The organism is Actinocorallia libanotica (assembly GCF_039525175.1).
Taxonomy (GTDB): domain Bacteria; phylum Actinomycetota; class Actinomycetes; order Streptosporangiales; family Streptosporangiaceae; genus Actinocorallia; species Actinocorallia libanotica.
This window is the reverse complement of the sequence record NZ_BAAAHH010000003.1, coordinates 37133-92003: the sequence shown is the minus strand read 5'-3', so window position 1 is coordinate 92003 and position 54871 is coordinate 37133. Positions and strand designations below refer to the sequence as shown.

Below are 54871 nucleotides of genomic sequence, written 5' to 3'. Positions count from 1 at the left end.
CGAAGGCCACCCCGCGCATGTACCTGCCGATGACCTGGAAGACGACGGAGCTCCCGGAGCGGAGGCGCTCACGAGACGCCGCGGGAGCCAGCCCGGTGAGCCAGGTGAGCAGGTTCGCGCCGCCGTAGGTGAAGTAGACGGCCAGGACGAGCGCGAGCAGGGCCCCCACGAGGATCTCGCCGGTCATGATGACACCGGTGATCGCCCCGTCGGCGATGTCGCCCCACTGGTGGGACAGCCACTCCTTGGCCTGCTCCGTGAGCTCGGTGAAGCGCGCCTCGCTCACCCCGAAACGAGCGGCCTCCCGTTGGAGGTCCACCGCGAACCGGTCGACGTTGATGCTCAGGTCGTCGATCCCCGCGGCCGTGACCGGCACGAGCCCCACGACCAGCAGCGCTCCCCCGCCGAGGGCGCCGAGCCACACCAGGGTGGTCGCCAACGCGGCGTGCAGCCCCCGCCGGACCAGCCACCGCGTCGGCGGCACCGTCATGGAGGCGATGAACACCGCCAGCAGCACGGGGATCGACACGGTCCGCACCCGCCAGAAAGCCCAGATCGCCAGGGCCACGAGCACCACCACGAGCAGCAGGTGCCCGGCCCGCAACGTCTTGACTCTCAAACCACCATCAAAATCCACAAACCATTAGTCCCCCGGCATAACCGCCTTAACCGATAGCTTCCACACACCCGCCGACCGTCCCCCGACGCCTCCTGGGCGCCGCCGTTGCGGCGGTGGTCAGAGGAGTTCCAGGCCGCCGTCGAGGGTGAGGATCTGGCCGGTGAGCCAGGTGCTCGCGGGGGCGGCCAGGTGCAGGGCCCAGGCGGCGATCTCCTCGGGGCGCCCGCGGCGGCCCAGGGGTATGCGAGCGGCCTCGTCGGTCTTGATCTGCTCGACGGTGGCGGCGGGGATGCCCGCGGAGGCCAGGGCCTCGCTCTCGGTGGGACCGGGGGCGAGCGCGTTGACGCGGATGCCGTCGGGTGCCAGCTCCAGGGCCCAGCTGCGGGTGAGGTGCTCCAGCGCGGCCTTGGTCGCGGCGTAGTGGGCGGCGCCGGGCAGGGGGCGGTGGCCGTAGGTGCTGGAGACGTTGACGATCGAGCCGCCCGTGGTGCGCAGATGCGGCAGAGCCGCGGCGGCCAGCAGGCTGGGGGCGGTGACGTTGAGGTCGAACAGGTCGCCGATCCGCTGGGCGGTGGCCTCGGCCAGCGGCATGAGGGCCGTGGCGCCGGCGTTGTTGACCAGGACGTCGATGCGGCCGAACCGTTCGAAGGCGGTGTCGATGACCGTCCGGGGGGCGTCGGCGGCGCAGACGTCGGCGGCCAGCACGGTGATGCGAGCATGTCGGCTCGCCGTCTCGGCCAGGGCGTCGGCTCTACGCCCGACCCCTAGGACGCGGGCGCCGTCCTGGGCGAAGGCGATCGCGGTGGCGCGGCCGATGCCGGAACCGGCGCCGGTGACGACGACCGCCCGGCCGGTGAACCGCCCCGGGGAGGAGAGGGATCCCTCTGTCATGACACACTCCACTTGTTCGATGTTCGTGAAACATCGAACAAGCTAGCATGCATCCATGAAACAGGCACAACATCCCGATCTTGGCGATATGTCCCTGACCGGGGTCATGGGTGCGCTCAGCGACCCGATCCGGGTGGGCCTGGTCCGCCTGCTCGCCGACGGCCGCGAGCGCGGCTGGGGAGAGCTGCGGGCCCCGGTGGCCAAGTCGACGCTGAGCCACCACCTCCGGGTGCTGCGGGACGCCGGCCTGACCCGCACCCGCCAGGAAGGCACCCGCTGCTACGTGGAACTGCGCCGCGCCGACCTCCATGAACGCTTCCCCGGCCTGCTCCAGGCCGTGCTCTCCGCCGCCGAAGACGAGGACGTGGGCTCGCAGGTCGGGTTGGCCGACACACCTCCCCCGCAGTGACGCCGTCGGCGAGGCGCCGGAGGGGCCGGTCTCCGGGAACGGCGGAAAGTACGAGAAAAGGGGGACGGGCGGCTCCTGGAGAGAGGAGAGGAGCCGCCCGTCGGGGAGAGGTGGTTCAGGAGTTCTGCTCGGAGGCGAGTTCGAGGGCGATGTCGATGAGCTGGTCCTCCTGGCCGCCGATGAGCTTGCGCTGGCCGGCGCGCAGGAGGATCTCGGCGCCGGAGACCTTGTAGCGGTCGGCCTGGGTGGCGGCGTGCTTGAGGAAGCTGGAGTAGACGCCGGCGTAGCCCATCATGATCTCCATGCGGCCGAGGTTGCACTCCGACGGCATGGTGGGGCGGACGACGTCCTCGGCGGCGTCGACGATCTTCATGACGTCGATGCCGGTCTTGATGTCGAGCTTGTCGCAGACGGCGGCGAACGCCTCGACGGCGGTGTTGCCCGCGCCCGCGCCGAAGCGGCGGACGGAGCCGTCGATCTGGAGGGCGCCCGCGCGGACGGCCGCGATGCTGTTGGCGACGCCGAGGCCCAGGTTCTCGTGGCCGTGGAAGCCGACCTGGGCGTCGTTGCCGAGCTCGGCCACGAGGGCCGAGATGCGGTCGGAGGTCTGCTCGAGGATGAGCGCGCCCGCCGAGTCGACGATGTAGACGCACTGGCAGCCGGCGTCGGCCATGATGCGGGCCTGCTTGGCCAGCACCTCCGGCGGCTGGGTGTGCGACATCATCAGGAAGCCGACGGTCTCCAGGCCCAGGTCCCGGGCGAGGCCGAAGTGCTGGATGGAGACGTCGGCCTCGGTGCAGTGGGTGGCGATGCGGCAGATGGAGCCGCCGTTGTCGGCCGACTCGCGGATGTCGTCCTTCACGCCGACGCCCGGCAGCATCAGGAAGGCGATCTTGGCACGCTTGGCGGTCTGCGCCGCCGCCTTGATCAGCTCCTGCTCGGGGGTCTTGGAGAAGCCGTAGTTGAAGGACGAGCCGCCGAGGCCGTCGCCGTGCGTCACCTCGATGACGGGCACGCCCGCGTCGTCCAGGGCCGTGACGATGGAGACGACCTCGTCGACGGTGAACTGGTGGCGCTTGTGGTGGGATCCGTCGCGCAGGGACGAGTCCGTGATCCGGATGTCCCATTCGTCGTTGTAGGGCATCGTCAGGCTCCCGCGATCTGCTTGGCGAACTCTTCGCCGACCTTCGTGGCGGCGGCGGTCATGATGTCGAGGTTGCCGGAGTAGGGCGGCAGGAAGTCGCCGGCGCCCTCGACCTCGAGGAAGATCGCGACGCGGGCGAGGCCGCCGCTGATCGGCGTCGGGTCGTCGTACTGCGGCTCGGCGCGCAGCCGGTAGCCGGGCACGTACTCCTGCACGGCCGCGGCGACCTGCTGCACCGACTCGGTGATCTTGTCGCGGTCGGCGTCGGCCGGGATCGCGCAGAAGACCGTGTCGCGCATGAGCGGCGGCGGGTCGGCGGGGTTGAGGATGATGATGGCCTTGCCCTTGCGGGCGCCGCCGATCGTCTCGACGCCGCGCGCGGTGGTCTTGGTGAACTCGTCGATGTTGGCGCGGGTGCCCGGCCCGGCCGACTCCGACGCCACGGAGGCGACGATCTCGGCGTACTCGACGGGGACGATGCGCGAGACCGCGTAGACCATGGGGATGGTCGCCTGGCCGCCGCACGTGATGAGGCTGACGTTGTCCTCTCCGATGTGCTCGAGGAGGTTGGCGGGCGGGACGACCGCGGGGCCGACGGCGGCGGGCGTCAGGTCGATCGCGCGGATGCCCGCTTCCTTGTAGCGGGGGGCGTCGGCGCGGTGCACGTAGGCGCTGGTGGCGTCGAAGACCAGGTCGGGCAGCTCGTCGCGGGACAGCAGCCAGTCGACGCCCTCGTGGCTGACCTCCAGGCCGAGGCCGGCGGCGCGCTTGAGGCCGGGCGACTCGGGGTCGACGCCGATCATGTAGCGGGGTTCGATGTGCTCACTGCGCAGGAGCTTGTACAGCAGGTCGGTGCCGATGTTGCCGGGACCGACGATGGCGGCGGTTGCCATGATCACCCCTTACTGGAAGGTGAGAGAGACGGAGCCGAGGCCGGTGAACTCGGCGGTGAAGGTCTGACCCGCGGCGACGTCGATCGCCCGGGTGCAGGAGCCGGGCAGGATGACGTGGCCGGCGTTGAGGCGCACTCCGAAGGAGGCGACCTTGCGGGCCAGCCAGGCCACGGCGGTGACGGGGTTGCCCAGGACCGCGTCGGAGCGGCCGGAGACGACGAACTCCCCGTCGCAGGTGAGCGTCGCGTCGATGTTCTTCAGGTCGAGGCCGGCCGGGGAGACGCCCTCGCCGATGACGTACCCGGCGGAGGAGGCGTTGTCGGCGATGGTGTCGGCCAGCTTGATCTTCCAGTCGCGGATGCGGCTGTCGATGAGCTCCAGGGACGGCACGACCCGCTCGGTGGCCTCGAGCACGTCCTCCTCGGTGCAGTCCTCGCCGGGGAGGTCCTTGCCGAGCACGAACCCGACCTCGACCTCCACCCGGGGGTAGCAGTAGCGGGCGATCTCGACGGGCACGTCCTGGCGCAGCGCCATGTCGTCGAGGAGGTGCCCGTAGTCGGGTTCGTCGACGCCCATCATCCGCTGCATGGCCTCAGACGAAAGGCCCACCTTGTGGCCGTGGATGACGGCGCCCGCGTCGAGCTTGCGTGTGATGTTGAGGAGCTGGATCTCGTAGGCGTCGACCGCGTCGATGGCCGGGAAGGCCTCGGTCAACGGGGCCATCGGGGCCCGCTCCAGCTCGGCGGTGTACAGCAGGTCGGCTGCCGCTCGCCGGTCGTCCTGGGTCAGCATGACCAAGACGGTACGTACCGGCGAGCGGAAACCGCCGTACCTCATCCCGCTGGATGGGAGTAGATCGGTCTAAGCACCGTAAACAGGCTCAGGAGTGGCGGATTTGGCCAGAAGATCCCGGACGACGGGGTCGATGTCGGCGGGGTCCCAGCGCTCGCCCTTGTCGACCGTCGGGCCGTGGCGGAAGCCCTCCATGATGGTGATCTTGCCGCCCTCGAGCTCGAAGACGCGGCCGGTGACGTCCGCCGAGAGCGGGGAGCCCAGCCACACCACGGTCGGGGAGACGTTCTCCGGCGCCATGGCGTCGAACTCGTTCTCGCCGGGGGCGGCCATCGTCGCGGCGAAGACCTCCTCGGTCATGCGGGTGCGGGCGGCGGGCGCGATCGCGTTGACGGTGACGCCGTAGCGGCCGAGCTCGGCCGAGGCCACCAGGGTCAGGCCGACGATGCCTGCCTTGGCCGCGGAGTAGTTGCCCTGGCCGACGCTGCCCAGCAGGCCCGCGCCGGAGGAGGTGTTGATGATCCGCGCATCGGGCTGCCGACCCGCCTTGGACTCGGCGCGCCAGTGCTGCCCGGCGTACTTCAGGGGCAGGAAGTGGCCCTTGAGGTGGACGCGCATGACGGCGTCCCACTCGTCCTCACCCTGGTTGATCAGCATGCGGTCGCGCAGGAAGCCCGCGTTGTTGACCAGGACGTCCAGCCGTCCGAAGGTGTCCAGGGCCAGCTGGACCAGGGCCTTGGCGCCCTCGTCGGAGGCGATGTCGTGCGGGCTGGCCACGGCCTCGCCGCCCAGCGCCTTGATCTCGGCGACGACCTCGTCCGCGGGGCCCGAGGCCACCTCGCCGCTGCCGTCGCGGCTGACGCCGAGGTCGTTGACGACGACCTTGGCGCCCTGGCGGGCGAACTCCAGGGCGTGGGCGCGGCCGAGGCCGCGGCCTGCTCCGGTGACGATGACCACGCGGTCCTTGCAGATCATGGGTGACTCCGTCCAGTGGGATCGGGCGTGGCGGTCAGGGGGCCCGCCTGCTACGTTCTAACAAATGTTAGATTGAGACCGAAGGTAGCTTATGGGAATCCTCACCACCACGAAGGGGCAGGACGGGATCGCCGAGATCGTCGTCGACGCCCCGCCCGTCAACGCCCTGACCGTCCAGGGGTGGTTCGACCTGGCCGACGCCGTCACCGCGGCGGGCCGCGACCCCGAGGTCCGCGTGGTCGTGCTGCGTTCCGAAGGCCGCGGGTTCAACGCCGGCGTCGACATCAAGGAGATGCAGCGCACCGAGGGCTTCGACGCCCTTCTCGGCGCCAACCGCGGATGCCACGCGGCGTTCAAGGCCGTCTACGAGTGCGAGGTCCCGGTCATCGCGGCCGTGCACGGCTTCTGCCTCGGCGGCGGCATCGGCCTGGTCGGCAACGCCGACGTCATCGTCGCCTCCGACGACGCCACCTTCGGTCTCCCCGAGGTCAAGCAGGGCGCGCTCGGCGCGGCCACCCACCTGGCCCGCCTGGTGCCCCAGCACCTGATGCGCGCCATGGTCTACACGACCCAGACGGCCACCGCCGCCCAGCTGCACGCGTTCGGCTCCGTCCACGCGGTCGTGCCGCGCGAGGAGCTGCGCGCCAAGGCGCTGGAGGTCGCCGGCGGCATCGCGGCCATGGACGGGTTCGTCATCCGCCGCGCCAAGGAGTGCCTGAACGGCATCGACCCCGTCGACGTCAACCGCTCCTACCGCTTCGAGCAGGGCTTCACCTTCGAACTCAATCTTCAGGGCGCCGGCGACCGGCACCGCGACGCGTTCGTGGAGGGCAAGGGCAAATGAGCAAGGTCATCTCAGTCGAGGAGATCGTCGGGAGCGTCGAGAGCGGCATGACGCTCGGCATCGGCGGATGGGGCTCGCGGCGCAAGCCGATGGCCCTCGTCGAGGCGCTGTGCAAGACCGACGTGAGCGATCTGACCGTCGTGGCCTACGGCGGGCCGGACGTCGGCATGCTGTGCGCGGCCGGCAAGGTCAAGCGGGTCGTCGCGCCGTTCGTCACGCTCGACTCCATCGCGCTGGAGCCGTACTTCCGCAAGGCGCGGCAGAGCGGCTCCATCGAGTTCACCGAGTACGACGAGGGCATGTTCATGTTCGGCCTGTACGCGGCCGCACACCGCCTGCCCTTCCTGCCGACCCCCGTCGGCATCGGCTCGGACGTGCTCAAGTACGCGCCGCAGCTCAAGACGATCACCGACCCGTACGGTGACGAGGAGCTCGTCGCGGTGCCCGCGCTGGGGCTCGACGTGGCGTTCGTGCACATGAACCGCGCCGACGCCCGCGGCAACGGCCAGTACCTGGGCATGGACCCCTACATGGACGACCTGTTCGTCAAGGCCGCGACCCGCGCGTACGTCTCCTGCGAGCAGCTCGTCGAGCGCTTCGAGGGCCACCCCTCCACGCTGCTGGTCAGCCGCATGCACACCGCCGGCGTGGTGGAAGTGCCCGGCGGCGCCGGATTCACCGAATGCCTCCCGGACTACCCCCGTGACGAGGCCCGCCAGAAGTCCTACGTCGAGGAGGCCGGAAAGTGACAGTGACCCGAGCCGAGATCTGCGTCACCGCCTGCGCCGACGCCTGGCGCGGCGACGGGGAGATCCTCGCCGCCGCCATGGGCACCTGCTCGGTCCTGGGCGCCCGCCTGGCCCGCTCGACGTTCGAGCCGGACCTCCTCACCACCGACGGCGGCCCGCTGCTGACGGCCGAGCCGATCCCGTTCGGCGCCAAGGCCGGCGACGTCGAGGGCTGGATGCCCTTCCGCGACCACCTGTGGCTGGTCCTCAACGGCCGCCGCCACGTCATGATGGGCGCCTCCCAGATCGACATGTACGGCAACACGAACATCTCGTGCGTCGGCGAGTGGGCGCAGCCCAAGTCGCAGCTGCTGGGCGTCCGCGGCGCGCCGGGCAACACCCGCTGCAACCCGACGTCGTACTGGATCTCCAAGCACTCCCCCCGCGTGTTCAGCGGGAAGGTCGACATGATCTCGGGCCTGGGCTGGAACAACGGCGCCCACGAGATCCGCCGCGTCATCACCGACCTGTGCGTCCTGGACTTCGAGACCGAGGACCGCCGGATGCGGCTGCGCTCCCTGCACCCGGGCGTCTCGGTCGAGACCGTCGTGGAGCAGACCGGCTTCGAGCTCGTCATCCCCGACGAGGTCCCCGAGTCCCGCACGCCGACCGACGAGGAGCTGAAGGTCCTGCGCGAGGTCCTGGACCCGCGCGGCCTGCGGGACCGCGAGGTCAGGTCATGATCCGCACCCCGCTGACCGAGCTGGTCGGGGTCCGCCATCCCGTCGTGCAGACGGGCATGGGCTGGGTCGCCGGTCCCAAGCTCGTCTCGGCGGTCGCCAACGCGGGCGGTCTGGGCATCCTGGCCTCGGCGACGATGACGCTGAAGCAGCTCGAGGACGCCATCCACGAGGTGAAGGAGCGCACCGAGGCGCCCTTCGGCGTGAACCTGCGGGCCGACGCCACCGACGCCAAGGACCGCATCGACCTCATGATCCGCGAGGGCGTGAAGGTCGCGTCGTTCGCGCTGGCGCCCAAGCAGGAGCTCATCGCCAGGCTCAAGGACGCCGGGCTCGTGGTGATCCCCTCGGTCGGCGCGCGCCGCCACGCCGAGAAGGTCGCCGCGTGGGGCGCGGACGCCGTCCTGGTGCAGGGCGGCGAGGGCGGCGGCCACACCGGCGCCGTCGCCACGACCGTCCTGCTCCCCCAGGTCGTCGACGCCGTGGACATCCCCGTCATCGCGGCGGGCGGCTTCTACGACGGGCGCGGCCTGGCCGCCGCCCTCATGTACGGGGCCGCGGGCGTCGCCATGGGCACCCGCTTCCTCCTGACGGCCGACAGCTCCGTGCCGGACGCCGTCAAGCAGGTGTACCTGGGCAAGAACGACACCCTGGTCACCCGCCAGGTCGACGGCATGCCCCACCGCGTCCTGCAGAGCGAGCTGGTGACCGAGCTGGAGTCGACCAACGCCGTCTCCCGCACCGCCCGCGCCCTGCGCAACGCCGCGCGCTTCAAGAAGATCTCCGGCCAGTCCTGGAAGACCATGATCCAGGACGGTCTGGCGATGAAGCACGGCAAGGACCTCACCTGGTCCCAGATCCTCATGGCGGCCAACACCCCCATGCTGCTCAAGGCGGCCATGGTCGACGGCCGCCCCGACCTCGGCGTCATGGCCTCCGGCCAGGTCGTCGCCCTCATCGACTCCCTGCCCACCTGCGGAGAGCTGATCGAGAGCATCGTCACCCAGGCCGAGAAGCAGATCCGCGGCATCGACCTGCAGTAGTCGCACCGCGACGCGAAGGGCCCGCCTCGGCGGGCCCTTCGTCGTCCCTCGGGACCTCAGCGCAGCGCGAGCGGCGTCTCGGCCGCGATACGGGAGAGTTTCTCCGGGTTCCGCACGAAGTACAGACCGGTGATCCGGTCGTCCTCGAGCCGCACCGCCACGACCCCGTCGAACTCCCCGTCCAGATGGACGAGGAGGGCCGGATTGCCGTTGACCACGGCGGGATCGAAGGCGAACGCGTTCCCGGTCCTGCCGACCCCGCCGATGAGGAGGCGCGCCACCTTGCCGGCGCCGACGATCGGCCGCAGGGCCGCCTGCTTGACGCCGCCGCCGTCGCCCATGTAGACGACCTCGGGGGCGAGCACGTCGAGAAGCCCCTGCAGGTCCCCGGTCTCCAGCGCGCGCTGGAACGACTCCAGGGCCGCCCGGGTCTCCCCGGCCGAGACCGCCCGGCGCGGACGGCGGGCGTCGACGTGCTGACGGGCGCGGTAGGCGATCTGGCGGACCGCCGCGGGGCTCCTGTCGACGGCCGCCGCGATCTCCTCGTAGTCGACGTCGAAGACCTCGCGCAGCACGAAGACGGCGCGCTCCACCGGCGCCAGCGTCTCCAGGACGAGGATCAGCGCCATCGACAGGCTCTCGGCGAGCTCGACGTCCTGGGCCGCGTCCGGCGCGGTGAGCAGCGGCTCGGGCAGCCAGGGGCCGACGTACGCCTCCTTGCGGCGGCTCAGCGTGCGCAGCCGGTTGAGCGCCTGGCGGGTCGTGATCCGGACGAGGTAGGCGCGCTCGTCGCCCACCTGCGCCAGATCGACCTTCGTCCAGCGCAGCCAGGTCTCCTGGAGGACGTCCTCGGCGTCGGCCGCCGAGCCGAGCATCTCGTAGGCGACGGTGAAGAGCAGGTTGCGGTGGGTGATGAAGGCGTCGGTCGCCGGGTCGGCGGGGGGCTCGTTCATCTCTGGGCACCTTTCACTGGGATCCGTCGCCCGGGTCAGGCCCGGACCGCCTGCTCGGCGGGGACCGCGGCCTCACCGCGACCGGCCTCCAGCAGCATCCGCCGGCGGGCGCTTCCCGGGATGCGGTGCAGACGGTACGCGCCGGGCTTGCGCGCCTCGTCGGCCAGGTGCCCGACGATGCCCTTGCACACGGTCTCCTTGATCCTGGCGCCCAGGCGCCCGTCGATGTTGAACCACACCGCGACGTCGGACCGGTCGGCGAACTGGAAGATGCCGGTGCGCCGGCCCAGGCTGATGCACTGGGCGGTGAACGACTGGCGGAGGGTCTCGGGCCGCTCGCCCGCGATCCGGCTGAGCACCGTGTCGGCGGCCCGCGCGCCCAGCGGCATCGCGGCCTGGCAGCTCATCCGCGGCGGCAGGCCCGACGGCGCCGCCGAGTCCCCGGCCGCGACGACGCGCCCGTCGTCCACGCTGGTCAGCGTCTCGTCCGTGAGCAGGCGGCCCAGGGCGTCGGTGCTCAGACCGCTGCGCGCGGCCAGGTCCGGCACGCCGAATCCGGCGGTCCAGATCGTCACCCGGCTCGGCAGCTCGCGGCCGTCGCCGAGCCGCACGGCGTCGCGGGTCACCTCCACCACCTTCGCGCCCTCGCCTTCGAGCACGGCCACTCCGAGCTCGGCCAGCCGCGCGGCCACCGAACGACGGCCGCGCGCGTGCAGGTACGGGCCGAGCTCCCCGCCGCAGACCAGGGTCACGGCGCGGCCGGCCTCCGCCAGCTCGGCGGCGGTCTCGATACCGGACGGACCGGCTCCGACGACGGTCACCGCGGCCGACGCGGGCGTGGTGTCGAGGACCTGCCGCAGTCGCCGCGCCTCCTCCAGGGAGGCGATCGGGTGGGCGAACTCGGCGGCTCCGGGCACGCTCGGGTCGGCGCTGCCGCTGCCCGCGGCGTAGACCAGGTAGTCGTAGCCGACCGTGCCGCCCGACGCCAGCGCCACGCCGCGCCCGGCCGCGTCGATCCGCGTCGCGGTGTCGACCGTCAGCCGGACGCCCTCGGCCAGGACGTCGCGGTAGGCGACGACCGCGTCGTCGGTCCCGCCCACCAGCTGGTGCAGGCGGACGCGGTGGACGAAGGACGGCCGCGGGTTGATCAGCGTCACGGTCACGTCGTCGCGCCGGGTCAGGCGGTTGGCCGCCATGACGCCGGCGTATCCGCCGCCGATCACGACCACTTCGATGTTCTCGGCCATGGTGCCTCCCTCGTTTCAAGCGGTTCGAGCACAGGACACCGCTCGGCCGGTCCCCGTAACGGCATGTGAGGCAGAACACCCGGCGAAGGGGCTCCAGGCGGACCGTTCCGGCCAATGGGATCGCGCCGCCTGTGGCGTACGGCACTGCCTAGCCTGCGCGAAAGAGCAGCGGGGTGAGGGGGAGGAACTTGGCGCAGCGGCGTTCGGAGTGGTCGGACCGGCAGGAGATCCACGAGGTCGTCCTGCGGTACTGCCGGGGCATCGACCGGGTCGACATGGACCTGGTGCGTTCGGCGTACCATCCCGGGGCGATCGACCACCACACCGGGTTCACGGGGACCGTGGAGGAGTACCTGGCCTGGGTCGAGCCGCTGCTGCGGGCCCGCGCCCGGACCGGCGGGACCATGCACGTCGTGGGCAACCACCTGGTGGAGCTGCACGGGGACGAGGCGGTCTCGGAGACGTACGGGACCTCCGTGCACTGGGGCGAACCGGCGCACAGCGCCCGCGCCAACTTCACCAGCGGGGTGCGCTTCGTCGACCACATGACCTACCGGGACGGGCGCTGGGCCATCTCCGAGCGCTGGGCCGTCCGCGAGTGGACCAGGTCCGACGCCGGGCGCTTCATGCCCAAGGAGGGCGACGGCCCCGCGGGACGGCGGGACGGCCAGGACCCCCTCACCCTGCTCCAGCAGAGCATCACCTCTCGGAAGGCGCACTCGTGAAGGTCGGTATCAGTTCCCCCATCGTCGCCCTCTCCGGCAACCGCCCCGAGTGGGAGGAACACGCCGGGGTACCCGAACTGGTCCAGGTCGCCCAGACCGCCGACCGGCTCGGTTACGACTTCATGACCTGCCCCGACCACGTCGCCGTGCCGCAGGGCGTCCCCCAGAAGGAACGCTTCTACGACCCGCTCGCCACGTTCTCCTTTCTCGCGGGCCAGACCGAACGGCTGCGCTTCCTGCCGTACGTGCTGGTCCTGCCGCTCTACCACCCGCTCGAACTGGCCAAGCGCTTCGGCACCCTCGACTTCCTCAGCAACGGGCGGCTGATCTTCGGCCTGGGCGTGGGCAGCGTGCCCGCCGAGTTCGACATGCTCGGCAAGCCCTTCGAGGACCGCGGAGCCCGCGCCGACGACGCCCTGCGCGCCCTCCGCGCGAGCCTGTCCACCCGTGTCGCCTCCTACGACGGCCCCTTCTACTCGTTCAAGGACGTCGTGGTCGACCCGCATGCCGTCCAGTCCAAGGTCCCGCTGTGGATCGGCGGCCACAGCGGACGCGCCCTGCGCCGCGCGACCACCCTCGCCGACGGCTGGGCCCCGGCCCCCCAGTCGTTCCGCGGGCCGGGCCCGGAGAAGATGCGCGAGATGCTCGACTCCGTGGAGCTCCCCCCGGACTTCAGCGTGGTCTTCACCCCCGGCCACCGCGTCGACGCCCTGAAGGCCCCCGACCGGGTCGCCGAGCTCCTCGAGACCGCCGCCGCCGCGGGCGGCACCCACATCAACCTCACCGTGAGGCACGAGTCCCTCGCCCACTACCTGGAGCAGCTCGAGGCCTTCGCCGAGATCGCCTTCTCCGCGTAGGAGCCCTCCCGCCCCCGCTTCGCGCCGCCGGACCGGGGGCGCCTTCCATCCGCCGGCCGGGCGATGGCGGAGCCCGGCGGCCACCTGCTCGACGGGGTGACGATGGGGGCCGGGGCCGACAGGTCGACCGGCGCGAAATTCTCTCCGCGGCCCCCTGGGGCTTCGCCGGGTTCCGCATCCGGCCACCGGCGGCGTCCCGTCCGGACCGGGACCTGGGGCGGGCTCCGTCCATGGGCGGTTTCGATATGAAATTCTCACCTTTGATCACTGGATGACCGGAGGTCACCGCCTTACCTTCTGAGGGACTTTCTTCCTGGAAGGCGGGCAAGGTGGAAAAACTGGAAGTGCCGGAGATGCCCTGGACGCGGGAGGACGCGTTCCATCCGCCGGCCGGACTGGCGGGGTTGCGCGCGGGGCCGCCCGCGCGTGTCCGGCTGCCCAGCGGGCAGACCGCCTGGCTGGTCGCCCGGCACGCCGACGCGCGGGCGCTGCTGAGCGATCCGCGGCTGAGCTCCGATGAGACCCGGCCGCACTATCCGCAGCTCATCCCCGTGCCCCCGGCCACGGGGACGCTGTCGTTCCTGCGCATGGACGACCCCGACCACGGACGGCTGCGCAGGCTGCTGACCACGGAGTTCACGGTGCGGCGCATCAACGCGATGCGACCGGGCATCGAGCGGACCGTGGCGGAGTCCCTCGACGCGATGGTCGAGAAGGGACCACCCGCCGACCTCGTCCGCGACTTCGCGCTGCCGATCCCCTCCCAGGTGATCTGCCAGCTCCTGGGCGTGCCGTACGACGACCACGAGTTCTTCCAGGACCGCAGCGCGAAGATCCTGGAGACGAACGCGCCGCTCGAGGAGGGCGCCCGGGCGATGGGCGAGCTCACCGACTACCTCGCCTCCCTGGTCGACGCCAAGGTCCGCGAGCCCGGTGACGACCTGCTGGGACGGGTCGCCCCCGGCATCGCCGAAGGGCGGCTGACCCGGGACGAACTGGTCTTCATGGCGGGCCTGCTGCTCATCGCCGGGCACGAGACCACCGCCAACATGATCGCGCTCGGCACCCTGACGCTGCTGGTCACCGGGGAGTGGGCGGCGCTGTGCGCCGATCCCGCGCGCGTCGGCGCCACCACCGAGGAACTGCTGAGGCATCTGACGGTCGTGCAGTTCGGGCTGGTGCGCACGCTGCTGGAACCCGTCACCGTCGACGGGGTGACGATGGAGGCCGGCGACGGCGTCGTCATCTCGCTCACCGCCGCCAACCGGGACGGCGCCCACTTCCCCGACCCGGACGCCTTCGACCCCGACCGGGCGCAGGGCCACCACGTGGCGTTCGGATTCGGCATGCACCAATGCCTGGGCGCGGCGCTGGCACGGCTGGAGATGGACGTCGTCTTCACCGCCCTGGCCGCCCGCCTCCCCGGCCTGCGCCTCGCGGTCCCGGTCGAGGACGTCCCCTTCCGCCACGACCAGTTCGTCTACGGCCTCGACGCCCTGCCCGTCGCGTGGTGAGGCTGCGCGCGGACCTGGACCGCTGCCGCGGCGCGGGCCAGTGCGTCTTCACCGCCCCCGACCTGTTCGACCAGGACGACGCCGCGGGCCTCGTCGTCGTCCTGGACCCCGCCCCCGGCCCCGACCGGCAGCCCCTGGCCGCCCGCGCCGCGGACGCCTGCCCCAACCGCGCCCTCACCCTGTCCCCCGACTGATGCGATACGAGCACCGCGAACCGGGAACACCGATATAACGGGCTTGTCGGCTATTGATCGTTACGCGGTGAGGCTTCGCCGGAGGAAGCGCCGCAGAGGAGTCACCATGCGCATGAAGGCCGTGAGCGCCGCCATCCTGGGGATCGCGACATGGCTCTCGCTCTGCGCCCCGGCCGCGGCCGCCGCCCCGGCGCAGAAGCGGGTGAACTGCGCCCGAGTGAAATGCGTGGCGCTGACCTTCGACGACGGCCCCTCCGCCGGCACCGCCCGGCTGCTCACGGCGCTCCGGCGGAGCGGGGCGCGGGCGACGTTCTTCGTCGTCGGCGACCAGGCCCGCGCCCGACCCGGCCTGGTCGCCCGCGCCCACGCCGAGGGCCACGAGATCGGCGACCACACCGAGCACCACCCGCAGCTGACCGGCCTGCCGTCCGGCCGGATCCACCAGGAGATCGACGGCACCCGCCGGACCATCGCCCGGCTGACCGGCGCCCGCCCCGTCCTCCTGCGCCCGCCGTACGGCGCCACCGACGGCCGGGTCGCCGCCCAGGCCCGGCGCCTCGGCCTCGCCCAGGTCCTCTGGGACGTCGACACCCTCGACTGGCGCGACCGCGACCACGCGGTCGTCGCCCGCCGCGCCGTCCGCGGCCTGCACCGCGGCGCGATCATCCTCATGCACGACAGCCGACCCACCACCGTCGCCGCGGTCCCCGCCGTCCTGCGCGCCGCCCGCGCCAAGGGCTACGCCCTCGTCACCGTCTCCGAACTCCTCGGCTCCACCAGCCCCGGCAAGGTCTACCGCAGCGGACGGCGCTGAGCTCCGGTCGGACGTCAGCGGACGTCAGCCGGCACCGGCCTCGGGCATCGCCGTGGCGGCCCTCGGCGCCGCCGCCGGCAACCCTGTGCCCGCCGGGCGGACCGGCGGTGCGGCGCGCTGGTCGAGGGACGCCGCGCCGTCCAGGACGAGGCGGGCGATCTGGGTGGTCTCGATGAGGGTGGCGACGTGGCCGCGCCGGGGCAGGAGCGTCAGCCGCGCGTCGCGGCAGGCGTGGAGGAACTCGCGTTCGTCGGCGCGGAAAGGGTCCCGCTCGCCGTTGACGAACCATACGGGGCCGTCGTAGGCGGCCAGCGGAGCCGGTGGCCGCAGTGCCTCCACCGCGGCCACCGCCTGGGGCATGACCTCGCAGGACAGGCCGCCCGCGAGGACGTCGTCGGCGAGGGGCGCGGGCAGCGTGCGGCGGAATCCGGCGACGCTGAGGCGGTCGGCCCAGCGGGAGTGCCGGGCCGCCAGGCCCGCGGCCGACCGGGAGCAGGCGGCGGCCAGGCCCCGGGGGCGCAGCGTGCAGCCCATCGCGACCAGGCCGGCGACACGCTCGGGATGGCGTGCCGCGGTGGCGATGCCGGTGTAGCCGCCCAGGGACAGGCCGGCGACCAGCGCCCGGCCGCCGAGCTCATCGATCACCCCGGCGACGGCGTCGGCCGCCGCGTCCATGGTGAACGGCTCGCCGCGGCGCCGTCCGTGGCCGGGCAGGTCGGGGGTGCGGACCGGGCGGTGCGGGGCGACGGCCGCGGCGACCTGGCGCCACATGGTGCCGCTCAGCCGGATGCCGTGCAGGAGGACGACGGGCAGCCGCCCGTCCGTTCGGGTGCTCATGCACACGACCGTACCCCGAAACGCAACGCAACGTTGCGTTGCTATAGTGGCGGGGTGAATCCGGGACCACGCCGCGCCGCGGCCATCTTCCAGGCGACCTTGGAGCTGCTGGCCGAGCACGGCTACGAACGCCTCACCGTGGAGGGCGTCGCCGAGCGCGCGGGCGTCAACAAGACGACGATCTACCGCTGGTGGCCGTCCAAGGCGGCGCTGCTCGGCGCGGCGCTCACCTGCGGCGCGCCGCTCGACCTCACCGCGCCCGACACCGGCACCCTGCAGGGCGACCTGACGGAACTCGTCCGCTCCCTGGTGCGGCTGCTGACCCTCCCGCCCGCCTCCGACATCGCCGTGGCGGCCCTCGGCGCCGCCGCCGGCAACCCCGAGCTCGCCGGGCACACCCGGGGGTTCTTCGCCGACCGGCTGGCGCGCGAGCTCCCCGTCTTCGAACGCGCCGCCGCCCGAGGCGAGCTCTCCCCGGACGCCGACCCGATGCTGCTGATGGACCTGCTGGCGGGAGCCGTCTGGGCCCGCGCGGTCTTCCGCGGCCTCCCGATCGAGGACGACTTCCCCGAACACGCCGTGTCGACCGTCCTCCACGGCATTGCGAGGCGACGATGACCATGGATTTCCCGCAGAACGTCGCCCAGGTCTGGGGCGACGCCGGCACCCGGTGGCTGGCGGACCTGCCCTCCGTCCTGGACGCCGTGGCACGCGACTGGGGCTTGACGGTGCAGGAGCCGTACGAGCTGTCCTACCACTACGTCACCCGGGTGACCTGCGAGGACGGCACACCGGCCGTGCTCAAGCTGGGCGTCCCGAGCGGCACCTCACTCGCCGAGGAGGCACCCGCGCTCGCCGCGTTCGACGGGCGCGGAGCCGTCCGCCTGCTGCGGACCGACCTCGCCCGCGGCGCCCTGCTCCTGGAACGCGTCTCCCCCGGCGACCGCCTGCGCGACCTGGTGCCCGCCCGGGACGCCGAGGCGACGTCGGCGCTGGTCTCCGTCATGCGCCTCCTGCACGTCCCCCCGCCGCCCGGCTGCCCGATCCCCGACGCCCTCGCCCAGGCCACGGCGTTCGACGACTACGCGGCGGCCCACGGCGAGAACGGCCCGCTGCCCCTGGACCTCGTCGTCCACGCGGGCGGCCTGATGCGGGAGCTGTGCGCCTCGACGCCCGAGCCCGTCGTCCTCCACGGCGACCTGCACCACGACAACGTCCTGCGCGCGGCCCGCGAGCCGTGGCTGGCGATCGACCCGCACGGCCTGGTCGGCGACCCCTGCTACGACGCCGGAACCCTGCTGCACAACCCGGACCCCGACGACCGCGACGAGGCCCTGACCGCGCTCGTCCCGGCCCGCGTCGAGCAGCTCGCCGACGAACTGGCCGTCCCCGTGGACCGCGTCACGGCCTGGGGCTTCGTCAAGGCCGTCATGTCCGACGTGTGGACGGCCGAGGACTGGACGCCCGGCGCCCCCTGGTCCCCCGCCAGCCGCGCCCTCGACGTCGCCCGCCTCCTCCTCCCCCGCCTGCCGTGACCCCCTGACGGCCCGTACCCACTTTTTTGTGGGTACTTGGCAGCGGCCGGGCGCGGAGGCGAACCTTGTCCCAGGCGGAAGGACCCGCCCGGCGCGGAAGGGGAAGGAGGAACACCGCGTCAGGAGGCGGGCTGCTCCGCGGCGAGCCTCTCCAGGCGGCGGTGCCCCCAGTCGGAAAGGGGGGCCAGCGTCTCGGAGAGCTCACGGCCGAACTCCGTCAGGGAGTACTCGGTCTTCAGCGGCAGGACGTCGTGCACCTCGCGGTGCACCAGACCGTCCGCCTCCATCTCGCGGAGCGCCTGCGTCAGGACCTTCTCGGTGAGGCCAGGCAGCCCCCGCCGCAGTTCGCCGGGGCGCCGGGGCCCGGACTCCAGCAGCCAGAGCAGGGCCGTCTTCCATTTGCCGTCGATCACCGCGATCGCGGCGGTCACCCCGCAGACGTTCAGGTCGCGGGCGCGGCTGCGCGTCATCTTCCCCCCACTCGCCACTGATCATTACTTCGAGGGAGTCACCCTATGTCTACCCATTCCGCCCAGCCTGCCGTCACCGTGCTCGGACTGGGACCGATGGGCCGCGCCCTGGCCGGTGCGTTCCTGGACGCCGGGACACCCACCACGGTCTGGAACCGGACGCCGGGCAGGGACCGGGAACTGGTCGCCCGGGGAGCGGCCGGCGCGGGATCGGCCGAGGAGGCGGCCGCCGCGAGCGGGCTGGTCGTGGTCTGCGTGGTGGACTACGACGCGGTGGACTCCGTCCTGCGGCGTGACGCGGTCGCCGGCGCGCTCAAGGGCCGCACGGTCGTGAACCTGACCGCCGACACCCCCGGCCGGGCCCGCGACACCGCCGCCTGGGCCGCCGAGCACGGCGTCCGCTACCTCGACGGCGCGATCATGACGCCGACCACGACCATCGGGACCCCCCACGCGGTGTTCCTCCACAGCGGCCCGGAAGGGCTCTACCGGGAGCACCTTCCGGTCCTGGAGGCGCTGGGCGGTGTGCACACCCATCTGGGCGAGGAGATCGGCCGGGCGGCGGCGCACGACATCGCGCTGCTCGACGTCTTCTGGACCTCGATGGCCGGGTACGCGCACGCCCTCGCGATGGCGCGGGCCGAGGGCGTCTCCCCCCGGGAGCTGGCGCCGTTCGCCAGGGGCATCGCCGAGATCCTCCCGCCGATCTTCGAAGAGATCGCGGAGGAGGCGGCGAACGGCGTCTTCCCCGGGGACGGCAACCCGATCACCTCGGCGGCCTCCTCCATGGCGCACATCGTCCACGCCTCCGAGGCCCACGGCATCGACGCGAGCGTGATGCGCGCCGTCGAGGGCCTGACCCGCCGTGCCATCGGCCTCGGCCACGGCGCGGACGGTTTCGGCCGCGTCGCCGACCTCCTGAGCCGCCGCTGAGTCCCGCCCGCCCCGTGCGGCGCATGGGACGGGCGGGGCTGGGTAGGCGCTTTGATAGGGATGGTCCTGATTCACGGGGGGAGCTGACATGGGAGAACGACGACGAGAAGAGTCCGAGAATCGTGAAAAGGGCGCGAGCGGGGAGTCCTCGGCCGAACGGCGGGAGCCCCAGGAGGCCTCGGAACTCCCGGAGGAGGAGCGGCGGGGCCGGCACGACCCCGAGGACTTCAGCCCCGACGACTTCGAGTGATCGTCGGCACCGGCATGCCCTGATCCCGCCCTCCGCCCGGCTCGCGCGGCCCGGACACGGCGCTTCCCGTCGGCGGAGTCCACCGATCGGACTAATCTCAGTGGTTTCGGTGCAAGAAGCTGCGGATGGTGGGATCAGGAATGCCGGACGGACAGAGCACGCGGGAGACCGGACGGGGAACGCGGCGTTATCTGTGGATGCTCGCCCTGGCCGCGGCGGTCCTCCTGGTGGACCAGTCCTCCAAGTACTGGGCGGTCTCGGCCCTGGGGGACGGCGAGCGCATCACGGTGATCCCGCAGCTGATCCAGCTCCGGCTCACCTACAACGCCGGCGCCGCCTTCTCCATCGGCTCCGGCGCCACCTGGATCTTCGCCCTGACGGCGGCCGTCACGGTCGCCGTCATCCTCTTCATGGGCCGCCGCCTGCGCACCGCCTCCTGGACCGTCGTCCTGGGCGCCCTCCTGGGCGGCGCCTTCTCCCACCTGCTCGACCGCCTCTTCCGCGACCCCGGCTTCGCCCGCGGCCACGTCGTCGACTTCATCGACTACGGCCCCTTCGTCGGCAACATCGCCGACATAGCCCTCTTCGGCAGCTGCGCCCTGCTCCTCCTCCTCAACCTCCGCGGCATCCCCTTCGAAGAGGACCCCGACCCGGACCCCGCCCCCGAACCCGCGTGACCCGTGCGCCGCGGCCTCCCGCGGCCGGCCGGGAAAAGGAAGAGGAGGCAGTCCCCGCGCCAGGACTGCCTCCTCTCGTCGGGGGGAGCGTCAGAGGCGCTCGAGGATGGTGACGTTGGCCTGGCCGCCGCCTTCGCACATGGTCTGGAGGCCGTAGCGGCCGCCGGTGCGCTCGAGGTGGTGCAGGAGGGTGGTCATGAGGCGGGCACCGGTGGCGCCGAGGGGGTGGCCGAGGGCGATGGCGCCGCCGTTGGGGTTGGTCTTGGCGGGGTCGTAGCCGGTGTCCTTCAGCCAGGCCAGGACGACGGAGGCGAACGCCTCGTTGATCTCGACGGCGTCGATCTGGTCCATGGTCATGCCGGTCTTCTTCATCGCGTACGCGGTGGCCGGGATGGGGGCCGACAGCATGCGGATGGGGTCCTCGCCGCGGGCGCTGATGTGGTGGATGCGGGCGCGCGGGGTGAGGCCGTGGGTGCGGACCGCCTCCTCGGAGGCGATCAGCAGGGCGGCGGAGCCGTCGGAGATCTGGGAGGAGACCGCGGCGGTCAGGCGGCCGCCCTCGACCAGGGTCTTCAGGCCCCGCATCTTCTCCAGGGTGGTGTCGCGGCGCGGGCACTCGTCCTGGGCCAGGCCCTCGACCTCGATGGTCTCGCGGGCGAAGTGGCCGTTGTCGATGGCGTGGATGGCCTTCTGGTGGGAGTTGTAGGAGAAGTCCTCCATCTCCTCGCGGGAGATGTCCCACTGCGCGGCGATCATCTCGGCGCCGTTGAACTGGGAGACCTCGCCGTCGCCGTAGCGGGCGACCCAGCCCTTGGAGCCGACGAACGGGCCCTGGGTGAAGCCGAGGGGCTCGCCCGCGAGCATCGCGTAGGAGATCGGGATCTGCGACATGTTCTGCACGCCGCCCGCGACCACGAGGTCGGACGTGCCCGAGAGCACGGCCTGGGCGGCGAAGTGCACGGCCTGCTGGGACGAGCCGCACTGGCGGTCCACGGTCACGCCCGGGACCTCCTCGGGCAGGCCGGCGGCCAGCCACGCGGTGCGGGCGATGTCGCCGGCCTGCGGGCCGACGTTGTCGACGCAGCCGAACACGACGTCCTCGACCGCGGACGGGTCGACGCCGGTGCGCTCCATCAGCGCCTTCAGCGCGTACGCGCCGAGGTCCGCCGGGTGCACGCCCGACAGGGAGCCGCCGCGGCGGCCCACGGGGGTACGGACGGCGTCGACGATGTAGGCCTCTGCCATGGGGGTCTCCTTAACGACTCACGACAAACGAAACGATAGGTCAGTCCGCCTGCAGTCCTTCGAGGACCATGGCGAGGTACTGGCGGGCGATCTCCTCGGCGTCGAACTTCCCGTCCGGCCGGTACCAGGTGGCGGCCACCCAGACGGTGTCCCGGATGAAGCGGTAGATCAGCCCGGTGTTGAGGTCGGCTCGGAAGGCGCCTTCGGCCACGCCCTGTTCCAGAACGCCCTTCCAGGTCCTCTCGAAGCGTTCCTGGGAGGCGGTCAGGTACTGGAAGCGCTCGGCCTGCGCCAGGTATCGGGACTCGTTCTGGTAGATGACGACGGCGGCGCGGTGCTTCTCGATGCTCCGGAACGAGGAGTGCACCAGCGCCCGCAGGGTCTGCGGGGCGTCCAGACCGGAGGAGAGGACCTCCTCGTAGTCCGCCCACATCTCGCCCAGGAACGTCGAGAGGATCTCGTCGACCATCGACTCCTTGGAGTCGAAATGGTAATAGAGGCTGCCGCCGAGGATCCCGGCGGCCTCCGCTGCCTCCCGGACGGTGGTGGCGGCGTAGCCGCGGTCGGCGAAGACCCCGGCGATCGCGGAGAGCAGCTCGGCCCTCCGCGACGCCCGGGTCGCCGCCGTGCCCTCGGCGTCGCGCCGTCGTGCGCACATGGACCCGCCCCTACGGCCGTGCTTCGCGCGGGAGGCCCAGCACCCGTTCGGAGATGATGTTGCGCTGGATCTCGTTGGAGCCGGCGTAGATGGTGTCGGAGCGGGAGAACAGGAACAGCCGCTGCCAGTCGTCGAGGTCGTAGGGCTCGCCCTGGGCGAGCATCCCGGCGGCGCCGAGCACCTCCATGGCGATCTCGCCGAGGTCGCGGTGCCAGGTGCCCCAGACCAGCTTGGAGATGGACGACTCGGGGCCGGGGGCGCCGGCGGCGACGCCCTCCATGATCCGGACGGCGTTGAGGCGCATCGCCTCGAGCTCGATGTAGGAGCGGGTGAGCCGGTCGCGCAGCAGCGGGTCGTCGATCGCGCCGGTCTTGCGGGCCAGCTCGGCGACGCCCTCGAACTCGCGGCGGAAGCCGACCTGCTGGCCGAGGGTGGCGACGCCCCGCTCGAAGCCGAGGGTGGCCATCGCGATCTTCCAGCCCTCGCCGGGCGCGCCGACGATGTGGGCGGCGTCGGTGACGGCGTCGTCGAAGAAGACCTCGTTGAACTCGCTGGTGCCGGTGATCTGGATGATCGGCCGGATCTCCACCCCGTCCTGCTTCATGGGGACCAGCAGGTACGACAGCCCGTGGTGGCGGGAGGAGCCGGGCTCGGTGCGGCAGACCACGAAGCACCAGTCGGACTCCAGCGCCAGCGACGTCCAGACCTTCTGCCCGGAGACCTTCCACACGTCGCCGTCGAGGACGGCGCGGGTCTGCACGTTGGCCAGGTCCGAGCCGGCGTTGGGCTCGGAGTAGCCCTGGCACCACAGCTCGGTGGCGGCGACGATCGGCGGCAGGAAGCGCTTCTTCTGCTCCTCGGTGCCGAAGGCGATGATGGTCGGCCCGAGGAGGTTCTCGCCGATGTGGTTGACCCGCGCGGGGCCGTCGGCCAGCGCGTACTCCTCGTGGAAGATGACCTGCTGCTCCACGGTGGCGCCGCGGCCGCCGTGCTCGACGGGCCAGCCGACGCACGTCCAGCCGTGGGCGGCCATGTGGCGCTCCCACTCGGCCCTGATCTCGAAGGCCTCGTGTTCGCGTCCGGGACCGCCCAGGCCCTTGGCGTGTGCGAACTCACCGTTCAGGTTCTCGGCGAGCCAGGCGCGCACCTCGGCGCGGAAGGCCTTGTCCTCAGGGCTTTCTTTCATGCCGGGGACTCTACCAAACAGTTGTTAGAATAAGTGAGCGGTACTCCCTCTCAGTGAGATCGGGCACGGCAGACCCGCACCCCACCGGCAGGATGAGAATCCCCCGTCCCCGCCCGCTAAGGAGAGAAGACCGGATGGCCCCGAACACGCTCCCGGCGCTCGTCGAGTACGCCGCCGCCACCTTCGGCGACCGTGACGCCCTGGTGGAGGGCGACGTCCGCTGGACCTTCGCCGACCTCGCCGCCGAGGTCCGCCGCGCCGCTCACGCCGCCGTCGCCCGCGGGATCCGGCCCGGTGACCGGGTCGGCGTCTGGGCGCCCAACAGCAGGCACTGGATCGTCCAGGCGCTGGGCCTGTCCATGGCCGGCGCGCAGCTCGTGCCGCTCAACACCCGCTACCGGGGCCCGGAGGCCGCCGACATCCTGCGCCGCAGCGGGGCCGTCGCGCTCTACACGGTCAAGGGCTTCCTCGGCGTCGACTACCCGGCGCTGCTGGCGGGCGAGGACCTGCCCGACCTGAAGTGGACGGTCCTGATCGACGAGGAGTTCGAGGCCGAGGAGACGGAGCTGCCCGTCGTCTCTCCGGACGACATCTCCGACATCATCTTCACCTCCGGCACCACCGGGCGGCCCAAGGGCGTGCTCACCGCCCACGGCCAGAACGTCCGCGTCTGCAGCGAGTGGGCGAAGAACGTGCAGCTGGAGCCGGGCGACCGCTACCTGCTGATCAACCCGTTCTTCCACACCTTCGGCTACAAGGCGGGCATCGTCGTCTGCCTGCTGAACGGCACCACGATGTACCCCGAGCCGGTCTTCGACCTCCGCCGGGCCATCGACGTGATCATCTCCGAGCGCATCACCGTGCTGGCCGGGCCGCCGACCATCTTCTTCTCGCTGCTGGAGCTGCCCGACCGCCCCGACCACGCCGTCCGCATCGGCGTCACCGGCGCCGCGAACGTGCCGGTCGACCTCATCCGCCGGATGCGCGACGAGCTGCGGATCCCCACCGTGGTCACCGCCTACGGGCAGACCGAGGCGTGCGGCTTCGTCTCGATGTGCCCGCCCGGCACCGACGCCGAGACCGTCGCGACCACCACCGGGCCCGCCTTCCCCGGCACCGAGATCCGCATCGACGACAAGACCGGCGAGATCCTCGTGCGCGGCTACAACGTCATGCAGGGCTACCTCGACGACCCGCAGGCCACCGCCGAGACCATCGACACCGACGGCTGGCTGCACACCGGCGACGTCGGCGTGCTCAACGAGCGCGGCTACCTGTCCATCACCGACCGGCTCAAGGACATGTTCCTCGTCGGCGGCTTCAACGCCTACCCCGCCGAGATCGAGGGCGTGCTCGTCACCCACCCGGCCGTCGTGGAGGCCGCCGTCATCGGCGTGCCCGACGAGCGGCTCGGCGAGGTCGGCGCCGCGTTCCTCACCACCCGCGCCCCCATCGACGACGCCGAGCTCACCGCCTGGCTGCGCGAGCGCCTGGCCAACTTCAAGGTCCCGCGGCACTTCCACGTCGTGGACTCCCTGCCGCGCAACCCCGGCGGCAAGGTCGTCAAGCCCGAGCTTCGCGCCATGGCGGCGCGGAAGCGTTCCTGAAAACCCGAGAAACCCCGACGGAGGACGTCCCATGACCCCTGAAGAGCAGGAAGAACTGCGCGCCACGGTGCGCTCGGCTCTGCAGCGAGACGACGCCGCCGCCATCCTGGCCGAGCAGCTCGGCGCGTTCGGCCTCGCCGTCCCCGAGGAGCACGGCGGGATCGGCTGCACCCTCGCGGACGCCCAGATCATCTGCGAGGAGCTGGGCCGCGCCGCCTCATCCGTGCCGTACCTGAGCTCGGCGATCCTGGTGCCGCAGGCGCTGCTGGCCGCCGGCGCCCACGACCGGCTGCCCGCGCTCGCCGAGGGCGCCGCCAAGGGCGCCCTGGCCTGGGCCGAGAACAACACCTGGGACCCGGCGGCGATCCGCGCCGAGGTCCGCGACGGCAGGCTGTACGGCACCAAGGAGTTCGTGCTGGACGGCGCGGAGGCCGACTTCTTCGTCGTCCCCGCCCTGCTGGACGGCTCCCTGGCCCTGTTCGAGGTCGCCGACGCCGCCGCGGCGTCCGTCGAGGCCCTCGTCCCCATGGACCAGACCCGCCCCCAGGCCCGCGTCACCTTCGACGGCGTCCCCGCGGCCCTGCTCAGCACCGACGGCGAGGCCGTCCTGGAGCGCCTCCTCGCGGTGGCCGCGGTCGCGCTGAGCGGCGAGCAGCTCGGCGGCGCCGAGCGCTGCCTGGAACTGACCCTGGAGTACGTCAAGACCCGCGAGCAGTTCGGCCGGGTCATCGGCTCCTTCCAGGCGATCAAGCACCGCCTCGCCGACATGTACGTCCTGGTGGAGGCGGCCCGCTCCCTCAGCCACGACGCCGCCCGCGCCCTGGCCGAGGACGCCCCGGACCTGGCCGAGCGCGCCGCCATGGCCCAGTCCTACTGCGCCGAGGCCTTCCAGACGTGCGCCGCCGAGACCATCCAGCTCCACGGCGGCATCGGCTTCACCTGGGAGCACGCCGCGCACCTGTACTTCAAGCGCGCCCACGGCTCCGCCCAGCTGTTCGGCACCCCCGCCTGGCACCGCGCCCGCCTGGCCCGCAAGGTCCTGGCGGCGTGAGCATCCGGGGGGCGACCCCCGGACCCCCGCGCGCGGACCGGCCGACCGCAGCGAAGCGAGGATCGGCCGGCCCGGGCTCAGGCGGGGCCCACCAGGCCGGATAGGATCGGGGAACGTGACTGTCAAGCCTCGCATCCCCAATGTCCTCGCCGGCCGGTACGCCTCGCCGGAGCTGGCCGCCCTCTGGTCGCCCGAGCAGAAAGTCGTGCTGGAGCGGCGGCTGTGGCTGGCCGTGCTGCGCGCCCAGGCGGCGCTCGGGATCGAGGTGCCCGAGGAGGCGCTCGCCGACTACGAGCGGGTGCTGGAGGACGTGGACCTCTACTCCATCGCGGAGCGGGAGAAGGTCACCCGGCACGACGTGAAGGCGCGGATCGAGGAGTTCAACGCGCTGGCCGGGCACGAGCACGTGCACAAGGGCATGACCTCCCGCGACCTGACCGAGAACGTCGAGCAGCTGCAGATCCGCCTCAGCCTGGAGCACGTGCGGGACCGGCTCGTGGCGGTGCTGGTGCGGCTGGCCTCCCTGGCCTCGCAGTACTCCGAGCTGGTCATGGCGGGGCGCTCGCACAACGTCGCGGCGCAGGCCACCACGCTCGGCAAGCGGTTCGCGGGCGCGGCCGACGAGATCCTCGTGGCGTTCGCGCGGATCGAGGAGCTCATCGCGCGCTACCCGCTGCGCGGCATCAAGGGCCCCGTCGGCACCTCCCAGGACATGCTGGACCTGCTCGGCGGCGACTCCGCCAAGCTCGCCGAGCTGGAGCAGCGGGTCAGCGAGCACCTCGGCTTCGGCAACGGCTTCACCAGCGTCGGCCAGGTCTACCCGCGCTCCCTGGACTACGACGTGGTCTCGGCGCTGGTGCAGGCGGCGGCGGGCCCCTCCTCGCTGGCCAAGACCATCCGGCTGATGGCCGGGCACGAGCTGGTCACCGAGGGCTTCAAGGAGGGCCAGGTCGGCTCCTCGGCGATGCCGCACAAGATGAACACCCGCTCCTGCGAGCGCGTCAACGGCTTCATGGTGATCCTGCGCGGCTACGCCTCGATGACGGCGGAGCTGGCGGGCGACCAGTGGAACGAGGGCGACGTCTCCTGCTCGGTGGTGCGCCGCGTCGCGCTGCCCGACGCGTTCTTCGCCGCGGACGGCCTGATCGAGACCTTCCTGACCGTCCTGGAGGAGTTCGGCGCGTTCCCCGCCGTCGTCTCCCGCGAGCTCGACCGCTACCTGCCGTTCCTGGCCACCACCAAGGTCCTCATGGCCGCCGTCAAGGCCGGCGTCGGCCGCGAGGAGGCGCACGAGGCCATCAAGGAGCACGCCGTGGCCTCGGCGCTGGCGATGCGCGAGCAGGGCGCCGCCGAGAACCAGCTGCTGGACCGGCTCGCCGCCGACCCCCGCCTCCCGCTCGACCGCGCCGCACTCGACGCCCTCATGGCCGACCGCCTGTCCTTCACCGGCGCCGCCGCCTCCCAGGTCTCCGCGGTCGTGGCCCGGGTCGACGATCTGGCCAAGCGCCACCCGGAGGCCGCGTCCTACGCCCCGGGCGCGATCCTGTAACCGGCGCTCCGGTTCGGCTGTCTTCCCACTTCTCCTACGGTTTCTGCCAGGATATGGGGATGGATTCCGGACCAAAGCTGCGGCGTTCCTACGGCGGCGCGAGCGCGGAGGTGCGGGTGGCCGAGCGCCGTGCCCGCCTCATGGAAGCCGGTCTCGACCTGCTGGGGACCGCCGGTCTGCACGGCACGACGGTCCGGGGGGTGATCGAGCGGGCCAGGCTCACCCCCCGGTACTTCTACGAGAGCTTCGCCGATCTCGACACCCTCGTCATCGAGGTCTACGACGCCGTCGTCGCCGAGCTGCGGGACGCCTCGGTCACCGCCCTGCTGGACGCGCCCAAGGACACCCGGGACCGGGTGCGGGCGGTGATCACCACCATCGTCGACCACTTCGGCGACGATCCGCGCAAGGGGAGGCTGGTGCTGGCCGAGGCGATGGCCAGCCCCGCCCTGATGCGGCGCAGGCTCGACACCTCCCACATGTTCACCGACCTGATGTCGGGGCGCGCCGCGGGCCACGAGGTCTCGCCCGAGCTGATGCTCGCCGCGCGGTTCATCGTCGGCGGCTTCGCCGAGACCCTCAACGCCTGGCTCCAGGGCGACCTGGAGAGCACCCGCGAGGCGCTCGTCGACGGCTGCACCACGCTGTTCATGGCCAATCTGGCCACGGCCCGGACGTCCCACCCCTGAACGTCCGGCGGGCGGCCCGTGCCGCCGAGGCCCACCACCTCGGCGGCACGGGCCGCCCGTCTCACGGATGCCGCGTCGGACCTAGCGACGCGTGAAGTGGATCCTGCTGATCATCGGACGCTCACCCCCTCCGCTATCCGCACCGACCACGCGAGGTCGACGTCCGCCGTCACGACATAGACCACCAGTCCCGGTTCCGACTGGAGCACCACATGGCGGCGCCCGACCTCGGTCCAGGTCACCGCCTCGCCTCGGGAGGCGGACGGCACCGACCGCCATCCGGCCGCCTTCGCGGTGTCGCGGTACTCGGACGCGATGCCCCCGAGCGTGACGTCGCCGCTGAACACGTAGACCCGGACGGGGTGCCGGTGCCCCTCCAGGCGCCGCACGGTCGTCCACACCTGGCGGTCCTCGCGGGGGTCGGACTGGACCCACCCCTCGTCGGCCGCCTGCGGAAACTCCTCGATGCGCACCCTGCCGTCGAGCTCCCGCGGCTCGGCGGCGGGCTCCGCGGCGACGGGAGGGTCGGCGGGCGGCCGGGGCAGGCCCGCCCCGGCCGTGATGGCGGCCGCCGTGGCCAGGGCGGCCAGGCCGATCGACCACTGGATCCGCGGCGAGCGCCACGGACGCCGCCCGTGCGCCCGCGCGGCGATCCGCTCGGCGAACCCGGCGGGCAGCGTCACGTCGAGGACCTCGTGGTCCACGCAGTCCCTGATCATCTCCGCGAGGCGTTCCTCAGGGGTCACGACCGCCTCCCGGCGTGTCCGGCGAGAGGCTCCTCGACCAGCTCCAGGGAGGTCCGCAGCGCCTTCATCGCACGATGGGCCTGGCTCTTGACCGTACCGACGGAGACGCCCATCAGCGCGGCGGTCTCGGCCTCGCTGAGGCCCTCCCAGTACCGCAGCACCACCACGGTGCGCTGCCCGGGGGACAGCCCCCGCAGCGCCCGGCGCACCGCGTCCCGCGTCACGTACTCGTCGAACGGCAGGTAGACGCCCTCGTCCTCGGTCCCCAGCCGCGCGATCACCGCGTTCCTGCGGTGGTCGCCGCGCCATCCGTCCTTGGCCGCGTTGACGATCGACCTGCGCACGTACCATTCCGGGTCTCCCCGGTGGGAGATCTTCGACCAGCGGGAGTAGGCGCGTTCCAGGACCGCCTGGAGGAGGTCCTCGGCCCGGTACCGGTCACCGGTGAGCGCGGTGGCGAACCGGAGCAGACCCGCCCCGCGTTCCCGCACGAACCTCGTGAAATCGGCCTCGGCCTCGTCCACGCGACCTCCTCCCGCCGCTCACACCCACTACACGTTCGCGGAGATCGGAAGGTTGTCATGAAAATCCCTCGGGAATCCTTCGCCCCAGGGGTTCACTGCCGTCTCAGCAGAGGGTCGTGGTGTTGTAGGTGACCTTCTTGCTGCCGTAGTAGTAGGCGTAGCCGCTGGTGAGCCGATCGAAGAGGATGTTCTGCGAGACGCCCACGTAGCGGACGGTCGTTCCGCCGATGTCTATGAGGAAGTCGTCCGCCGCGTTCCGCGTTCCCGCGCCCACGATCCCGTCCGCGGTGAGCCCCAGGCTCTTCTGCCAGTTCTTGGTGCCGGCGGCGGTGAGCGAGCCGAAGGAGCAGTCGAGGCTGCCCTGGAGGTAGGCGTCGGCCATCAGGATCCGCTGCCACAGCCACACGTAGTTGCCGGTGGAGTAGGAGCAGCCGCTGCAGAGGTTGGCCTCGTTGCCGAAGTCGTCGGTGGGCGTTCCCGCGCCGTCCACGAACAGGTTGCTGGTGGAGCGCCGCGCCGGTTCGGACCGCGGGACGGCGCGCGGGGCCGCCTTGATGGCGCGGCGCGCCTTGCGGGAGGGCCGGGTGTCGTCGGCGGGCAGCGCCTTGACCAGTGCGATCAGCTCGCTCCGGCTGAGCGGACCGCGGGAGGCGATCTGGTAGTTCACCCCCGTCCGCTCACTCCAGGTGGCGACGGTCAGCCCGGGACCGCTCTCTCCTGTGGTGTAGATCAAAACCTTGCGGGTGCCGACGCGCGCGCGTTTGACGGCCTTCCGCTGCTTCGAGCGGCCCACCACGGTCTCCCCGTTCACCGGCGCCACCGCTCCGACCGCACGCGTGACGGCGACGACCTTGCCGTTCGCGCGGAACGTCACGGACTCCTCTTTGAGCTCCTGGTCCGGGTCGAGGACGGACCGGCTCCTCCGCGAGTCCTTCTCACTCTGCCGCAGGCTGGGATCGACCGCCTTCGCGGCCTTCTCGGCCTTCTCCGCGAAAGTCGGCTCCGCCGCCTCGGCCGGAGCACCGACCCCCAAGGCCATCACAAGAGAGACAGAAATGGCGAAAGACGCCTTTTTCACGGCAATACTCCTTTACACACTGTGCGGAAGTGTCACAACGAAGATCCCATATGCCCCTTCCCCAAGATCAAGTCCTCCCCCCTGACCTGTGATGGCCAGGTGATCAAGGTTTGCGCCGCCGCGAAGGCGGCACGGCCATCTCACGGCTTCTGCCAGGATGTCCGGATGTACGTCTTCCCGGGCGGTGCGCTCCGATGATCGTGGAGTGCGACGGCCTCGTCCGCGTGTACGGGCCCGGCCAGGCCGTCGGGCCCGTGAGCCTGACCCTGGCCGCGGGCGAAGGGGCGGCGCTGACGGGGCCCAACGGCGCGGGGAAATCGACGCTGCTGCGGATCGTGTGCGGTGACGACCGGCCGGACGAGGGGACGGTGCGCGTCCTGGGAGGGCCGCCGCGGGCGGAGGACCCCCGGTTCCGGCGGCGGGTGCTGGTGCTCGACGAGGTGAGTTACTTCCCCGAGCTGAGCGTGCGCGAGCACCTGCTGCTGGTGGCGGTGGGGCACGGGCTGGGCCGCTCGGCCGAGGAGCGGGTGGCGGAGGTCCTGGAGTCCTGCCGGCTCGGCGGGCACCGCGACCTCAGCCCGTACAAGCTGAGCAGCGGGCTGCGGCAGCTGATGGGCATCGCGGCGCTGCTGCTGCCGCCGGAGCCGGAGCTGCTCGTGCTGGACGAGCCGGAAAGGCATCTGGACGGGGCGGCTCGGACCTGGCTCGGCGAGGTGCTCAACGAGCGGAAGCGCGCCGGTACCGCCGTTCTGTTCGCCACGCACAGCCAGGAGCTGGTCCATGCGGCGGCCGACCGGATCGTGGACGTCGGCGGTGGGGCGGCGCATGGTTGAGGCCGGCTCGGCGGCCCCGCTCCGGGAGGTCCGGGACCTGGTCCGCCGGGCGCGGCCGGCCGGGAGCCGGGGAGACCTCCTCTACCGGGTGTACTCCGCGGTGCTGGCCGCCCTCCTCGCCGTGACCCCCGTGGCGGCGGCGGTGCAGAACGCGCTGCGGAGCTCCGCGCCGCTGCCGGCGCTCCCCGCGCAGACGCCCGACGTGCTCCCGCTCGCGCTGGTCGCGGTGGTGCTCATCGCGTTGTGGGCGGTGCTGCAGGACGCCGTCCTGCGCGGGCCGGTCCGGGTGAGCGTGCCCTTCATCGACTGGGTGCTGCCGCTGCCCCTCTCCCGGGAGGCGGTGCTGCGGCCGTTCCTGCTGCGCGCGACGGGCTTCTCGGCCGCTCTCTGGGCCGTCGGCTGCCTGCTGCTCCCGCCGCTCCTGTGGCGGACCGTGCTCGCCGCACCGGACGGCGCGGGCCTGCTCCTCGTCCAGGCCGGGGCGGCCGGAGCCCTGCTGGGGGTGTTCGCCTCCGGGGCCGGGACGCTCCTGGCCGACGGCCGGATCCTCGACAGGATCCGCCCCCTCTTCTACCTCTCCCTGCTCCTTCTGGCGGGCTTGGCGGGGCTCGTCTGGACGGGCCGCGTCCCGGACGGCTCGGTGGAGCCCGTGCTGTGGTCGGGGCCCTGGGGATGGGCGAGCCTGCTGCTCCTCGACCGGCACCGGCTGCCCGCCCTGGCCCTGCTCGCGTTCCTCGCCCTGGCCACCGCGGCGGCCGCACGGGGACGGCTGCCTTCGCTCGATCCGCGGGGGCTGCGGTCCGGCGCGCAGCTCGCCTCGGGCGTGCGCGGCGGGTTGTGGCTCACCGACGCGGGCTGGTTCCGCGCCTCGCTGGGCGACGCCCGGAAGGCCGGCTTCTCCGCCCGCCGCGCCCTCCCGCCGCCCCGGGACCCGCGGCTGCTCGTGCCCTGGCGGGACATGCTGGGCATCCTGCGCGACGGGCCGGCCTTCGTCCGCGCCTGCCTTCTGCTCGGGCCGTCCCTGCTGTGCGCGCGGGCGGAGACGGAGGGGCTGCCCCTCTCGCTGCGGACGCTGATCACCGCCGCCGGCCCCTTCTGCATGTACCTGGCGGTCGGCGGGCTCATGGAAGGCGCGCGTTCCTGCGCCGCCGTGCCGGGCAGGACCCGCTACCTCCTCCACTCCCCCGGCGGCCTGGCCCTCGCGCACGGCCTCGCCCCGCTGCTCGTCGCGGCCGTGCCGACGCTGGCCTGGACCGGGGTGCTCACCCTGCTCGGCGGACCGGACCCGGGGGTGTTCTGGGCGGCGGCCTGCCTGCCCGCCTCCGCCGCCGCGGCGCTCGCCGGGATCTACCGGGGCGTGATGCCCCTGCAGTTCCTGTCCGGCTTCGACACGCCGTTCGGCAACAGCGCGCTCCTGCAGACCGCCCTCTGGCACGCCTCCGGCTTCCTGGGCCTGCTCGCCGTCGCCTGGCCGGGGAACGTCCCGTGGCTGCTGGCGGGCACCGCGGCGCTCGTCTGGTGGGCGCGGCGGCGCGGCGGCCGGGTCATGGGCGCGGGCGGCCCGTGAGGTAGCGCAGGAAGAGCACGTCCTCGTCGGCGTAGACGGCGTCGAGCGCCAGGTCGCGGCGGTGCTCCAGGTCGCCGACCATGCGGGTGTGGTGCCGGGTCCCGATCAGGGTGGGCGCGATGGTGAGGCACAGCTCGTCGACGAGGTCCTCCGCCAGGAGGGACGTGGCCAGCGCCGGGCCGCCCTCGCACAGGAGGTGCCCGAAGCCGTGCTCGCCCTGGAGCCGGTGGATCGCCAGCGGCAGGTCGATGTCGCCCTCGCCCGCCGAGACGGCGCGCACGTGCGCGGGCGGCCTGGCGTCGTCGGAGGTCACCAGGATCGTGTCGCCCTCGGTGAACAGCGGGGCGCCGAAGTCCAGGTCCAGGGAGCGGCTGACCACGATGAGCGGGGCGGGCGGGCGGTCGCGCCGGGCGGCCAGCGCCGCGGGGAGCCGGGGCGGGCCGAGCCTGCCGGTCCGCACGGTGCCCGCGCCGACCATGATCCCGTCGGCCAGGGCCCGCAGGGTGCGAAAGACCCGCTGGTCGGCCCGGCCGCCCAGGCCGTCGGACCAGCGCTCCTCGTCGGTGACCGACCCGTCGAGGCTGGCGACCATGCCCACCCTCAGCCACGGGCCGCTCACCCCGTACTCCTCGTAGGGGTCGACCTCCGTCGCGGGATCTGGCAGGAGTCGCCTCATCACCCCAGGTTATCGCGGACCTCTCCGCGGTTATCGTCAGAGCATGGACCTGCCGCTGCGCCCGCCCGTCGCGCCGATGCTGGCCAGGGCCGTGCCGGCCCTGCCCGAGGGGGACTTCTCCTACGAGCCCAAGTACGACGGGTTCCGCTGCGTGGTCTTCCGCGACGGCTCCGAGGTGGAGCTGTCCAGCCGGAGCGGGCGGCCGCTCACCCGGTACTTCCCCGAACTGGCGGAGGCCTTCCGCCGGGAGCTGCCCGAGCGGTGCGTGCTCGACGGCGAGGTCGTCGTCCGCCGGGGCGGGAGGCTGGACTTCGAGGCGCTCGCCCAGCGCGTGCACCCCGCCGCGTCCCGGATCGCGCTCCTGTCCCGCGAGACGCCCGCCTCCTACGTGGCCTTCGACCTGCTGGCCCTGGACGGCGAGTCCCTCCTGGAGCTGCCGTTCGCCGAGCGGCGGGCGCGGCTGGCGCGGGCGCTGGGCGCCGCCCGCCCGCCGGTGCACCTGACCACGATCACCGCCTCCCGGGAGGAGGCCCTGCGCTGGTTCGACCGGTTCGAGGGGGCGGGCCTGGACGGGGTGGTCGCCAAGCCGGTGGACGCCCCCTACACGCCCGGCGCGCGCACGATGTTCAAGGTCAAGCACGAGCGGACGGCCGACTGCGTGGTGGGCGGGTACCGGTGGCACAAGAGCGGCCCGGTCGTCGGCTCGCTGCTGCTGGGGCTGTGGGACGACGGCGGGCTGCAGTTCGTGGGGGTGGCGGCGGCGTTCCCCATGGCGCTGCGCAGGTCGCTGGTGGAGCTGCTGGCGCCCTACCGCATGCCCGGTCTCGCCGGGCATCCCTGGGCGTCCTGGGCCACCCAGGGCGAGGAGGAGCGCATGCCGGGGGCGGTCTCCCGATGGACCGGCAAGAAGGACCTCTCCTGGGTGCCGCTCCGCCCCGAGCTGGTCTGCGAGGTCGCCTACGACCATCTGGAGGGGCGGCGCTTCCGGCACAACGTGCAGTTCCGGCGCTGGCGCACCGACCGTACGCCGGAGTCCTGCGGGTACGCCCAGCTGGAGCGCCCCGCGGGCTACGACCTCGACAGGATCCTGGGCTGAACCCGCCCGGAGGGCCTCAGAAGGCCATCGCGGGCGCCGTCCGGCCGTAGCGGGCGTAGGCGCTGCGGACGATCATCATCGCCAGCTCGTTGACGAGGGTCTGCACCAGCGTCATCAGCGCCTTGCTCAGCAGAGAGGACAGGAATTCGGACATGGTGGGGGAACCTTTCCGGATGGCTGTTTGTCCTTTTTATACCCGATTATCCCCTTCCGGGACGTCCGGGGAGGTGACGTCGGGGTGAACTCTCCACATCCGCTCGACGACGGCGGCCAGCAGCGACAGGGCCGTCGCGCTGCCCAGCGCGATCAGCCAGCCGTGCGGGCCGAGCGGACGGCAGCCGAACAGCCCGCTCAGCCCCGGCGTCTGCACCACCGCGGCCAGGGCCGCCAGCGAGCCCAGGGAGGCCGCGGGCACCAGCGGGTTGCGCAGGCCGCCCGCGAGCAGCGTCTGCACGAGCTGGGCGGCCACCAGGGCCACCAGGGCCGTGGTGTCGGTCTGGCCGCGGGTGCCCCACAGCCGGGACAGGAACCAGGCGGTCTGGGCGCTCACCGCCGTCGTGACGGCCCGTACGGCGATGTCCCGGTTGAGCACCTCGCCTAGCGACTCCTCCGGCCCCTCGGCCAGCAGCGCCTCCTCGGCGGTCTCCCCCGGCGCCCGCACCGCCAGCGCCATCGCCGGGAGCAGGTCGGTGAAGAGGTTGACCAGCAGCAGCTGGCGCACGTTGAGCGGGCTGCCGCCCAGCAGGAGCCCCGCCCCCGCGGTGAAGGCGATCTCCCCCAGGTTGCCGCCCAGCAGCAGGGCGAGCGCGTCGCGGGTGGACTTCCACATGCCGCGGCACTGCGCGATGGCCGCCACGATCGTCTCGACCCGGTCGTCGGAGATCACGATGTCGGCGGTGTCGCGGGCCGCCGGCGTCGCCCGGGTGCCCAGCGCGATGCCCACGTCGGCCAGCCGGATCGCCGGGGCGTCGTTGGCGCCGTCCCCGGTGACCGCCACCACGTGCCCGGCGCGGCGCAGCGCCTCGACGATCCGCACCTTCTGCGCCGGGCTCATCCGGGCGTAGACGTGCGCCTCGGGCAGCCGGGCGGCCAGCTCGTCGTCGTTCAGGGCGTCGAGCTCCACGCCGGTCATCACATGCCGGCCGCCGTCCCCGCCCTCGCCGCCCTCGACCAGGCCGAGCTCGGCGGCGAGCGCCGTGGCGGCCACCGGGTGGTCACCGGTGATCATGCACACCCGGATCCCGGCCGCCGTCAGCCGCCCGACGGCCTGGGCCGCGGTGGGCCGCACCGGATCCGCCAGGCCCAGCAGCCCGCGGAAGCACAGGTCCCGCAGCTCCGCGCTCGCGGGGTCCAGGCCCTCGGCCACGGCCAGCACCCGGTGCCCGAGCCCGGCCAGCCGCTCCAGCTCCCCCAGCACGGTCTTGCGCGCCGTCTCGTCGAACGGCTCCGGCTCGCCCTCCGGCGCCCAGGTGGCGCACGCCTCCAGCACCACCTCCGGCGAGCCCTTGACGCTGAGCCGCGGCCCCTCCCCGCCCTCGCCCAGGGCCGCGTGGTAGCCGCGGGCCGGCTCGAAGGGCAGCTCCTCGGCCCGGCGCCAGCCCGCCGCGCCCAGCTCGCGGCCGACGTCCAGCCGCGCGGCGGCCTTGGCCAGCGGCACGTCCGTGGGGTGCGCCAGCCGCTTCCCCTCGGGCGTGGCCCGCAGCGCCGCCGCGACGACCTCGCGCAGCCCCGGCGGCAGCTCGTCCGCGGTGTGGCTCTGGACGCCGTCGGAGACCATGCCGAGCCGCAGCCGCCCCTCGGTGAGGGTGCCGGTCTTGTCGAAGCACAGCACGTCGACACGGCCGAGCGCCTCGATCGTGACGGGGCTGCGCACCAGCGCGCCCTGGCGGGACAGCCGCCGCGCCGTCGCCAGCTCGGCCGCCGTGGCCACGAACGGCAGCCCCTCGGGCACCGCCGCCACGGCCAGGCCGATCGCCGAGCCGAGCACCGCGTTCAGCCCCCTGCCGCGCAGCAGCCCCGCGCCCAGCAGCAGCATGCCCGCGCCCAGCGAGGTCGGCAGCGTCACCTTGGTGAGCTGCTCCAGCCGCGACTCCACCCCGCCCGGCCGGGAGGCGCCGGTGACCAGGGCGAGGGTGCGGTCGATCTCGGTGCCGGCCCCGGTGGCCACCACCACCCCGATCGCCTCGCCGGCGGCGACGTTGGTGCCCCGGTAGAGCATGGAGGTGCGGTCGGCCACCGCGCCGGCCATCGCCGGCTCGGCGGTCTTGGCGACCAGCTGCGACTCCCCGGTGAGGCTCGCCTCGTCGGCCTCCAGGCCCGCCGCCCACACCACCCGGCAGTCGGCCGGGACCATGTCCCCCGCCGCCAGCATGATCACGTCGCCGGAGACGAGCCTTTCGGCGGCGGCGGTCTGCTCCCCTTCCGGCCTGCGCAGCCGCACCGGCACCGAGACGCGCTCCACCAGCCGGCGCACCGCGCGGTCCGCGGCGACCCGCTGGACGCCCGACATGACCGCGCTGAGCCCGAGCACCACGCCGATCAGCCCGGCGTCCACCGCGGAGCCGATCACCGCCGAGACGCTCGCGCCGGTCGCCAGGGCCGGGGTGAGCGGGTTGTCCAGCTCCTGGAGCGTGCGCCGCAGCAGGCCCGCCTCCTCGGGCGGCTCCTCCGCGGAGGCCGCGGTCCGCCGCTTCTCCGCCTCGTGCGCGGGCAGCCCCTCCCGGGACGAGCCCAGCCGGTCCAGGACGGCGCCGACCGGCCAGGCGTGCCAGGGGGTGCGGTCCAGGGGATGGGGCGCGGGCCGCCGCGTGAGCTGGGCCGCCGTCCAGATCCCGGTGCCCAGAGCGACCAGGCGGGTGCCGTCCATGACCAGCCGGGCGCGGGCGAAGGCGAGGTCCTGGCGCACGACCAGCGCCGCGGTCGCCGCGGTGGCGCAGCCGATCGAGGCGATCCGCGCGCCGCGCCGGGCGGCGTCGCGGGCGGCCGTGACCGCGTCGGTGACCAGGCAGGCGCCGTCCAGGCGGCAGAACACGTGCGCGCCCCACGGCGGGACGCCCGCGTGGTCGAGCAGGCCGACCCCCACGTCGGCGGCGGCCGGCACCTCGCCGTGGCGGCGGGAGACCATGGTCAGCCCGCGGCCCTCGGCCTGCAGGCCGCGGACCACGGCGGTCAGGTCGGCGCCGGGCAGCCGCCCGGTCACCGGCAGCCGCCGCTCCAGGCCGCGGCCCCGGCCGGCCAGCTGGACCTCGCCGACCCGGCCGGCCGCCGCCACGAACATCTCGCTGTAGGGGTCGAGCCCCTCGACCAGCACCAGGGCCGCGACCAGCCGCTCCTTCGACCGCAGGGCGACCAGCACGCCGCCGCGGGCGGCGCACGCCCCGACCCGCTCGTCCTCCAGCGCCGCCGCCTCGGCGGAGCGGAGCGGGGCCACCGACCAGCCGTCCCCGCTCCGCCTGGCCCGGGGACGGCGCGGGTCCAGCAGCGCGCGGGCCCGCCCGTCCAGGTCCGACAGGTCCAGGCCGTCCACCAGGGGGATGATCTCCTCCAGGGTGTACTCGCCGGTGCGCAGGGCGTCGGCGTCGATGACGACGGTGTCCACGCGGTCCAGCCTGCGCAGGGCGCGGGGGTCGGCGACCGGGATGTCACGGCCCGAGGCGACCCGGGCGAAGTGCACGGCGAAGGCGTCACGGCAGGCGAACGCGGCCTTGGGCACCAGCGAGTGCAGCGTGCCCTGGGCGCGGAGCGGGCTGCGGGTCGCCGCCCAGACCCCTCCCGTCAGGATCAGGCCGTACGGCGTGCGTCCGGCGAGCCGTTCCACGGGACCGGGCGGCAGGGGCACCGGGCGCGGAGCCCGCGCGTGCGCCGGGGCGCGGTGGGAGCCGGGCAGCGCGTCGAGCGCGTCGAACCCCGTGTTCCACACCCGCCAGTGCGTGTACGCCTCGCTGAGCCGCAGCAGCCGCTGCGCCCCTTCCACCGCGAGCCCCATCGGCTGCTGGGCCAGCACCTGGGTGAGCAGGCCGCCCGCGACGGCCAGCGAGTCGACGACGTGGCGCCCGGCCACGCGGTCCAGCAGCGAGCGCACCTGGGGGGTGGTGTCGGCCAGCGCCACGAGGGTCGGCACGATCGACGGCAGCCGCGGCACCCGGACGGCCTTGCCCGCCAGGGCCAGTCCGGAGCCCAGGAAGGCGGTCCCGGCGAGCAGCGCCTCCACCGCCATCGCCTGGTCGTCCCCCGGGCGGACCGCGTCGGAGAACTCCTCCTCCCGCCACCCGTAGCGGGTCTCGGCGTCCTCGATCACCTGGTGCAGGTCATCGGCCATGATCTCGGCGTCCTCGTCGAGGAAGACCGTGGCCAGGCCCAGCACCGCGTTGACCTCCGCCCGGCGCACGCCCTCGACCTGGTGCAGCGCCGCCTCCAGCCGGGCGGCCCTTTCGCGGGACCCGGGCAGGTGGACGCCGCGGACCGCGATCTCGGCGCGGCCCGGCTGGATGCGTATCCGCCGCTCCGGGCGCACGGCGGAGGGCGACGGCAGCGCCCGTGAGGCGGTGTCGAGGAGGCGGCGGAACACCATGTCTGCGGTTCTCAGCCCTTCGTGCCGGCGGTGCGCGGCCCCATGGCCACGGAGCGGGTGGCGGGACGGCGCTCGGCGCGGTCCTGGGCGGCCGTCCGGCGGGCGATCGCCATGCCGACGCCGATCACGGCGGCGACCGGCCACTCGATCACGCCGACCGCGGCCAGGGCGCCCAGTCCCGCGTAGTAGCCGAGGCGCTCCTTGGGGGGCAGGCTGCCCGACACCGTCCGCCCCGCGGCTGCGGCCAGGCCCCCGCCCAGCTCGGCGAGCCCGAAGGTGGGGATCTGCAGCCGGTGGACGGTGAGCCGGGGAGTGATCACCGGCACGGTGATCCCGCCGGAGCCGCTCCGCGACCTCCGCCGCGCGCCGTCGGCGACCTTGTCGGCCCGGTCCGCGGCCTTCTCGACGCCCTTCGCGACGGCGGACGCCGCCGTCCCCGCGGTCTCGGCCGTCCGCCTGCGCACCGTGGCCGTGGCCGTTCCGGCGGTCGACGCCGCGCGGGCGCGCGGCTTGGCCGCGGCCCGTCCGCCGGTCCCGCCCGCCGCGCGCGCGCCCTTCCGCGCCGACGTCCTCGCCGATGTCCGTGCCGACGTCCCGGCGGTGCTCCTGCCGCCTCCGCCGCTCCTGGTCGTACTGCTGGTCGCCTTGGCCATCCGACTCGCCCCCCGAGTTTTCCTGTCGGGCCCCTTACCCAGGGTGAGGACGCAACAACCGACCATATTCGGACGTCCGTAAACGGGTCCCTTCTGCGGGGCGGGACGGCTGTGGACCCCGCCCCGGGACAAGTACCTTGAGTGCATGGAGAAGATCCGGAAGACCGAGGACGAGTGGCGGGCCATCCTCAAGCCCGAGGAGTTCCGGGTGCTGCGGCAGGCCGGCACGGAACGCCCCTTCACCGGCGAGTACACCGACACCAAGACCGAGGGCGTCTACCACTGCCGGGCGTGCGGCGCCGAGCTGTTCCGCTCGCGGACCAAGTTCGAGTCGCACTGCGGCTGGCCGTCCTTCTACGAGCCGAGCGAGTCGGACGCGGTGATCCTGCGGGAGGACGACTCCCTGGGCATGCGCCGGGTGGAGGTGCTCTGCGCCCGGTGCGAGTCGCACCTGGGCCACGTCTTCCACGGTGAGGGATACGCCACACCCACGGACGACAGATACTGCATCAACAGCGTCTCCTTGCGCCTCGAGGAGACCTGACAGGGACCGTGACACCCCTCCACACGCCGAGTGTCGCTTCTTCGGCGAAAACCCGGGCATAGGCACTCGGGGAGGGCGACGTGCGGATCAAAGGTGAAGAAACAGGCCCGGCAAACGGCCGGGGAATCGGGCGGCGGCTCGCCAGGGCCGCCGCCGTGCTGATCGGACTGGCGGCCCTGGCCGTCTTCGCGTACTGGGCGTACCTCTTCACCCTGACACCGGTGCCCGACCCGCGGGGCTGGGCCGTCGGCAACACCGAGCCCGGCCGGACGCTGCGGTTCTACCTCGACCGCCCCAGCGTCAAGGAGGCCGCCATCGCGATCGGCGGCAACCTCCTGCTGCTGTCGCCCATGGGGGTGCTCCTGCCGATGGTCTCGCGCCGCATGCGCGGGCCCCTGCGGCTGACCCTCCTGGCCGCCCTGGTCTCCCTGGGCATCGAGACCGTCCAGGGCACCGCCGTCAGCGGCCGCACCTTCGACGTCGACGACATCATCCTCAACACCGTCGGCGTCCTGCTGGCCTACCTCGTCGCGGGGCGCCTCGTCGCCCGGCTCGTCCACGGGCCCAAGCGCTCCTGGCCGCGCCGCCTCCTGGGCCGCGCCTGACACCGGTCGCGCCCGGCGCCGGACGCGTCCGGCGTCAGCGGGTCTCGACCGAGCGGCAGCGGCCGGTGACGCTGTTCACCAGGACCACGTGCCCGTTGCCGCTGCGGCGGGCGTGCACGAAGACCACAGGGTCCTCGTCCTCGAAGGTGTCGCTGTAGGTGTCCTTCAGATAGCCCAGGGCCTCCTCGCACAACTTGCGCGCGGCGGGATGCTCGGTATCGCCCTCGTCGAGGTCGGTGTAGACCCGCAGGAAGTCACCGCTCCAGCTCACCGACTCCAGGTGCTCCGGAGCCGCCTCGCGCAGGCGCTCCTCGGCGTACGGATCGGCGTCGGGGTCCTCGCCGTCCTCCGCCAGCAGGTCGGAGACCGACAGCGTGGGCACGGAGTCCGCGCCGTTCCCGCGCTTCGGCTTCGCCGACTCGGCGCTCTGCCGTGCGGGCGGCTCCGCCAGCCACTGGTGGGCGGCGAAGCCCGCGGCGGCCAGCAGGGCCGCCACCAGCACGAGCGCCGGCAGCGTCCTGCGGCGGGCGTCCACCAGCCGGTCTATCAAGCGTTTCGCAGCGGAACGAGGCTTTCCGTGGCGAGAAGGGGCGCGGGTCACGGCCCGGAACTCTACATCCCGGAACGACCCGCGCCGTCACCGTCGTCCCGAAAGGGCTAGGGCAGTGCCTCGACCAGCTCGCCGACCGAGCGGCGGCGCCCGGTGTAGAAGGGGATCTCCTCGCGGACGTGGCGGCGGGTCTCGGAGCCGCGCAGGTGGCGCATCAGGTCGACGATGCGGTGCAGCTCGTCGGCCTCGAACGCCAGCATCCACTCGTAGTCGCCCAGCGCGAAGCTGGGGACGGTGTTGGCCCGCACGTCCGGGTAGTCGCGCGCCATCTTGCCGTGCTCGGCGAGCAGGGCGCGGCGCTCGGCGTCCGGCAGCAGGTACCACTCGTAGGAGCGGACGAACGGGTACACGGCGACGTAGTCGCGCACCCGCTCGTCGGCGAGGAAGGCCGGGATGTGGCTCTTGTTGAACTCCGCCGGGCGGTGCAGCGCCATGTTCGACCACACGGGGGTGGACAGGCGGCCCAGGCCGGTGCGGCGGAAGCGGCTGTAGATCTCCTGGAGGTCGTCGCTGTTCTCGGCGTGCCACCAGAACATGTAGTCGGCGTCGGCACGCAGCCCCGCGACGTCGTACAGGCCCCGCGTGGTGACGTCCTTGGCGGCGTAGCCGTCGATCAGCTCCTGGACCTCGGCGGCGACGGCCGCGCGGTCTTCGGGGAGCCGGTCGGCCTTGAACACCGACCACATCGTGTACCTGATCACCTGGTTGAGGTCTCGGGCCTTCGGCTTGTCACTCACGGTTCTTCTTCTCTCAACTGGTCGATGACGCGGGCGACGGCCGCCCGCGCCGTGGACACGCAGGCGGGGATCCCGACCCCATCGTAGGCGGCGCCGCACAGGGCCAGCCCTCGGTACCCCGCCACGGCCGCGCGGATGCGCGCGACGCGGTCCAGGTGCCCCACGTCGTACTGCGGCAGCGCCCCGCCCCAGCGGGTGACCCTGGCGTCCACCGGCAGTTCGCTCACCGCGCAGGTGGTGGCCAGCTCGGTCATCACCGCGGCCTTGAGCTCGGCGTCGGAGCGCTGCAGGGCGTGCTCCTCGCCGAAGCGGCCGATGGAGGCGCGCAGCAGTACCGTCCCGGGGTCGTGGCCGCGCCGGTCCGGCCACTTGACCGAGCTGAAGGTGACCGCCTTGACGTCCCGCTTCTCCACCGCGGGCACGAGGTAGCCGGTGCCCGTGGGCGGCTCGGGGAAGGCGGAGGCGTGGTAGGCCAGGCTGATGATCGCCATGCTGGCGTACTCGATGCCCGCCAGCTCGCTCGCCGCGGCCGGGACGACGTCGGCCAGCAGCCTGCTCGCCGGGGTCGCCGGCACCGCGAGCACCACGCCGTCGGCGTCCAGCAGCTCGGGCGCCTGCGCGGGGCCCAGCACCAGCCGCCAGCCCCGCGGCGTGCGCTTCAGCTCCCGCACCATCGCCTCGGTGCGCAGGTCCACGCCCTCCTTGACCAGGATCCCGGCCATGAGGACCGGCAGCGAGCCCATGCCGTCCCGCAGGGTGGCGAACGGCGGGCCGGTCTTCCCGGCGGCGGCCTCCCGCAGCTCGCGCGCGGCCAGGACCAGCGAGCGCTGGGTGCGGCTGGCCTGCGCGAACTGCGGCAGCGCCGCCTCGAACGACAGGCGGTCGATCCGCCCGGCGTAGACGCCGCCCAGCAGCGGCTCCACCAGCCGGTCCACGATCTCCCGGCCCAGCCGGTCCGCCACGTAGTCGGCGACCGAGACGTCCGCTCCGCGCGGGGTGGGCCGCTTGGCCAGGTCCAGCGCGGCACGGGCGACGCCCGCCTGGGAGATCACCCCGGACTGGGCGAGCGCCACCAGGTCGGAGGGGATGCCCATGATCTGGCCCTCGGGCAGGGGGCGCAGTCCGCCGTGGCTGAGGACCGACGCGCCCGCGGCGCCGGGATGGATCAGCTCGCCGGCCAGGCCGAGCTCCTCGATCAGCCCGATGCCCTCGGGCCGCCGGATGACCACGGACTCGGCACCCTCGTCCAGCTGCTGGCCCGCGATCTCGCCGACCCGCAGCTTGCCCCCCACCACGGGAGAGCCCTCCAGCACCGTCACCCGCGTTCCGGCACGGCTCAGATACCACGCCGCGGCCAGCCCGGAGATCCCGCCGCCCACGACCACCACATGCTTGGCATTCACCTCTCCACCTTGGCAGAGCCCCGCGCGCGCCGCGGCCATCTCGCAGTGTGAGATGGGCGTCACCTCGGCCGTGACCTTTTCGACGCCGCTCTGTGCTCTTGGAGCTGCAACGCCCAGAAGTTCAGAACCCGTCCTAGAAGCATGCGAAAAGCCCTCTGTGCCGTAGCCGCTCTCCTCGTGCTGACCGGTTGCTCCAGCTCCACGGACCAATCGACTTCCCTCCAAGCCGACGCTCCCCGGGCCGCCGCGCCGGAGGGCTCCGCCTACCAGGCGGAGCCCTCCGCCCGGGAGAGCTCCGCGCCGTCCGCGGCCGACCGGGAGACCGGCGACACCGGCACGGAGCAGCGCGCCATCGCCTACACGGCGGACCTGCGGGTCCGGGTGGAGAAGGTGGAGCCCGCCACCGTGAAGGCCAAGGAGCTCGTCGACGCCGCGAAGGGGTACGTGGCCCGGGAGCGCACGTACGGCACCACCCCGTCCGCGCGGCTGGACTTCCAGGTGCCCGCCGAGCGCTACCCCGAGGTGCTCGACGCCCTGGCGAAGCAGCTGGGCGAGAAGGTCTCCCTGGAGCAGTCCGCCGAGGACGTCACCGAGGAGATCGCCGACGTCGACAGCCGCGTGGAGTCCGCCGAGGCGGCGCTGAAGCGGCTGCGCACCCTGCTGAGCCGGGCCGGCACGGTCGGCGAGGTGCTCCAGGTGTCGGAGGAGCTCGACCAGCGCCAGGCCGACCTCGACGCGCTGAAGGCCCGCCAGAAGAGCCTCTCCAAGCGGGTGAAGGAGGCGGCGATCACCCTGGTCGTGGTCTCGGAGAAGGAGGAGCCCGCCGAAGAGGACGACTCCGGTTTCCTCGGCGGGCTCAAGGCCGGCTGGTCGGACTTCACCGGCTTCGTCTCCGGTCTGCTGACCGGCGTGGGCTGGCTGCTGCCCTTCTCCCCGTTCCTGGTCGGCCTGTTCTTCCTGGGCCGCTTCCTGATCCGGCGCCGCGCGCGGCGCCGCGGTCAGGCGGCGTAGGGGCGCCGCTCCCTCGCCTCCTTCAGCGACCGCGCCCACCAGTCGAGCTGGCCCAGCATGGTCTTGGCGGCGGCATCGGCGGCCTCGGAGCCGCCGAGCGCGCCGTCCTCACCGAGCGACTCCCAGTAGTTCGCGAAGCTCACCTGGTCGCGGACGGTCACCGCGTGCAGCTCGGCGAAGACGCCGCGCAGGTGCTCCACGGCCCGCAGGCCGCCGGAGACCCCGCCGTAGGAGACGAACCCGACGGGCTTGGCCTGCCACTGGGTGAAGTGCCAGTCGACCAGGTTCTTGATCGAGGCGGGGTAGCTGTGGTTGTACTCCGGCGTGATCACCACGAAGGCGTCCGCCCGCTCCAGCCGGGGGGTGAGCCGGGCCAGGACGCCGGCCGTCTCCGCGTCCGGGCCCCTCTCCCGGTCGGGCAGCGCGAGCGGGAGGGCGTACTCCGCCGGGTCGATCACGTCGAGGTCGAAGGCGCCTTCGGCGCGGGCGGTGAACCAGTCGGCGACGGCGGGGCCGAAGCGCCCGTCGCGGACGCTGGCGATGAGGACGGCGAGACGTACGTTGTCGGTTGTCATGGACCCAGGCTGGCGGCCCCGCGGCCGGACAGGGAGGCCGTGCCGAGACTGGCCCTGACAGGGCCACGATCCGGCGGGCGGCGGTGGGTAGATTCACGACCATGGCCGAGAACGAGCTCAGCGTCTTCCTGCGCGCCCGCCGGGAGGCGATCACCCCCGGGGAGGTGGGACTGCCGTCCGGGCCCCGCCGCCGCACCCCGGGGCTGCGCCGCAGCGAACTGGCCACCCTCGCCGGCATCAGCGTGGAGTACCTCACCCGCCTGGAGCAGGGCCGCGACCGCAACCCCTCGCCGCAGGTGCTGAGCGCGCTCGCCGACGCGCTGCGGCTCACCACCGAGGAGCGGCTCTACCTGCGGTTCGCGGCGAAGAGCGCGGCGGGCGACTCCTTCATGTCCTGTCCGGGCGCCCACCCGCCCGAGGAGGAGCCGCGCCCGAGCCTGCTGGCGATCCTGGAGGGGCTGGAGCCCGCGCCCGCCCTGCTGCACAACCGGCTCGGCGACGTCCTGGCCCGCACCCCGGCGTTCGAGCGGCTGGCCGGGCCGCTCGGCCTGCTGGACGACCCGCGGCCCAACCTGCTGCGCTTCGTCTTCACCGACCCGCGGGCGCGGGAGGCCTACCCCGAGTGGGACGAGGTCGCCGAGCGGCGGCTGCACTCCGTCCGGCACGACCAGCCGCCGGGCGACCCGTACCTGACGGGCCTGCTGGACGAGCTCTCCGCCTCCGTGGGCGCGGACTTCGCCACCAGGCTCGCGTGCGGACCCGTCGTCCCGCCCTACTCGGGCGTCGAACTCGTCCGGCACCCCGAGGCCGGCCTGCTCCGGCTCTGCTACGACACCCTGGCCAGCGGCGACCAGCGGCTCCTGGTCTACCAGCCCGCGGACACCGCCACCGCCCGCGCCCTGGAGCGCCTGGCGGGCTTCGGCGCGCTGCGCTCGGTGGACCGCGAGGCCGTCTGACCTGTCCGATCCGGGGGGCGACCCCCGGACCCCCGGGGAGCGCCCAGCCGATCCTCGCTTCGCTGCGGTCGACAGCACCCCAGACCGGGGGACGACCCCCGGACCCCCGGGGAGCGCCCAGCCGATCCTCGCTTCGCTGCGGTCGGCTGTGCGCTAGCCGACCGCGAGGCGGGCGGACTCGGCGTGGACGAAGTCGGCCAGGCGGGCGAGCTGGTCGGGGTTGGTGGACGGCAGCACGCCGTGGCCCAGGTTGAAGATGTGGCCCTCGGCGGCGCGGCCGCGGCGCAGGACGTCGGCGGCGCGCTCCTCCACGACCTCCCAGGGGGCCAGCAGGACCGACGGGTCCAGGTTGCCCTGCAGGGCGCGGCCGGCCGGGACGCGGCGCGCGGCCTCGTCCAGCGGCACCCGCCAGTCGACGCCGACGACGTCCGCGCCGGCCTCGCCCATGAGGCCCAGCAGCTCGCCGGTGCCCACCCCGAAGTGGATGCGCGGCACGTCGGTGAACTCGGCGAAGATCCGCTCGCTGTAGGGCATGACGTAGCGGCGGTAGTCGTCGGGCGCCACCGCGCCGACCCAGCTGTCGAACAGCTGCACGGCACCGGCGCCCGCCGCCACCTGGGTGCGCAGGAAGCCGATGGTGATCTCGGTCAGCGCCGCCATGAGCGCGTGCCACATCTCCGGCTCGGCGTACATCATCGCCTTGGTCCGGTCGTGGTTCTTGGAGGGGCCGCCCTCGATGAGGTAGGAGGCCAGGGTGAAGGGCGCCCCGGCGAAGCCGATCAGCGGGGTGGCGCCCAGCTCGGCGACGAGGCCGCGGATCGCCTCGGTGACGTAGGGGACGTCGTCGGGCGTCAGCGCGCGCAGCCGGGCCAGGTCCTCCCTGCGGCGGATCGGGTCGGCGATGACCGGGCCGACGCCCGGCTTGATGTCCAGGTCGATGCCGACCGCGCGCAGCGGGACCACGATGTCGCTGAAGAAGATCGCCGCGTCGACCGCGTAGCGCCGCACCGGCTGCAGGGTGATCTCGACGATGAGGTCGGGTGTCGCGCAGGCCTCCAGCATCGGGATGCCTTCGCGAACCCGCAGGTACTCGGGGAGCGAGCGGCCCGCCTGGCGCATGAACCAGACAGGGGTGTGGGGCACCGGCTGCCGGCGGCAGGCGCGGAGGAACGCGGAGTCTTCAGCGGGCATACCCCATGGTCCCATGGAAGCGCGGGTGTCACGAGCCGGGGTGAGCTTTGCCTCTGCGGCACCGGATTCAGCAGAGATTCAGGACACGCCGCGCGATATCCCTCGATAAACATGACTCTGCTGGCATTTTCTGTTCCGGCGGTAAATCCCTGGCGAAGACCGGGCACGCCGTGCAGATCATCGACGTCATACGTGAGCTGAGGTCTCAAGTGCCTCCATTCCCCAGTGGCCCCACCGGCGTGGCACTCCCCCCCTCAGGGGGGCCGGAGATCTACGCTCGGCGGATGGCGCCCCCGAACGGAGTGCCCGCCTCCTTCCAGCGGGCGGTCGAGAGTTTCCGGGCCGCGCTGGAGGGCGACCCCGAACGTCCCGAGCTGGAGTTCGAGGAGATGCCCGCCCCGCAGCGGCTGGCCCCCCATTCCGCCGCCCTGTCGGCCGCCGTCGTGCGCGACGACGCCGAGCTGGCCGTCGGGCGGCTGATCCTGCTGCACGACCCCAAGGGCCGCCCCGGCTGGGACGGCGGGTTCCGGCTGGTCGCCTACGTGCGGGCCGAGCTGGAGCCGGACATCGCCGACGATCCGCTGATCGGCGAGGTCGCCTGGAGCTGGCTCACCGAGGCGCTGGCCGAGGCCGGCTCCTCCGCCGAGTCGGGCACCATCACCCGGGCCGTCAGCGAGAGTTTCGGTAGCAAGCAGGACGAACCCGCCACCACGGAGCTGGAACTCCGGGCATCATGGTCTCCCTCCGGGCAGGACATGAGGGATCACGTGCGGGCGTGGTCCGAGGTGATGTGCATGGCGGCCGGGCTCCCCCCGCGCGGGGTCCGCGATCTGAAGGACGTACGGTAGCCGAGTGGAAGAAGGTCGGGCGGCACCGTCGCCGCTGCTGGAACCCAGGGAGGGCGTCCCGCCCGTCATCGCCTCCGACGCCGCCCTCGACGAGGCGGTCGCGGCGTTCGCCGCGGGCACGGGACCGGTCGCGGTCGACGCCGAACGTGCTTCGGGATACCGCTACGGGCAGCGCGCCTATCTGGTGCAGCTGCGCCGCGCGGGCGCGGGGACCGCGCTGATCGACCCGGTCGCCTGCCCCGACCTGAGCGATCTGAACCGCGCCCTGGCCGGCGCCGAGATGGTGCTGCACGCCGCCAACCAGGACCTGCCGTGCCTGGCCGAGGTGGGCCTGGCCCCCCGGACGCTCTTCGACACCGAGCTGGCCGGCCGGCTGCTGGGCTACCCCCGGGTCGGCCTCGGCGCGATGGTCGAGTCGGTGCTGGGCTTCACCCTGGAGAAAGGCCACTCGGCCGCCGACTGGTCGACCCGGCCGCTGCCCGACGACTGGCTGCGCTACGCCGCCCTGGACGTCGAGCTGCTGGTGGAGCTGCGGGACGTCCTGTACGCCGAGCTGGTCACCGCGGGCAAGCTGGAGTGGGCGCTGCAGGAGTTCGGCGCGATCGCCGACGCGCCGCCCAAGCCGCCGCGCAGCGACCCGTGGCGGCGCACGTCGGGCATCCACCGGGTGCGCAACCGGCGGGGGCTGGCCGTGGTCCGCGAGGTGTGGGAGACCCGCGAGCGGCTCGCCCGGGAGCTGGACCTCTCCCCCGGCCGGGTGCTGCCCGACACCGCGATCGTGGAGATGGCGCTGGCGCAGCCGCGCACCATGGCCGACCTGTTCGAGATCGCCGCGGTCAAGGGGCGCAACGCCCGCCGCCACACCACGCTGTGGCTGCGCGCGGTCTCCCGCGGCCGCCAGCTGCCCGAGCCGGCGCTGCCCGAGCAGAACCTCCCCGGCGAGGGTCCGCCGCCCGCCCACCGCTGGGCCGAGCGCGACCCCGAGGCCGCCGCCCGCCTGTCGGCCGCCCGCACCGTCGTGGCGGCCCTCGCCGACGAGCACGTCCTGCCCAGCGAGAACCTGGTCCAGCCCGACTTCATCCGCCGCCTCTCCTGGTCCCCTCCCCAGTCCCCGGACCCAGAGGCCATCAGGGCCGCGCTGGACGGCCTGGGCGCCCGCCCCTGGCAGGCCGACCTGGTGTCGGTGCCCCTGGCCAAGGCCTGGCTCCGGCTGGAGAGCAAAGGCGAGCTGTGAGCCCCGCCCCTCAGGGGCCGCGGGTCTCGTCGGGGACGGGAGCGGCCGCCAGGCCGTTCTCCGCGGGAACGGCGTCGGTCCAGAAGGCGACGCGGCCCTCCGGGGTGCGGACGCGGTCCGCGCGCAGGCCCTCCAGCCACCGGTAGACGACCTTGCCGGTGGCGTTCCTGGGCAGTTCGGGGATGAAGAAGACGTCCCTGGGGACGGCGTGGCGGGCGATCTGGTCGCGGATGTGCTCGCGGACGGCCGTCTCGCTCAGCTCCCTGCCGGGCCGCAGGACGACGTAGGCCGCCAGGCGCTGCCCGTACTCGCTGTCCTTGACGCCCGCCACCGCCGCCTCCAGGACCTCCGGGAGGCGTGCCAGGACGTCCTCGACCTCGCGCGGCACCACGTTCTCGCCGCCGGAGACGACCATGCCGTCCTGCCGTCCGTCCACGTGGAGCAGGCCGCGGGCGTCCAGGTGGCCGAGGTCGCCGGTGCACATCAGGCCCTCCCACACCTCGGTGGGGTCGCCGCTGGTGTAGCCCTCGAAGGCGTTCTCGTTGGCGGCGAAGATACGGCCGATGGTCGCGCGGGGCAGCCGCCTGCCGTCGTCGCCGACGATGGCCACGGACGTGCCGCGCGGCGGACGGCCCGCGGTTCCGGGGTCCATCCTCAGCTCCCTGGGACCGGCGATGCTCACCCAGCTCGCCTCGGTGGAGCCGTAGACGTTGTAGAGGTGGTCGCCGAAGGCGTCCATGAACCGGTGCGCGAGGTCTCCGGGCAGCGCTGATCCGCTGAGCGCGACCACGCGCAGGCCGCGGGTGTCGTAGGACTCCCGCACCGCCTCCGGCAGCTCCATGACGCGCTGGATCATCACGGGGACGGCGAAGAGCGCGCTCCTGCGCCACCGGCCCAGCTCGGCCAGGGTCTGCTCCGGGTCGAACCTGCGGTGCAGCACCAGGGTGGCCCGCAGGCCCAGCCCGAGCTGGAGGGCGGCGAAGCCCCACATGTGGAAGACGGGCGCGTCCACCACGAAGGTCTGCCTGCTGCGCAGCGGGACCCGCGACAGGATCGAGCCCAGCGGGCCCAGGCCGGGGCGGGGCCTGCGGCGGGCGCCCTTGGGCCGGCCGCCGGTGCCGGAGCTGAGCATGATGACCCGCCCGTCGGAGTGCGGCGGCTCCAGCGGGCGGTGCGGGGCGTCGGCGATGAGGTGCTCCAGCAGCGTGCCGCCGGGCATCGGCGCGTCGGTCCACACGACGCTCTCGCGCAGGGGGCGCGGGCAGGCCGCCAGCATCGCGGCGAACTCGGCGTCGCAGACCAGCAGGTCGGGCCGGAACTCGGTGAGCACCGACCGCAGCTGGCCGGGGCCCGAGCCGGTGTTGAGCAGCACGGTCTCGGCGCCGCGCTTCCCGCACGCCACGAGCGTCTCCACCAGGCCGCGGTGGTTGCGGCACAGGACGCCGACGCGGGGGCGCGGGCCGCTCAGCGGGAGGGCGAGCGCGAGCCGGTCGGTGCGCTCGTCGAGCTCGGCGTAGGTGAGCGAGCCGCCGTCGTCGATGACGGCGGTCCTGCCGGGCTGCGCCGCCGCGGCCGCCTTGACCAGGCCGCCGAGCGTGGTGCCCCAGTGCTGGAGGGTGTTCAGCGCGCGGACCACCCGGACGGGGTGGGCCAGGTGCAGGATGCCCGAGCCGAGCAGCACGAAGAAGAGGTCGACCGCATGGCCCAGCCGCTGCTTCAACCCCGGCCTGTAGGCGGGCCTCGCGTGCACCACCGCGTCCTCCCGGTGACTTTCCGCCACCGTAACCACGCGTGGCGTGCCCCACAAGTGGCCATAACCCGAAAACAACGGGGGTTTTTTCGCTCCGGCGGAGCACGGCGGGAGAACGCCCGTGTCAGTGATTACTGACTAGTAACATGATGAGTTACCGGCGAGTAGCTTCGCCGGTTCCGAGCCTTGAAGCCTTAAGGAGACCTGATCGTGCCTCGCATCGCACGTGATGTCGTGTTCGTCGACGGCGTACGCACGCCGTTCGGCAAGGCCGGGCCCAAGGGCCTGTACGCCGAGACCCGCGCCGACGACCTGGTCGTCCGCGCCATCCGTGAACTCATCCGGCGCAACCCCGGCCTGCCGCCCGAGCGGGTGGACGAGGTCTCCATCGCCGCCACCACCCAGACCGGCGACCAGGGCCTGACCATCGGCCGGTCCGCCGCGGTGCTGGCGGGCCTGCCCAAGTCGGTGCCCGGCTACGCGATCGACCGCATGTGCGCGGGCGCGATGACCGCGGTCACCACCACCGCCTCGGGCATCTCCTTCGGCGCCTACGACGTGGTCATCGCCGGCGGCGTCGAGCACATGGGCCGCCACCCCATGGGCGAGGGCGTCGACCCCAACCCGCGGTTCCTCACCGACAAGGTCGTCGACCCCTCCGCGCTGGTCATGGGCCTGACCGCGGAGAACCTGCACGACCGCTACCCGCAGATCACCAAGGAGCGCTGCGACGCCTACGCGGTGCGCTCCCAGGACAAGCTCGCCGCCGCCTACGCCGCCGGGAAGGTCCAGCAGGACCTGGTGCCGACCGCGATCCGCTCGGCCGACCGGGGCTGGGGCCTGGCCACCGCCGACGAGCCGCCGCGCCCCGGCACCACGGTCGAGGACCTGGCCGGGCTCAAGACCCCGTTCCGCGTCGCGGGCAACGTGACCGCGGGCAACGCCGCCGGGCTCAACGACGGCGCCACCGCCTGCCTGCTCATGGCCGAGGACGTCGCCGCGGAGCTGGGCCTGCCCGCCCGCATGCGCCTGGTCGACTTCGCCTTCGCCGGCGTCGAGCCCGAGGTCATGGGCATCGGCCCGGTCCCGGCGACGGAGAAGCTGCTGGCCCGCAACGGGCTCTCCGTCCAGGACATCGGCCTGTTCGAGATCAACGAGGCCTTCGCCGTGCAGGTCCTGGCCTTCCTCGACCACTTCAAGATCGACGAGGACGACCCGCGGGTCAACCCGTGGGGCGGCGCGATCGCCGTCGGCCACCCGCTGGCATCCTCGGGCGTGCGGCTGATGAACCAGCTCGCCCGCCACTTCGCCGAGCGCCACGACGTGCGCTACGGCCTCACCACCATGTGCGTCGGCATGGGCATGGGCGGAAGCGTTCTCTGGGAGAACCCGAACTGGGAAGGCGCGCAGAAGTGAGCGACCTCAGCGAGATCTTCGCCGACGAAGTGGTCACCAAGGCCCTCGTCCGCGACGTCGAACTCCCCCGCGGTGCGGGCACGATGGCCCTCATCACGCTGGACAACGGGTTCGACCACACCAAGCCCAACACCTTCGGCCCCAACGGGCTGGCCGAGCTGGGCAAGGCCGTCGACGCCGTCGCGGCCCGCGCCGCCGCCGGGGAGATCGTCGCGGTCGGCCTCACCGGCAAGCCGTTCATCTTCGCCGTGGGCGCCGACCTCAAGGGCATCCCGCTGATCCGCGACCGCGCGCAGGCGCTGGCGATCGGCAGGCTCGGCCACGACGTGTTCCGCCGCCTCGGCGAGCTGGAGGTGCCCTCCTTCGCCTACTACAACGGCGCGGCCATGGGCGGCGGCGTCGAGGTCGGCCTGCACTGCACCTACCGCACGGTCTCGCGCGGCGTCCCGGCGTTCTCCCTGCCCGAGGCGTTCCTGGGCCTGGTGCCCGGCTGGGGCGGCACCTACCTGCTGCCGCACCTCATCGGCGCGGAGAAGGCGCTCAAGCTCATCATCGACAACCCGCTCGCCCAGAACCGGGCGATCAAGGGGCAGCAGGTCTTCGACCTGGGCGTCGCCGACGCGGTCTTCGACACCGCCGACTTCCTCGAGGAGTCCCTGGCCTGGACCGCGCGCGTGCTCAAGGGCGAGGTGAAGGTCGAGCGCCCCGCGGTCGACCGGGGCAAGGCCTGGGACGACGCGGTCAACATGGCCGGTTTCGTCCTGGAGGGCAGGCTGCACGGCTCGGCGCCCGCGCCCGTGCGCGCGCTGGAGCTGGTCCGCCTGGCCAAGGACCGCACCCGCGACGAGGGCTTCGCCGCCGAGGACGAGGCGCTGGCCGACCTCATCATGTCCGACGAGCTGCGGGCCGGCCTGTACGCCTTCGACCTGACCCAGAAGCGCGCCAAGCGCCCCGCCGGCGCCCCGGACAAGGCGCTGGCCCGCAAGGTCTCCAAGGTCGGCGTGGTGGGCGCGGGCCTGATGGCCGGGCAGCTGGCGCTGCTGTTCGCCCAGCGCCTGGAGGTGCCGGTCGTCATGACCGACCTGGACCAGGCGCGCCTGGACCGGGGCGTGGCCTACGCCCGCGGCGAGGTCGACAAGCTGCTGGCCAAGGGGCGGGTCAACGCCGACAAGGCCAACCGGCTCAAGGCGCTGATCACCGGCTCGCTCACCAAGGACGCCTTCGCCGACGCCGACTTCGTCATCGAGGCGGTCTTCGAGGAGATGTCGGTCAAGCAGCAGGTGTTCGCCGAGGTCGAGGCGGTCGTCTCCCCCGAGTGCCTGCTGGCGACCAACACCTCGTCCCTGTCGGTGGGCGAGATGGCGAGCGGGCTGGAGCACCCCGAGCGCGTGGTGGGCTTCCACTTCTTCAACCCGGTCGCGGTGCTGCCGCTGCTGGAGATCGTCCGCGCCGAGGCCACCGACGACGCGACGCTGGCCACGGCCTTCGCCGTCGGCAAGAAGCTGAAGAAGTCCTGCGTGCTGGTCAAGGACGCCCCGGCGTTCGTGGTCAACCGGGTCCTGCTGCGCCTGCTCGCCGAGATCGTCGGCGCGGTGGAGGAGGGCACCCCGATCGAGGTGGCCGAGCGCGCCGCGCAGCCGCTGGGCCTGCCGATGAGCCCGTTCACGCTGCTCGGCCTGGTCGGCCCGGCGATCGCCCTGCACGTCAACGAGACGCTCCACGAGGCCTTCCCCGAGCGGTTCCCGGTGTCGGAGCGGTTCCGGCGGTTCGTGGCGTCCGGCAAGCCCGGCGTCTACCTCCCGGACCTCACCCTCGACCCCGAGGCCGTGGAGCTCTTCTCCGGCGGCGACCGGCCCTCCACCGAGGAGCAGGTCCTGACCAGGGCCGTGGAGGGACTGGCCCAGGAGGTACGTATCATGGTGGACGAGGGTGTCGTAGCGGCGCCCGAGGACATCGACCTGTGCCTGATCCTTGGCGCCGGCTACCCGTTCCATCTCGGCGGCATCACGCCGTACCTGGATCGCGCCGGAATCTCGGAGAAGGTCACCGGGAACCGATTCCTCGCCCCGGGCGTTGCATCTGTGGGATAGGGATCGTCCCGAAGGACCAGCCGGGCGCGGGACTGGGGGGTTACCGGCCCGGCTGATGGAAGGCGTGGCGGGGCGGGGCGGGAGGGGGG

General features: G+C 73.0%; 56 protein-coding genes (1 of these 56 only partly in view). 30 read left to right on the top strand and 26 right to left on the bottom strand.

Annotation, left to right across the window (positions count from 1 at the left end):
* Nucleotides 1-619, bottom strand: partial view of an AI-2E family transporter gene (locus ABD140_RS05675; RefSeq protein ID WP_344237459.1) — the 5' portion only. The gene continues 443 nt to the left of window position 1, outside the view; the window shows 619 of its 1062 coding nt (coding positions 1-619); it begins with the start codon at nucleotides 617-619; its stop codon lies off the left edge, out of view.
* Nucleotides 620-736: 117 nt separating this feature from the next.
* The gene (locus ABD140_RS05670; protein WP_344237457.1) at nucleotides 737-1510 is read right to left on the bottom strand and encodes an SDR family NAD(P)-dependent oxidoreductase; all 774 of its coding nucleotides are present in this window, start codon (nucleotides 1508-1510) and stop codon (nucleotides 737-739) included.
* A gap of 88 nt (nucleotides 1511-1598) precedes the next feature.
* On the opposite strand from ABD140_RS05670, the gene ABD140_RS05665 reads away from it, so the two are divergent.
* Entirely contained in the window at nucleotides 1599-1919 is a 321-nt protein-coding gene (locus ABD140_RS05665; protein WP_344237455.1) for an ArsR/SmtB family transcription factor, read from the top strand.
* Between the two features lie 115 nt (nucleotides 1920-2034).
* Here the strand turns inward: ABD140_RS05665 and dmpG are convergent, their stop codons facing one another.
* From dmpG to ABD140_RS05645, 4 genes are all read right to left on the bottom strand, one after another.
* Nucleotides 2035-3063 (bottom strand): 4-hydroxy-2-oxovalerate aldolase, encoded by a 1029-nt coding sequence (gene dmpG, locus ABD140_RS05660; RefSeq protein ID WP_344237453.1) that lies wholly within the window; start codon nucleotides 3061-3063, stop codon nucleotides 2035-2037.
* 2 nt (nucleotides 3064-3065) lie between these two features.
* A complete protein-coding gene (locus ABD140_RS05655) occupies nucleotides 3066-3956 on the bottom strand; it encodes an acetaldehyde dehydrogenase (acetylating) (RefSeq protein WP_344237451.1) in 891 nt (296 codons plus the stop codon).
* Between the two features lie 9 nt (nucleotides 3957-3965).
* A complete protein-coding gene (locus ABD140_RS05650) occupies nucleotides 3966-4748 on the bottom strand; it encodes a 2-keto-4-pentenoate hydratase (RefSeq protein ID WP_344237449.1) in 783 nt (260 codons plus the stop codon).
* A gap of 69 nt (nucleotides 4749-4817) precedes the next feature.
* Nucleotides 4818-5723 (bottom strand): SDR family oxidoreductase, encoded by a 906-nt coding sequence (locus tag ABD140_RS05645; protein WP_344237447.1) that lies wholly within the window; start codon nucleotides 5721-5723, stop codon nucleotides 4818-4820.
* A 91-nt stretch (nucleotides 5724-5814) separates the two neighbouring features.
* Between ABD140_RS05645 and ABD140_RS05640 the strand changes: the two genes are divergently transcribed.
* From ABD140_RS05640 to ABD140_RS05625, 4 genes are read left to right on the top strand one after another with little or no spacing between them, the layout of a single operon-like run.
* On the top strand, nucleotides 5815-6567 hold the full coding sequence (locus ABD140_RS05640) for an enoyl-CoA hydratase family protein (RefSeq protein WP_344237445.1): 753 nt from the start codon (nucleotides 5815-5817) through the stop codon (nucleotides 6565-6567).
* Entirely contained in the window at nucleotides 6564-7316 is a 753-nt protein-coding gene (locus ABD140_RS05635) for a CoA transferase subunit A (protein ID WP_344237443.1), read from the top strand. The genes ABD140_RS05640 and ABD140_RS05635 overlap by 4 nt, the downstream gene beginning before the upstream one ends.
* Entirely contained in the window at nucleotides 7313-8038 is a 726-nt protein-coding gene (locus tag ABD140_RS05630; protein ID WP_344237441.1) for a CoA-transferase subunit beta, read from the top strand. The genes ABD140_RS05635 and ABD140_RS05630 overlap by 4 nt, the downstream gene beginning before the upstream one ends.
* Nucleotides 8035-9078, top strand: a complete 1044-nt coding sequence (locus ABD140_RS05625) for an NAD(P)H-dependent flavin oxidoreductase (protein WP_344237439.1) — start codon at nucleotides 8035-8037, stop codon at nucleotides 9076-9078. The genes ABD140_RS05630 and ABD140_RS05625 overlap by 4 nt, the downstream gene beginning before the upstream one ends.
* Nucleotides 9079-9134: 56 nt before the next feature.
* Here the strand turns inward: ABD140_RS05625 and ABD140_RS05620 are convergent, their stop codons facing one another.
* On the bottom strand, nucleotides 9135-10031 hold the full coding sequence (locus ABD140_RS05620) for an RNA polymerase sigma-70 factor (RefSeq protein ID WP_344237437.1): 897 nt from the start codon (nucleotides 10029-10031) through the stop codon (nucleotides 9135-9137).
* A 35-nt stretch (nucleotides 10032-10066) separates the two neighbouring features.
* Entirely contained in the window at nucleotides 10067-11278 is a 1212-nt protein-coding gene (locus ABD140_RS05615; RefSeq protein ID WP_344237435.1) for an NAD(P)/FAD-dependent oxidoreductase, read from the bottom strand.
* A 188-nt stretch (nucleotides 11279-11466) separates the two neighbouring features.
* Here ABD140_RS05615 and ABD140_RS05610 point away from each other — a divergent pair, with 188 nt between their 5' ends.
* From ABD140_RS05610 to ABD140_RS05590, 5 genes are all read left to right on the top strand, one after another.
* A complete protein-coding gene (locus ABD140_RS05610) occupies nucleotides 11467-12003 on the top strand; it encodes a nuclear transport factor 2 family protein (protein ID WP_344237433.1) in 537 nt (178 codons plus the stop codon).
* Nucleotides 12000-12860: a TIGR03619 family F420-dependent LLM class oxidoreductase gene (locus tag ABD140_RS05605; RefSeq protein ID WP_344237431.1), complete on the top strand. Its 861-nt coding sequence runs from the start codon at nucleotides 12000-12002 to the stop codon at nucleotides 12858-12860. The genes ABD140_RS05610 and ABD140_RS05605 overlap by 4 nt, the downstream gene beginning before the upstream one ends.
* A gap of 329 nt (nucleotides 12861-13189) precedes the next feature.
* Entirely contained in the window at nucleotides 13190-14374 is a 1185-nt protein-coding gene (locus tag ABD140_RS05600; RefSeq protein ID WP_344237429.1) for a cytochrome P450, read from the top strand.
* Nucleotides 14371-14568, top strand: coding sequence for a ferredoxin (locus tag ABD140_RS05595; RefSeq protein WP_344237427.1), 198 nt, complete (start codon nucleotides 14371-14373; stop codon nucleotides 14566-14568). The genes ABD140_RS05600 and ABD140_RS05595 overlap by 4 nt, the downstream gene beginning before the upstream one ends.
* A 106-nt stretch (nucleotides 14569-14674) precedes the next feature.
* Entirely contained in the window at nucleotides 14675-15382 is a 708-nt protein-coding gene (locus ABD140_RS05590; RefSeq protein WP_344237425.1) for a polysaccharide deacetylase family protein, read from the top strand.
* A 24-nt stretch (nucleotides 15383-15406) separates the two neighbouring features.
* On the opposite strand, the gene ABD140_RS05585 is transcribed toward ABD140_RS05590, so the two are convergent.
* Nucleotides 15407-16219 carry an alpha/beta fold hydrolase gene (locus tag ABD140_RS05585; protein ID WP_344237423.1) on the bottom strand — a complete coding sequence of 271 codons (813 nt, stop codon included), beginning with the start codon at nucleotides 16217-16219 and terminating at the stop codon, nucleotides 15407-15409.
* A gap of 54 nt (nucleotides 16220-16273) precedes the next feature.
* Between ABD140_RS05585 and ABD140_RS05580 the strand changes: the two genes are divergently transcribed.
* Together ABD140_RS05580 and ABD140_RS05575 are read left to right on the top strand one after the other, a co-directional pair.
* Nucleotides 16274-16837, top strand: coding sequence for a TetR/AcrR family transcriptional regulator (locus ABD140_RS05580; protein WP_344237421.1), 564 nt, complete (start codon nucleotides 16274-16276; stop codon nucleotides 16835-16837).
* On the top strand, nucleotides 16834-17754 hold the full coding sequence (locus ABD140_RS05575; protein ID WP_344237419.1) for an aminoglycoside phosphotransferase family protein: 921 nt from the start codon (nucleotides 16834-16836) through the stop codon (nucleotides 17752-17754). Before ABD140_RS05580 ends, ABD140_RS05575 begins: the two co-directional genes overlap by 4 nt.
* Before the next feature lie 119 nt (nucleotides 17755-17873).
* Here the strand turns inward: ABD140_RS05575 and ABD140_RS05570 are convergent, their stop codons facing one another.
* Nucleotides 17874-18224 (bottom strand): winged helix-turn-helix transcriptional regulator, encoded by a 351-nt coding sequence (locus ABD140_RS05570; RefSeq protein ID WP_344237417.1) that lies wholly within the window; start codon nucleotides 18222-18224, stop codon nucleotides 17874-17876.
* A 45-nt stretch (nucleotides 18225-18269) separates the two neighbouring features.
* Between ABD140_RS05570 and ABD140_RS05565 the strand changes: the two genes are divergently transcribed.
* The 3 genes from ABD140_RS05565 to ABD140_RS05555 all read left to right on the top strand — a co-directional run bounded on the left by ABD140_RS05565 (nucleotide 18270) and on the right by ABD140_RS05555 (nucleotide 20084).
* Nucleotides 18270-19157, top strand: a complete 888-nt coding sequence (locus ABD140_RS05565) for an NAD(P)-dependent oxidoreductase (RefSeq protein ID WP_344237415.1) — start codon at nucleotides 18270-18272, stop codon at nucleotides 19155-19157.
* Nucleotides 19158-19245: 88 nt separating this feature from the next.
* Nucleotides 19246-19407 carry a hypothetical protein gene (locus ABD140_RS05560; protein ID WP_344237413.1) on the top strand — a complete coding sequence of 54 codons (162 nt, stop codon included), beginning with the start codon at nucleotides 19246-19248 and terminating at the stop codon, nucleotides 19405-19407.
* Between the two features lie 125 nt (nucleotides 19408-19532).
* Nucleotides 19533-20084, top strand: coding sequence for a signal peptidase II (locus ABD140_RS05555; protein ID WP_344237411.1), 552 nt, complete (start codon nucleotides 19533-19535; stop codon nucleotides 20082-20084).
* 90 nt (nucleotides 20085-20174) lie between these two features.
* Here ABD140_RS05555 and ABD140_RS05550 read toward each other — a convergent pair whose 3' ends face one another.
* Genes ABD140_RS05550 through ABD140_RS05540 form a run of 3 tightly spaced genes read right to left on the bottom strand, consistent with a single transcriptional unit; the run spans nucleotide 20175 to nucleotide 23173 of the window.
* Nucleotides 20175-21329, bottom strand: coding sequence for an acetyl-CoA C-acetyltransferase (locus ABD140_RS05550; protein ID WP_344237409.1), 1155 nt, complete (start codon nucleotides 21327-21329; stop codon nucleotides 20175-20177).
* Between the two features lie 40 nt (nucleotides 21330-21369).
* The gene (locus ABD140_RS05545) at nucleotides 21370-21987 is read right to left on the bottom strand and encodes a TetR-type transcription factor C-terminal domain-containing protein (protein ID WP_344237407.1); all 618 of its coding nucleotides are present in this window, start codon (nucleotides 21985-21987) and stop codon (nucleotides 21370-21372) included.
* Between the two features lie 10 nt (nucleotides 21988-21997).
* Nucleotides 21998-23173 carry an acyl-CoA dehydrogenase family protein gene (locus ABD140_RS05540; RefSeq protein ID WP_344237405.1) on the bottom strand — a complete coding sequence of 392 codons (1176 nt, stop codon included), beginning with the start codon at nucleotides 23171-23173 and terminating at the stop codon, nucleotides 21998-22000.
* Between the two features lie 134 nt (nucleotides 23174-23307).
* Between ABD140_RS05540 and ABD140_RS05535 the strand changes: the two genes are divergently transcribed.
* The 4 genes from ABD140_RS05535 (at nucleotide 23308) to ABD140_RS05520 (ending at nucleotide 28069) form a co-directional block, all read left to right on the top strand.
* A complete protein-coding gene (locus ABD140_RS05535; RefSeq protein WP_344237403.1) occupies nucleotides 23308-24780 on the top strand; it encodes a FadD3 family acyl-CoA ligase in 1473 nt (490 codons plus the stop codon).
* Nucleotides 24781-24811: 31 nt separating this feature from the next.
* Entirely contained in the window at nucleotides 24812-25831 is a 1020-nt protein-coding gene (locus ABD140_RS05530; RefSeq protein ID WP_344237401.1) for an acyl-CoA dehydrogenase family protein, read from the top strand.
* A 115-nt stretch (nucleotides 25832-25946) separates the two neighbouring features.
* The gene (purB, locus tag ABD140_RS05525; RefSeq protein WP_344237400.1) at nucleotides 25947-27380 is read left to right on the top strand and encodes an adenylosuccinate lyase; all 1434 of its coding nucleotides are present in this window, start codon (nucleotides 25947-25949) and stop codon (nucleotides 27378-27380) included.
* Nucleotides 27381-27439: 59 nt separating this feature from the next.
* A complete protein-coding gene (locus tag ABD140_RS05520) occupies nucleotides 27440-28069 on the top strand; it encodes a TetR/AcrR family transcriptional regulator (protein WP_344237399.1) in 630 nt (209 codons plus the stop codon).
* A gap of 110 nt (nucleotides 28070-28179) precedes the next feature.
* On the opposite strand, the gene ABD140_RS05515 is transcribed toward ABD140_RS05520, so the two are convergent.
* The 3 genes from ABD140_RS05515 to ABD140_RS05505 all read right to left on the bottom strand — a co-directional run bounded on the left by ABD140_RS05515 (nucleotide 28180) and on the right by ABD140_RS05505 (nucleotide 30378).
* Complete coding sequence (locus ABD140_RS05515; RefSeq protein WP_344237397.1) at nucleotides 28180-28815, bottom strand: hypothetical protein; 636 nt, start codon at nucleotides 28813-28815, stop codon at nucleotides 28180-28182.
* Nucleotides 28812-29339: a SigE family RNA polymerase sigma factor gene (locus ABD140_RS05510; protein WP_344237395.1), complete on the bottom strand. Its 528-nt coding sequence runs from the start codon at nucleotides 29337-29339 to the stop codon at nucleotides 28812-28814. Before ABD140_RS05510 ends, ABD140_RS05515 begins: the two co-directional genes overlap by 4 nt.
* A gap of 103 nt (nucleotides 29340-29442) precedes the next feature.
* Entirely contained in the window at nucleotides 29443-30378 is a 936-nt protein-coding gene (locus ABD140_RS05505) for a peptidoglycan-binding domain-containing protein (RefSeq protein ID WP_344237393.1), read from the bottom strand.
* Nucleotides 30379-30611: 233 nt separating this feature from the next.
* Between ABD140_RS05505 and ABD140_RS05500 the strand changes: the two genes are divergently transcribed.
* Both ABD140_RS05500 and ABD140_RS05495 read left to right on the top strand, forming a co-directional pair.
* Nucleotides 30612-31250: an ATP-binding cassette domain-containing protein gene (locus ABD140_RS05500; protein ID WP_344237391.1), complete on the top strand. Its 639-nt coding sequence runs from the start codon at nucleotides 30612-30614 to the stop codon at nucleotides 31248-31250.
* Nucleotides 31198-32817, top strand: coding sequence for a hypothetical protein (locus ABD140_RS05495; RefSeq protein WP_344237389.1), 1620 nt, complete (start codon nucleotides 31198-31200; stop codon nucleotides 32815-32817). The genes ABD140_RS05500 and ABD140_RS05495 overlap by 53 nt, the downstream gene beginning before the upstream one ends.
* Here ABD140_RS05495 and ABD140_RS05490 read toward each other — a convergent pair.
* Nucleotides 32795-33493: a dihydrofolate reductase family protein gene (locus ABD140_RS05490; RefSeq protein ID WP_344237387.1), complete on the bottom strand. Its 699-nt coding sequence runs from the start codon at nucleotides 33491-33493 to the stop codon at nucleotides 32795-32797. The two genes, ABD140_RS05495 and ABD140_RS05490, sit on opposite strands and share 23 nt — an antisense overlap.
* Before the next feature lie 43 nt (nucleotides 33494-33536).
* Here ABD140_RS05490 and ABD140_RS05485 point away from each other — a divergent pair, with 43 nt between their 5' ends.
* Nucleotides 33537-34589: an ATP-dependent DNA ligase gene (locus ABD140_RS05485; protein WP_344237385.1), complete on the top strand. Its 1053-nt coding sequence runs from the start codon at nucleotides 33537-33539 to the stop codon at nucleotides 34587-34589.
* Nucleotides 34590-34605: 16 nt separating this feature from the next.
* Here the strand turns inward: ABD140_RS05485 and ABD140_RS05480 are convergent, their stop codons facing one another.
* From ABD140_RS05480 to ABD140_RS05470, 3 genes are read right to left on the bottom strand one after another with little or no spacing between them, the layout of a single operon-like run.
* On the bottom strand, nucleotides 34606-34743 hold the full coding sequence (locus tag ABD140_RS05480; protein ID WP_344237383.1) for a hypothetical protein: 138 nt from the start codon (nucleotides 34741-34743) through the stop codon (nucleotides 34606-34608).
* A 36-nt stretch (nucleotides 34744-34779) separates the two neighbouring features.
* Nucleotides 34780-39159, bottom strand: coding sequence for an HAD-IC family P-type ATPase (locus tag ABD140_RS05475; RefSeq protein WP_344237381.1), 4380 nt, complete (start codon nucleotides 39157-39159; stop codon nucleotides 34780-34782).
* A gap of 11 nt (nucleotides 39160-39170) precedes the next feature.
* The gene (locus ABD140_RS05470; protein ID WP_344237379.1) at nucleotides 39171-39812 is read right to left on the bottom strand and encodes a hypothetical protein; all 642 of its coding nucleotides are present in this window, start codon (nucleotides 39810-39812) and stop codon (nucleotides 39171-39173) included.
* A gap of 145 nt (nucleotides 39813-39957) precedes the next feature.
* Here ABD140_RS05470 and msrB point away from each other — a divergent pair, with 145 nt between their 5' ends.
* Nucleotides 39958-40356, top strand: a complete 399-nt coding sequence (msrB, locus tag ABD140_RS05465) for a peptide-methionine (R)-S-oxide reductase MsrB (RefSeq protein WP_344237377.1) — start codon at nucleotides 39958-39960, stop codon at nucleotides 40354-40356.
* Between the two features lie 155 nt (nucleotides 40357-40511).
* Nucleotides 40512-40961: a VanZ family protein gene (locus ABD140_RS05460; protein ID WP_344237375.1), complete on the top strand. Its 450-nt coding sequence runs from the start codon at nucleotides 40512-40514 to the stop codon at nucleotides 40959-40961.
* Nucleotides 40962-40995: 34 nt separating this feature from the next.
* On the opposite strand, the gene ABD140_RS05455 is transcribed toward ABD140_RS05460, so the two are convergent.
* From ABD140_RS05455 to hemG, 3 genes are all read right to left on the bottom strand, one after another.
* Nucleotides 40996-41511: a hypothetical protein gene (locus tag ABD140_RS05455; protein WP_344237373.1), complete on the bottom strand. Its 516-nt coding sequence runs from the start codon at nucleotides 41509-41511 to the stop codon at nucleotides 40996-40998.
* Nucleotides 41512-41618: 107 nt separating this feature from the next.
* The gene (hemQ, locus tag ABD140_RS05450; protein ID WP_344237922.1) at nucleotides 41619-42257 is read right to left on the bottom strand and encodes a hydrogen peroxide-dependent heme synthase; all 639 of its coding nucleotides are present in this window, start codon (nucleotides 42255-42257) and stop codon (nucleotides 41619-41621) included.
* A gap of 47 nt (nucleotides 42258-42304) precedes the next feature.
* Nucleotides 42305-43711, bottom strand: coding sequence for a protoporphyrinogen oxidase (gene hemG, locus ABD140_RS05445; protein ID WP_344237371.1), 1407 nt, complete (start codon nucleotides 43709-43711; stop codon nucleotides 42305-42307).
* Nucleotides 43712-43888: 177 nt separating this feature from the next.
* Between hemG and ABD140_RS05440 the strand changes: the two genes are divergently transcribed.
* The gene (locus tag ABD140_RS05440) at nucleotides 43889-44722 is read left to right on the top strand and encodes a DUF4349 domain-containing protein (protein ID WP_344237369.1); all 834 of its coding nucleotides are present in this window, start codon (nucleotides 43889-43891) and stop codon (nucleotides 44720-44722) included.
* On the opposite strand, the gene ABD140_RS05435 is transcribed toward ABD140_RS05440, so the two are convergent.
* Nucleotides 44710-45297, bottom strand: coding sequence for an NADPH-dependent FMN reductase (locus tag ABD140_RS05435; protein ID WP_344237367.1), 588 nt, complete (start codon nucleotides 45295-45297; stop codon nucleotides 44710-44712). The genes ABD140_RS05440 and ABD140_RS05435 overlap by 13 nt on opposite strands.
* A gap of 101 nt (nucleotides 45298-45398) precedes the next feature.
* On the opposite strand from ABD140_RS05435, the gene ABD140_RS05430 reads away from it, so the two are divergent.
* Nucleotides 45399-46253, top strand: a complete 855-nt coding sequence (locus ABD140_RS05430; protein WP_344237365.1) for a helix-turn-helix domain-containing protein — start codon at nucleotides 45399-45401, stop codon at nucleotides 46251-46253.
* 153 nt (nucleotides 46254-46406) lie between these two features.
* On the opposite strand, the gene hemE is transcribed toward ABD140_RS05430, so the two are convergent.
* Complete coding sequence (gene hemE, locus ABD140_RS05425; protein WP_344237363.1) at nucleotides 46407-47444, bottom strand: uroporphyrinogen decarboxylase; 1038 nt, start codon at nucleotides 47442-47444, stop codon at nucleotides 46407-46409.
* A 284-nt stretch (nucleotides 47445-47728) separates the two neighbouring features.
* Between hemE and ABD140_RS05420 the strand changes: the two genes are divergently transcribed.
* Both ABD140_RS05420 and ABD140_RS05415 read left to right on the top strand, forming a co-directional pair.
* Nucleotides 47729-48292 carry a DUF3000 domain-containing protein gene (locus tag ABD140_RS05420; RefSeq protein WP_344237361.1) on the top strand — a complete coding sequence of 188 codons (564 nt, stop codon included), beginning with the start codon at nucleotides 47729-47731 and terminating at the stop codon, nucleotides 48290-48292.
* A gap of 4 nt (nucleotides 48293-48296) precedes the next feature.
* A complete protein-coding gene (locus ABD140_RS05415) occupies nucleotides 48297-49526 on the top strand; it encodes a ribonuclease D (protein WP_344237359.1) in 1230 nt (409 codons plus the stop codon).
* A 10-nt stretch (nucleotides 49527-49536) separates the two neighbouring features.
* On the opposite strand, the gene ABD140_RS05410 is transcribed toward ABD140_RS05415, so the two are convergent.
* Nucleotides 49537-51279: an AMP-binding protein gene (locus tag ABD140_RS05410; protein ID WP_344237357.1), complete on the bottom strand. Its 1743-nt coding sequence runs from the start codon at nucleotides 51277-51279 to the stop codon at nucleotides 49537-49539.
* Between the two features lie 207 nt (nucleotides 51280-51486).
* Here ABD140_RS05410 and ABD140_RS05405 point away from each other — a divergent pair, with 207 nt between their 5' ends.
* Nucleotides 51487-52692 (top strand): thiolase family protein, encoded by a 1206-nt coding sequence (locus tag ABD140_RS05405; protein WP_344237355.1) that lies wholly within the window; start codon nucleotides 51487-51489, stop codon nucleotides 52690-52692.
* On the top strand, nucleotides 52689-54782 hold the full coding sequence (locus tag ABD140_RS05400; protein ID WP_344237353.1) for a 3-hydroxyacyl-CoA dehydrogenase NAD-binding domain-containing protein: 2094 nt from the start codon (nucleotides 52689-52691) through the stop codon (nucleotides 54780-54782). The genes ABD140_RS05405 and ABD140_RS05400 overlap by 4 nt, the downstream gene beginning before the upstream one ends.
* Nucleotides 54783-54871 lie beyond the last annotated feature (89 nt).

Bases quoted from the DNA above. Each gene is read 5' to 3' on its own strand.
- ABD140_RS05670 (WP_344237457.1), bottom strand. From the start codon at position 1,510: ATGACAGAGGGATCCCTCTCCTCCCCGGGGCGGTTCACCGGCCGGGCG.
- ABD140_RS05665 (WP_344237455.1), top strand. From the start codon at position 1,599: ATGTCCCTGACCGGGGTCATGGGTGCGCTCAGCGACCCGATCCGGGTG.
- dmpG (WP_344237453.1), bottom strand. From the start codon at position 3,063: ATGCCCTACAACGACGAATGGGACATCCGGATCACGGACTCGTCCCTG.
- ABD140_RS05655 (WP_344237451.1), bottom strand. From the start codon at position 3,956: ATGGCAACCGCCGCCATCGTCGGTCCCGGCAACATCGGCACCGACCTG.
- ABD140_RS05650 (WP_344237449.1), bottom strand. From the start codon at position 4,748: ATGCTGACCCAGGACGACCGGCGAGCGGCAGCCGACCTGCTGTACACC.
- ABD140_RS05645 (WP_344237447.1), bottom strand. From the start codon at position 5,723: ATGATCTGCAAGGACCGCGTGGTCATCGTCACCGGAGCAGGCCGCGGC.
- ABD140_RS05640 (WP_344237445.1), top strand. From the start codon at position 5,815: ATGGGAATCCTCACCACCACGAAGGGGCAGGACGGGATCGCCGAGATC.
- ABD140_RS05635 (WP_344237443.1), top strand. From the start codon at position 6,564: ATGAGCAAGGTCATCTCAGTCGAGGAGATCGTCGGGAGCGTCGAGAGC.
- ABD140_RS05625 (WP_344237439.1), top strand. From the start codon at position 8,035: ATGATCCGCACCCCGCTGACCGAGCTGGTCGGGGTCCGCCATCCCGTC.
- ABD140_RS05620 (WP_344237437.1), bottom strand. From the start codon at position 10,031: ATGAACGAGCCCCCCGCCGACCCGGCGACCGACGCCTTCATCACCCAC.
- ABD140_RS05615 (WP_344237435.1), bottom strand. From the start codon at position 11,278: ATGGCCGAGAACATCGAAGTGGTCGTGATCGGCGGCGGATACGCCGGC.
- ABD140_RS05590 (WP_344237425.1), top strand. From the start codon at position 14,675: ATGCGCATGAAGGCCGTGAGCGCCGCCATCCTGGGGATCGCGACATGG.
- ABD140_RS05585 (WP_344237423.1), bottom strand. From the start codon at position 16,219: ATGAGCACCCGAACGGACGGGCGGCTGCCCGTCGTCCTCCTGCACGGC.
- ABD140_RS05575 (WP_344237419.1), top strand. From the start codon at position 16,834: ATGACCATGGATTTCCCGCAGAACGTCGCCCAGGTCTGGGGCGACGCC.
- ABD140_RS05570 (WP_344237417.1), bottom strand. From the start codon at position 18,224: ATGACGCGCAGCCGCGCCCGCGACCTGAACGTCTGCGGGGTGACCGCC.
- ABD140_RS05565 (WP_344237415.1), top strand. From the start codon at position 18,270: ATGTCTACCCATTCCGCCCAGCCTGCCGTCACCGTGCTCGGACTGGGA.
- ABD140_RS05560 (WP_344237413.1), top strand. From the start codon at position 19,246: ATGGGAGAACGACGACGAGAAGAGTCCGAGAATCGTGAAAAGGGCGCG.
- ABD140_RS05555 (WP_344237411.1), top strand. From the start codon at position 19,533: ATGGTGGGATCAGGAATGCCGGACGGACAGAGCACGCGGGAGACCGGA.
- ABD140_RS05550 (WP_344237409.1), bottom strand. From the start codon at position 21,329: ATGGCAGAGGCCTACATCGTCGACGCCGTCCGTACCCCCGTGGGCCGC.
- ABD140_RS05545 (WP_344237407.1), bottom strand. From the start codon at position 21,987: ATGTGCGCACGACGGCGCGACGCCGAGGGCACGGCGGCGACCCGGGCG.
- ABD140_RS05540 (WP_344237405.1), bottom strand. From the start codon at position 23,173: ATGAAAGAAAGCCCTGAGGACAAGGCCTTCCGCGCCGAGGTGCGCGCC.
- ABD140_RS05535 (WP_344237403.1), top strand. From the start codon at position 23,308: ATGGCCCCGAACACGCTCCCGGCGCTCGTCGAGTACGCCGCCGCCACC.
- ABD140_RS05530 (WP_344237401.1), top strand. From the start codon at position 24,812: ATGACCCCTGAAGAGCAGGAAGAACTGCGCGCCACGGTGCGCTCGGCT.
- ABD140_RS05520 (WP_344237399.1), top strand. From the start codon at position 27,440: ATGGATTCCGGACCAAAGCTGCGGCGTTCCTACGGCGGCGCGAGCGCG.
- ABD140_RS05505 (WP_344237393.1), bottom strand. From the start codon at position 30,378: ATGGCCTTGGGGGTCGGTGCTCCGGCCGAGGCGGCGGAGCCGACTTTC.
- ABD140_RS05500 (WP_344237391.1), top strand. From the start codon at position 30,612: ATGATCGTGGAGTGCGACGGCCTCGTCCGCGTGTACGGGCCCGGCCAG.
- ABD140_RS05495 (WP_344237389.1), top strand. From the start codon at position 31,198: ATGCGGCGGCCGACCGGATCGTGGACGTCGGCGGTGGGGCGGCGCATG.
- ABD140_RS05490 (WP_344237387.1), bottom strand. From the start codon at position 33,493: ATGAGGCGACTCCTGCCAGATCCCGCGACGGAGGTCGACCCCTACGAG.
- ABD140_RS05485 (WP_344237385.1), top strand. From the start codon at position 33,537: ATGGACCTGCCGCTGCGCCCGCCCGTCGCGCCGATGCTGGCCAGGGCC.
- ABD140_RS05480 (WP_344237383.1), bottom strand. From the start codon at position 34,743: ATGTCCGAATTCCTGTCCTCTCTGCTGAGCAAGGCGCTGATGACGCTG.
- ABD140_RS05475 (WP_344237381.1), bottom strand. From the start codon at position 39,159: ATGGTGTTCCGCCGCCTCCTCGACACCGCCTCACGGGCGCTGCCGTCG.
- ABD140_RS05470 (WP_344237379.1), bottom strand. From the start codon at position 39,812: ATGGCCAAGGCGACCAGCAGTACGACCAGGAGCGGCGGAGGCGGCAGG.
- msrB (WP_344237377.1), top strand. From the start codon at position 39,958: ATGGAGAAGATCCGGAAGACCGAGGACGAGTGGCGGGCCATCCTCAAG.
- hemQ (WP_344237922.1), bottom strand. From the start codon at position 42,257: ATGTGGTCGGTGTTCAAGGCCGACCGGCTCCCCGAAGACCGCGCGGCC.
- ABD140_RS05435 (WP_344237367.1), bottom strand. From the start codon at position 45,297: ATGACAACCGACAACGTACGTCTCGCCGTCCTCATCGCCAGCGTCCGC.
- ABD140_RS05430 (WP_344237365.1), top strand. From the start codon at position 45,399: ATGGCCGAGAACGAGCTCAGCGTCTTCCTGCGCGCCCGCCGGGAGGCG.
- hemE (WP_344237363.1), bottom strand. From the start codon at position 47,444: ATGCCCGCTGAAGACTCCGCGTTCCTCCGCGCCTGCCGCCGGCAGCCG.
- ABD140_RS05420 (WP_344237361.1), top strand. From the start codon at position 47,729: ATGGCGCCCCCGAACGGAGTGCCCGCCTCCTTCCAGCGGGCGGTCGAG.